Origin of the sequence: Enterococcus sp. DIV0970a, assembly GCF_051711265.1 — a bacterium.
GTDB lineage: Bacteria > Bacillota > Bacilli > Lactobacillales > Enterococcaceae > Enterococcus_D > Enterococcus_D casseliflavus.
In genome coordinates this window covers 634385-692055 of the sequence record NZ_JBIOMF010000001.1, presented here as the reverse complement: position 1 = coordinate 692055, position 57671 = coordinate 634385, and the positions used below count along the sequence as shown (strand labels likewise).

Genomic DNA, 57671 nt, shown 5'->3' with positions numbered 1-57671 from the left:
ACAGAGTACCTGCATTTACGGAAAACGACCATGGCTTCCTTCGTGACTTTACGGCTAATAAAGTCCTCAAAATAAGGATTCAAAAGGTTTTTCGGTAATTCATGTAGGTGCTCTTTTTCGTTTGTCCACCAACGCTCATCTGGCGTCTGGTCCGTGCCTGGGAGACTTCACTATTTAACTCAGAACATAGGTCATTCACTAGATGACATAGCTCTACGGTATCATAAAATTCATGGTTATAGACCTTCAGTCGATCAACAGTTCTGGCTAACGCTTCTACACATCCTTTTGTTTGTGGTCGAAAGGGACGACAGGCAATTGGCGTGAAGCTGGCGTCTTTACTGAAGGCATAAAAGCGTTCGTTGAAATGCGCTTTTGAAAACTGACTGCGAGAATGATCAACCACCGTCTTCATATTGTCGAACCAGATTTCTTTTGGCACACCACCGGTGTGATAGAAGGCATCATCCAGACATTCAAACAGGGTATCTTGCTTACGGTCAAAGGTTAAAGTAATGAATTTTTTCTTCGAGTAAGGAAGGACGTATAAGAAGATATTAAATTCAAAAACTTCTCCTTGATTACTGATTAAGCGCATATCTTCCTTCCAATCAACCTGGGCGGAAAGTCCCGGGTTATGCTCGACACGAATGGTGGCCTTTTGCACTTTTTTTTGTTTGAACTCGCGACAGTAAGCTTTTACTAGGCTGTAGCTCCCGTCAAATCCTTTGCGTTCGATAAATTTGAAGATACTGTAGGCACTACAATGCCCCTTGACTTTGTCTTGGATAATTTCTTTATATGGATCCAACTTGCTTGGACGTTTCTTGCGCGGGGTAGGTGTGGACGTTTCACCCTTAGCTTCTTCGTATGCATTTTTGACTGTTCGATAATCACAGTCATATTGTTTGGCTAATGCGGCATAGTTCGGTTTGATTTCGTTGATCACGTAGATCATCACTCCTTCGCGTATATCTTTTCTCATCCCTGAACCTCCGTTTCATTTGGGATAAGAAGAGCATACAAAAATGTAGGAAAACCAACAATTTTAAATTGCCATTTTCCTACATTTTATCGTTGCCGTTAACATAAAAAGCACTAAAAGTAATAGTATAACAAGAAAAATAGAAACTAATACCCAGTATTTATTTTAGCTAGGAATAGTTATATCTTGTCGGTTAAATGTCTTAGATATATGATCATCTACCTCAAATGATCTCGTCCACTCCCATTTCAATTCTCCAGAATTTGCTTGTAGATGAAGAACATAATTACCTGGGACAAATGACTCACCATTCAAAGGAATTGGAAAGGCAAAATTGGAGTGAGGCACCATTTGCATTCCTGATGCCTCTGTGGAATAGAGGCTTTCTGTTTGATCTTCATTATAAATTGATGCAATAACCTCTAACTGATTAACAAACGTCCCCGATTGATTTTGGATCCGAGCACTGAACACATTTCTAAAGTTTAATTGGTCCGCATAGACATCTAAGAAATCTAGCTCGGGAGAAAGTTGCTCTCGCTTATTCGATACAACAAGACCCATAACATGAGACAGTGTGTTCTCAATAGCCATTGATTCTAAAGATAAAATTTTTTCATTATAATTTATTCTTCAATATTTTAATATAGTAAAAGGATCAAAAACCATTAAGTTTCTGACACCTTTTTATCTGAACATACTCCCAAATACCCCAAGCTAAAAGCTCTTTGAAGATTTAAATCACTGCCGTACTCCAAAACTCCGGTGGAGGAATTGATCCAAACATTAAGAAACAATTCTATCTACTTTGGACAATCGAGTCAGAAGGTAATTGAAATAATCGAATATATTCAAAACGACTAAGACGCTCAAAAGTCTAGTCTCATCTGTTTAGACTGGAAAATACGTCCTACAAGAATCTCTTTTTTCTCGTCATCAATCCGATAAAAAAGAGCATAACTTTTGCCGATAACAATTCGATAAGTTGTAGTCTTCATACCGTATATTTTTGAAACTTCCTCATACATTTTCGGGAACGTCTTAGTAAGTTCTAGCGCCTTCTGTATCGCTCCTACAAATCTTTTGATGCTAGTTTGTGAAAGCAGCAACTCATTTTCCCATTCAGTTATTAAATTTGATAAACTTTGCTGAAAACTCTGGGAATAAACTAGTGTGTATTCTTTCACTTAACTCCAACCATACTTTCCGAAATTCTCTCTCATTTCGGTTTCAGTTACGATCAAACCTTCTTCAAAGTCTTTAAAACTTTCCTCGATCAGCTTTTTATCATGATTCTTAGCTGTTTGAGTTGTATCCAAAATAAATAAGTTCCCTTCCTTTTCTGCTTGAAGAGTATCTCCATTCTTCAAACCAAGTTCCTTAGGCAAAATAATTCCTACGCTGTTTCCAATCTTACGGACTTTAATTGATCGCATACATTTCACGCTCCTTTTCTACTGTTGCACCCATTTCATTATAACAGGTTATAACGAAAATTACTAACCTGTTTGTTCCGCTTTAGGAAAAGGGGAACTTCTCGCACCGTTGATCCCGTACCTCAAACATTGGCAATATGTACATCAAAGCATTCTGAAGCAGTACCTAAGGGGATTTATCCAGTGGTATTTTTTCAAATGATCTTAGAATGGCTCTGGGACAACCAATATATAGCAAAACAAGCGAACCGAGTGAAGGATCACTTCAAACGTTTCAAAAGTATCCATATCTAATTAGCACAGCCAAAGCAAGCATTTCTTTTCCTTATAGGTCCAGTCACCAGTATGGGAGGAGGACAACAGATTGTCAGATCTTACTCTTTGTTCACTTGAAGCTAACTGCCAGAGTTTCTCAAATATTTTTGCGTCTGGTGGATACGCTACTACGTAACCATCAACTATACACGCCACCAAGGAGCGTGATAGATAAATAACATTCTGTTATTGACGCAAACCTTTGAAATACTCCGAAAAAAATTGATTTTGGCCGGGGCTAGTTAAGTGCGCTTCAAAACAGGTTACACAATAAAAATATTCTCAATCTTCAGCTTGACTTATTACCATTAGACTTATTGACAAAGAGTCGAAATAGTTTATCATATCATAGTCCACGTTCATAATGTGACCAAACAGAGAGAATCGTGATCGTTTTACACTCTTCCTCCACGCTGTATACCAACCTGTGGTTGATATTGAGACACCTTGAACAGTAAGGTAATCCTGTTAATTTTTCGTAAGGTGGCGGTGTTTGAAAAGGATTTTCCTTAACTTTGATCAGTTCATCAAACTTACTAGTTAGATTGATACTCTTCAATTTAGACAAATCTTTGCGAGCATTCTTTTTGATCTTTACATTGTATCCCAATCTATTTCACCTAAATCTTCACTCTCTTCATTCTCAAAGTGTTTGATCCGATCAAGTACACCCACATTTTGTAAGTTGAGTGTTTCTTGTAAGGAGTTCCAATCGCTCTTACTAATCATAATGACGCTTTCTTGCTCTTTTGTATTCGCAATTTCTACAGGTTGACTGTCAGCCACAACATGCTTAATGATTTCATAAAGGTTTTTTCTTGCATTTGTTGGTGTAATTACTTCCATGTTTTCTCCTCCTTTTCTTTAAATATCTTAAACATATTATAACGTACGTTAACAAAGAGAGTGAATATACTTAATTTTTCTTACAATTCTTCATATCTTGTAGTAATCGTTTTTTGAGACTTAACTTGTGGTTTCGATTGCTCAAGGTGCTTACTGTTTGCCGTCCTATTTATCCAATGGGCGGTTTCATGTATTGATTCTTGGTCTTTAACAGCTGTCATAGTCATTTTGTCTTCAGCGGCTTGCTTTTTGATTCGTTTATTAATCGAAGAATGCAACAAGAAAAGAAATTGCCAATCACTATTTTGCTTCTAGCATGACTGTCCTTCGTGTCCTGCACAGGAATAAGACTAACTGTATTGAAAAAGAGTAAAAAACGTTTTGATGCTACTTCATTTATTCTTTTGCTCAATCACTACTTCATCTTCATTTATCGGTTCTTCGAATCCTGAAAAAAAACGTTGAAGGATTTCTTCTGTAATAGGAAAAGCGGAATTTGCAGTCTGGACTTTATTTCTGATCGCTAATCGTTTTCGTAAAGTATCATAATCAGCTTTTAGATAGATTACTTTAATCGTCACATCATATGCTGCCAGTAGTTCTCTATAAGCGTCTCGGTGACTTTTAGCCCAAAAACTAGAATCGACAACTACGTTTTTTCCTTCTTGAACAGCCTTCACTGTAAGCTCTTTCAATTTAACTGAAGATAATGAAGAAACTTTTGCATATTTCTCCGAAGGGTAATCAACACCATAAACGCCATAATCTTCCCAAATCAATTCATCTATTGCTAGTCTTACATAGCCTTCTTGCTCTTTTTGTTTTGAGTAAGTGGTTTTGCCTGCACCACTAACGCCACACATCAAAAGTACCTCAACCATTATTCTCCTCCTACCTTTTTCGAACAATAAACAAAGAGAACGAAAAAACCTTATTTGTAATCAACGCTCGTGTTTTAGACCACTGTTCGCCACCCACATCTGATGATACAATGATAACATTGTTTTTATGAACAACAAGCAGATTGGGAAACAATCGCAAGAAAAATAGTAAGTAAAATCATATATTAGAGAATAGAAGCGTTAGCCACTTAAGCTAACGGATAAATCAAATTTTTGTCCATTTCCACTCTACTATAAAAAAATTATTTTCTACAAAAAATAGGAACGAAAGCCAAAATACGAAAGAAACATCATGGCTAAAACTTATGTATGTAATGGTATCTTTATTTCTATTATTCCAATTTTAAAATAAAATAAGCCACCACTCCAAACTCTGATAGAAAAACAAGAATAGACTCTTGAGTAGAACTTGAGTGCAAAACTGCCTCCAAAATCAACGCAAGAGTCTATCTGTATAGATAAAGATCTTTATGGGCAAGTTCTTTTGTACCAGTAAAGATCCTTAGAATCAAACAAATCAGAATGCTTTCAAATCAAATGTGATAGTGTCATTGTTTTTTAAAAACAACTCTTGTGCCCCTTTATCGGTCATTTGGTCATTGACGGTATAGACCCAAAATAGATTGGCTTTTTGATCTTGGCTGATGCCGTCAATCGAAGTGATAAAGCCATCTTTTTCTTTGATCGCAAAGTTTTCTTTCATTACTTCCAGCAGCGACTCATTTTCTCGGAACGTTACTTCTTTTGAGGTCACAGCTTCTTGATTTTGGATGACGATCGTAGCTGTTCCTTGTTCTTGCTTCAAGGAACTTTGCTGCGTGCTTTCTGACGTTACACTTACCTGTTGGCATCCTGTAGCGACGAGTAGTGTGTTCACTAGCATGAATACGACAAATACTTTTTTCATCTATTTCTTCCTCTCCAATAGTCAAAATACTAATCGTTTTTCTATCCAATATGCGGATAAGAGTTATTTTATCAATCCCGTTTTTCTTAGAGCCCGCATTTTAATTGGATTTTACAGTTTGTGCAGGTACTGCAGCCGCCGATTTCCTCAATGGTTCCTTCATGGCAGATGGGACAGATTTTACCAGAGGCGACGGGTTCATCTACTTGAACGACAGGCAGCGGTTCAACTTGTGCGGTCAGCTCATTTTCAACCGCTTCTAAGGTAAGTACTTGTGAATCTCGGCTGCCGTCTACATAGACGGTCCCTCCTTTGGCTCCTCCTTCATAAAGATCTCGATAAACCTTGGCTACTTGGCTTACTGTATATCCTTTTGGTGCATTGACCGTTTTTGAAATGGAGCTATCCACCCAGCGTTGAATGGTGCATTGCACACCGACATGCTCTTCGGGTGTCAACTCCATAGCGGAAATGAACCATGCCGGCAACTCCGCTTTGGTTCGTTCAGGATGATCCATCAGGTATTCGTCAACGATTTCCGCATTGATTTCAATAAACTTACCTAGTCGACCGCTTCTAAAATAAGAAAAGGAGTAGTAAGGTTCTAAACCAGTTGAAACTCCCGTCATCGTGCCTGTCGATCCTGTTGGCGCAACAGTCAAAAGATGAGAGTTGCGAATACCGATTCGCAGCACGCCTTCGCGGATGTGCGCTGGCATTTTTTTCATGTATCCTGTATCGATAAATTTCTTCCGCAACGCTTGCGTCTCTTGGTCATTTTTTCCAATCAGGAAGGGAAAGCTGCCTTTTTCTTTCGCCAATTCAATGGATGCCTCATAGGCAGTGACTGCCATTGCCTCGAAAATTTGATCAACGAATTGATTCCCTTCTGCCGATCCGTATTTTTTCCCACAGTAGATCAATAAATCTGCCAAGCCCATGATCCCTAATCCAACACGTCTTTCCCCTTTCGCCTGCTGCTCATTTTTGTCAAAAAAGTAAGGCGTTGCGTCAATAACATTGTCTTGGAAACGAACTGCTGTTTTCACGGTTTCTTTTAGTTTGGCAAAATCAACGGTGCCTTTCTGGCGATCCGCCATGTTTGCGAGATTGATGGCTGCCAAGTTACAGACGGCATAAGGGGTTAGGGGCTGTTCACCGCACGGATTGGTTGCCACGACTTTTTGTCCGTATGCTGTAGCATTCGTCATCTTGTTGGCATTATCGATAAAGAAAATACCAGGCTCAGCAGAATACGTTGCACAAAAAGTAATCAACTCCCATAACTCACGAGCTTTGATTCTTTGATAGGTTTTGACTTTATGACCAGCAGCTGCCCATTCTCGCACATCCCCGACTTCCGCCCATTTTGCATCATATTGCGCCATCTCTGCTTCTGAATAATTGTCAATATCTGGAAAGCGCAGCTCATACCACCCATCTGTCTTCACTGCTTCCATGAATTCTCCTGTCAAGCAGACTGAAATATTCGCACCAGTTAAGAAATCACTTTCTTTTACCGTATAGCTGCCACCTATGCGCAATTTTTCTTTTGCCTTTTGGATCATGTCATTATGTTCCTTATCTGACGATTCAGGCAGTTGCGCTAGATAAGTGAACATTCTTTCTTCCATTTTTGTCAAAGGATCAAATTGCAGTTTTTCATTGATCAGTTGTTTGATTGCTGCATTCGTGACTGTTTTTTTCAGGTGAAGCAATACAGCAGGATTTTGAACTTTAGAAAGAATAAACGTAAAAATATCTGGATGCCAATCTGCCATCATAATCATCTGCGCTCCACGGCGGCTACCTCCTTGTTCGACAAGGTTCGTCAAGTTTGCCAAATCATTCAACCAAGAAACTGCCCCAGAAGACCGACCACTGACACCGTGGACCACACTTGATTTTGGTCGCAAAGTCGACCCATTGGTTCCAACCCCGCCACCTCGACTCATGATTTCCATAACTTCTTGTCGATGAACAGCAATCCCTTTTCGGGAATCATGGATGAAAGGCATCACAAAGCAATTGAAGTAGGTAACTTGAGAATTTGTTCCTGCTCCATAAAGTACTCTGCCTGCGGGAATTAGGTTTTGCGCCACGATTTGTTGGTAAAACGCCTCAAAGAAGTGCTCCTGGTCATGGGACTCGTTGGCAGAAATCCCTTTGGCTACACGATGCGCCACTTGCTCAAAAAAGAGTTCTAACGGTTTTTCAATGTCACTTTTTCTTCTTTTAACAAGTCCATTGGCTTGTTCATCAATATCTTCTAACGCTGAGCGATAGGCCTCTTCCACTTCGATAGAGACTAGTTCCCCATCGATTGCTTTCACAACACCGATTCCTCGCGCAGGATATTTAGGATCAGCTTTCGTTGTCAAAATCACCAAATCATCCTTACGCAATGTTTGATGGGTTTGATCCTTGTATGAATAACGATCCAGCATAATCAAACGAGCGATTCCCTCAAATGTTTGGGTCATTTCTGGTGTGATCGCCGAAACTTCTTGGAACAACTTGATATCCTCGTTCAATTTCTCAATCGTTTGTTTTTTGTATTCCATTTCTTTCCCTCGCCTTCTAAAACACAACATATTGTGCTCGTTTTTTATTATCGTACTATATAATGTGTATTTCAATCTTGAATTTTATTATTTTCCATGTATAATGAGAATGATTATCAATTAGAAAGACGGCGATTCTCATGCTTCCTCCCCAAACCAAGATATTTTCTATCCAAAGAATTTCTCATTTAGCACTGATCACTGCGGCTTGTATCGTTGGACGGTTAGTTTTTGTCTTTATCCCTAACATTCAGCCTATGAGTGCCCTTTTATTTTTAGTGGCTTTTTCTTACCGTTTATCCGATGCGTTGGTGATTGCCTTATTAAGTTTGCTCGGAACAAATATCTATCTAGGCATGGGTCCCTGGACGATCAGTCAATTGGCTGCACTTACTATCACCATCATTCTTTTTCATCAGTTTGGAAAAATACCGATCATCAAGAAAAACCGCTTATTGCAAGCTTTCTTTGCCTTTCTTTGCGGACTTCTTTATGGCTTGATCGTTTCGTTGATGGAAGTTTTGCTTTATCAGTTTCCTTCGTTTCTTGCCTATTACCTTCAAGGACTACTGTTCGATTTCTTCCATGCCAGCGGAAACTTCGTCTTTTATCTGCTTTTATGGCCAGTATTTGAGCGAATAACACCCACCTCCTATAAATTGGCGAAAAAAAACGAGTGATTTCGATGGAACGAAGCATTCGGCTAACTTTGTTTACGTGTTTCTTTGAAAGAATGTTCGCGTAAAATTTTTCTTAAAAAAACAAAAAAACTACGACTACTCTCCTGTTTCCTTTGCTTAAAAATCTATCCTAAAAGCACCAGTGAAAAGCCTTTCGAAAGGGTTTCTTCCATCTTTATACGTCCATTCATTTGAATGAAACACTCCCTCTTTCATCCGTGCACTTGACCGAATGTAGTTGGATTTCTTTCAGATTATTAATGAATGATGATGTTTGCTTTTGCTATCATCAGAAATTTATTATTTTTTTTAAATAACAATTTAATTTTTCTTGACCAAAAGAATTCAGAGGTTTATCCTAACTATGGAAAATCAACGACTGGATAAAAAGAAGCAAATGAAATTTTTTTATTCAATTTGACCTTTGACATTTGTGAAAAAATGCATAAGAAACTTGATCGTGATCAAGCGCTTATGGAAAGAAATTTTTTTCTCACTAAATTTCAAAAAACGCTCTATTTTAACCAGTCAGAAAAATCATTTTAAGAAGGAGAAAGCGATGAATGAGAAACAATTACGCTGGTATAATATTGCGCTGATGGCGTTCGTCTCTGTTTGGGGACTGGGAAATGTTGTAAACAACTACGCTCAACAAGGATTGACTGTTGTTGTTTCGTGGCTATTAATTATGGCTCTTTATTTTGTACCCTATGCATTAAGTGTTGGTCAGTTAGGATCGACCTTCAAAGAGTCAAGTGGTGGGGTTTCTTCATGGATCAAAGAAACCTCAACAAAGAGGTTGGCTTTTTTTGCTGCTTGGACTTATTGGGTCGTTCACGTGCCTTATTTGGCACAAAAACCCCAAGGAATCTTAGTATCATTAAGTTGGTTATTTAAAGGAAATGGTACATTTGTATCAACGATGGGCTCCATGGAAGTCTCGTTGATTTGTTTAGCTATTTTTCTATTCTTTTTATGGATTGCCTCTAAAGGATTGACGACCTTAAAAATGATTGGGAACATCGCCGGAACAGCCATGTTCGTGATGTCGATTCTTTTTATTCTTTTAGCAGTCACTGCTCCAGCAATGACTGGTGCTGAAATTGCTACACCAAACATGTCATCTGTTTCAACCTATATCCCTAAATTTGACTTTACCTATTTAACCACGATCTCGATGCTGGTATTTGCGGTAGGTGGCTGTGAAAAAATCTCGCCTTACGTAAATAACACAAAAAATCCTGCCAAAGAATTTCCAAAAGGTATGATCTTTTTAGCCGGTATGGTGGCGTTATGTGCCTTGCTCGGCTCGATTGCTATGGGGATGCTTTTTGATGCCAACCATATTCCAGAAGATTTGATGGTCAACGGCGCTTATGAAGCCTTTCAACGACTAGGAAACTTCTACGGAATCGGCAATTTCTTTGTCATTCTTTATTCCATCGCCAATGCGTTAGCGCAAATTTCTGCGTTGGCATTTTCAATTGATGCCCCATTGAAAATATTATTGTCTGATGCTGATTCAGAATTTGTACCAAATGGCTTAGCAAAACTAAACAAAAAAGGAACACCAGTGAATGGGTATATTATGACTGGTATCCTAGTCAGCATTTTGATCATTATTCCAGCACTAGGAATCGGCAATATGACCGAACTGTATCGTTGGTTGCTGAACTTGAATTCAGTTGTCATGCCATTGCGTTACTTATGGGTCTTCTTAGCCTTTATGCTAGTCAACAAACACGCCAATCGCTTTACTTCCGATTATAAATTCGTGAAAAACACCAAGGTTGGCTTTGGGATCGGCTTATGGTGCTTCTTGTTCACGGCCTTTGCTTGCATTTTAGGGATGGTTCCTAAGCTTGATTATGCGGCAGATCCGCAAGCTTGGTTCTTCCAATTGGCCTTAAATATCATTACGCCAATCGCCTTTCTTTTGATTGGCTTGATCTTGCCGATCATTGCGAAACGTGTAAATAAAAAATAATCATTCCCTCAAAAAAGAGGTGTCCGACAACTATTTCGGTTGTCGAGCACCTCTTTCCTTATATATGAACTTTTCCGCCGTGCGAGGCATTTGGTCCATCCTCTTGCCGAAGCGTTTATTCTTCGTCATTTTCCTCTTTGATTCCATACTTGATCCATTGCACCTTATAGCGAAAATCTTTGATCAGCTCTTTTGCGTTCCATTCATTCGAAATAAAATCTGTCAGACTATCCATCACGACTGCCATAATAAAGTAAAGGAAACTGACGGCTTCTTGCGTATCATGGATCGTAAAGCGATTTTCTTCTAACAGCTCCAACCATTGGCGAATCATGGGCGAATCGTCAGGGATCGCATCGCGCTTCGTCCAGGCATTGCTTTGGGTACATAAGTGGATCATTTTCCAATGATCATCTTCAGGTGACCATTGACTGCACCAAGCCAAGTATTCTTCGATCCCTTTGAAAAAATCATTTTTGTTGCGATTGATAAACCTAAAAATCGCGGAATGGATTTGGTTTGAATAGTCGGCGATCGCATAGTCATAGGCATCTTCTAAGTTTTGAAAGTACTTGTAAAACGCCCCTCTAGAAATGTGCGACTTTTCGACGATGGCAGAGACCTTGACTTGACTGATGTGCTTGCTGAAGAATTCTTCTAAAAGCACGGCATCGATTTTTTCTTTTTTCGCTTGTTTTAAATGAAAAAAAGTTGTACTTGGCAAGGGATTCTCCTCCATCATTCGCAATCTACTCCCTCTATTATAAACAAATCCCTCTACTTTTCCACTCAGACTTGTGCAGTTTCTCTTGACGGGGCGTTTTGTTCGATCAGATTGCCATCCTCCATTCGGAAAATGCGATCACTCCATTGGATCATTCGCTCGTCGTGAGTGACCATGACTGTCGCTTTCTTTTTCTCATGCGCTTCTTTCACCAATAACTTCACCACTTCATACGCATGATCGGTGTCTAAGCTGGCAGTTGGTTCATCCGCCAAAATCAAGCTTGGGTCATTAAACAACGCCCTGCCGATCGCCACTCGTTGACGTTCCCCACCAGATAAATCGCGGGGAAACTTGTCTTGAAGATCGAGAATATCTAATGAAGCAAGCAATTCATCAATCCGTTCCTTTTCCTTGGCTTTTCTTGAAACTTTGTCGACCAAATAAAATTGTTCCTTTACCGATAGAAAAGGAATCAAATTCGAGCTTTGCAAGATAAACCCAATCTCTTTAAAACGCAACTTCCCTCGTTGCTTTTCATTTAATTGGGAAAAGTTCACCTGGTTGATGATGATCTCTCCCGATGTTGGACTTTGTAAGCCGCCAGCGATGGTCAAAAAGGTACTTTTTCCTGAACCAGAAGGACCGATGATACTGACAAATTCCCCTTCTTGAACATGAAAATTCAGTCCTTTTAATGCCGTTACTTCGGTATGCTGCTTGCCAAATTTTTTTATAATATCCTTCATTACTAAAATATCTTTCATCTTTGTTACCCTCCTATTGCCGTGATTGGATCGACTTTTGTGACCGTCCGAATGGAGAATAAGCCGCCTAGAACTGCCACGAGAATCAAGATGCCGCTATAAAGCAGCCACTGCTTTAATTCAAAGAAAAATGGCATGGCATCTGGTAAAAACAAACTGGTGCCGTATGCCGCCGCAAATGCTAGGGCTACCCCGATCACACCGACCATAAATGCTTGCGCAATAATTGATTTGGAAATAAAGCTGGTCCGAATGCCTTGGGCTTTCATCACACCAAAAATCGCCGTTTTTTGCAGGGTGATCACATACATGAAAATCCCCACGATTGCCGTTGCAACGACAAATAAGAAGTAGATCATGGCATTTAAGGTCAAGTTTTGGGCAGAAAATCCAGGAAGCTTTTCAATAAAGTCTTCCGTTGCCAACACTTTAAGCTGGGTTCCTTCTTGGTTATCGACTTTCGGATCACTTGATTTGGTCACAATGATATTGATGGGCTGCTCCTTGTCAGATGCAAATTGTTGATTAGCAAACTTCATTTTCGTCCAAGTATCGAGGGAAGTATAAATCACTGGTGACACCGTATAAGACGTTTCTGGGGTGATCCCAACGACTTTGAAGGTTTCATCTGAGCGTCCGATTTTCACTTGGTCTCCGACCTTGATACCTTCTTCTGCTAAATTTTCTGAAATCGTGATCTCATTTTCTTTTGAAAACAGCTTGCCCTCTAAGACTTCTGGTAACAAGAACGCATCGTCTTGTGTACCAAAAACAGTCACATTGACTTGTTCATCGTTGACCGTGATGACACTGCTGTATAAACCAATCGGGGCTTTTTGGGTTCCTGCTACACGGTCTAGATCCCCTCTCGTCAATTGCGAAGCCGCAAATGTGTCATTCGCATCTTCTGATAAAACGATCGCGGATGAATCCCAGTCGACGATGGCCTTTTTAAAATCCCAGTTAAGTCCGGTAGCTAAGCCAGACAATATAAAAACAACATAGGCAATCAAAAACATGATTCCTACGATCAGCCCATATCTTAATTTTGAATAACGCATTTCTTTTATAGCCAGAAACATTGCTCTTTCCTCCTGTTTTCCAAATGTTGACAAAGTGTCACTTTTTGAAGAATACCACACGATGTGACACTTTGTCACTTTTTACAACTCGGAAAGATTGTAAGGTTGATCGATCATTCTTTTTCTGTCATTCACTGAGGATGTTTTTTCTAAAGGAGTGAGAAAAAAGAGAGTTGAATAGTGGGCGTTTCGCGTAAAATACGCCATTTCCTTTTAACATTCTTTGCTAGATGTAAAAAAAGCATGGCCGACCATAAATAGTCGAACCATGCTTTGGCAAAAACGAACACGAGGATTTCATTACTGGTATTCTTGAGATCAGCTGACCTTGCTTTGTCCAATTGTGGAAATTACTGCTCGTAACTGATGACACGAAGTATCAAACTGCCGTTTTTCCTCAGGGGTAAGCGTCAATTCAATAATTTCGCGGACGCCGTTTTGGTCCACGACTGCAGGAACACCTGTGAATAAATCGTTGATGCCATATTCCCCATCAAGGTAGGAAGACACCGGCAGAATCGCTTGCTCATCATTTAAGATCGCTCGAACGATTCTTGCGACACTCATCCCTATCCCGTAAAAAGTTGCTTGTTTTCGATCGATGATTTCATAGGCGGCATTTTTTACTCGTTCAGAAAGAACCGCTAGATCAGCAACAGTCAAACGATCCTTTTGCTTGATCAATTCTACGATCGGTTGCCCACCGATCGTTGTATGGGACCAGACAGCGACTTCCGAATCACCGTGTTTCCCAATGATATACCCATGAATATTCCGTGGATCGATGGCTAATTTTGCCGCCACTTCTTTTCGAAGTCTTGTGGTATCGAGGGTCGTTCCCGTACCAACAACACGATTGGCTGGCAACCCGGACACACGCCATGCTTGATAAGTTAAGACATCGACTGGGTTTGAAGCGATGACAAGCACGCCATCAAAGCCTGAAGCCATCACTTGTTTTGTGACGCTTGCCATAATTTCGGCGTTCACATCGATCAATTCAAGCCGTGTTTGTCCTGGCTTTTGGTTGACCCCTGCAGTAATAACGACGATATCAGCATCTTTACATTCCGAGTACTCTCCCGCCCAAACTTTGATGTTTTCTTGCCCCCATGACATACCGTCTAACAAATCGAGGGCTTCTCCTTCTGCTTTGTCCCGATTGACATCGATCAAGACCAATTCATTGATCAGTCCTTGATTGATCATGGAATACGCAATGCTCGTTCCAACGAAACCTGTTCCGACAACGACAACTTTTCTGCTTGTACTTTTCATGTGCGTTCCCTTCCCTTTCTTTTCAAATACTTGTACTATTGTTTTGCGTAGATTACGCATTTTCTTAAAAAATAGATAATCTCTTGTGCTTCCTTAGTAACTATGACCGGTAATCAGCGCTTTGGTTTGCTGATACAAATGAACAGCATATTTTCCTAACACATAGCAGACGACAATCACGGCAAAGCTTGTTTCAATAATCGTTAAGGCTTGTAGAAACCCAAATATCAGTGGGTGGTTCGCAAAAAACAGTGCTGATTTGAACATTGCAGTCGCCGAAATCACAAGAGGAAACGTAAATGCCGCATAGCTTGGGTAAAACCCAACTGCCAGCATGTTTTTCATATAAGCGACGACACAGAAATAAATCGTTTGTGACAATAACAGCATAAAGGCGACAAACCAAGCAGAGCCTTGTTCAAATACGGAAAGGTAACCTGCTAAGCAAAGAGAACCTGGTGCTGTTAAAATCGTGATCAAAGGAACTGCCGCACGTTCCGTCAGCTTTTGATGGACGATTCGCTTTAAAATAATCGGCAAAAGTGCAAAATACAATACCAGTGCGATCCAGACGATCACTTCTCCTAGCTCTTTAAAAAAGACAGCAGAAGTATTGGGAATTACGCCAATCCCGACGAAGGTAATAAACCAGCTTGGATAAATGTACTCCAGCGAAAGGTCGACAGGCAAAATATGCACGACAACAAAATAGATCATTAAAGCAAAATGTAAGCCGATAGCCCCCCACCAGAGCAGATCATTCACCACTGCATTGGGAATGACCCGTTCAAAAACAGTGGAGATCACCATCAGCGCCATCGTAAAGGTCGGCGCCACCGAAGCAACGATTGGGTTTTTCAACTCTGACATCGTGTGCTTAAATGTAAAGCATACTTTCAGAAGGAAGAGCCCCATTATGAAAATACCAAGGGTGCAAAACGCATTTCCAACCGTCTCCATTCCTTCTGAATACAATAAATTCCCCAAAGACACAGTGCCTAAAATCAAGCCGCAAATCGGGATTGGCAATGAATGTAAAAAATGCTGGATCGATGTTTTCATCAACTCATCCTTTCTAAACGTATGAAAATTTCAATTAAATTTGCTTTCTTTTTTCTCTACACTTATACTATAATCACCTGATAACTATTTGTAAAATTGTACTTTTAAATACTAATTATAAATATTATTAATAATAAAGGAGTCCGCAAAATGATTGAATTGCTCAAAACCTTCATTGTTGTTTATGAAACGAGAAACTTTAGTCTTGCCGCAAAACAGCTCTATAAAACTCAGCCAACGATCTCCTTGCAAATCCAACGCTTAGAGGCGGAACTTGGCTTCAAACTTTTTGAACGTAAAGGAAAACAATTGATTTTACCCACTAGCCAAGCGGAGTTTTTGTATCCTCGTGTGGTCGAGTCCCTCCGCTCATTGTCCACTATTTTTTCGCAAGCCAAAGACACCAAAAATTTTAAAACAGCGTGTGTGCTCGCTTGTTCGAATACCACCGCCGTTTACTTACTGCCTAGCATCATGGCACAGCTGATTGCAGAATTTCCAACATTTGCCTTTGAAATCAAAATCATGAATTCGCAAGAAGTGATCGATGCCGTCGAATCAAACAAAGCCCATATCGGCCTGATCGAAAAATCAATCGTTTCGCCATTGATCCAAAAAGAATTCGTTTATCGCGATGAATTGGTGTTAGCAGGCAACCTCGCTTCTGATTTTTGGGTCTTGCGAGAAAACGACTCGGGGATGTATTACATTAACGAAACCTATCTTTACGCACAGCACCTAAATCCGCAAATCATCAAAGCCAATAATAGCGAAGTGATTTTGTCCCTACTAAAACAAAACATCGGCAAATCGATCATTTCGAAACTTTCATTACCAGAAGAGTTGCCTTGGCAGGAACTTGATCCAGAGTACCGCTATCGTGATCTTTTTATCATTCAGAATCGTCAACGTGCGACGCCGGAAACCGGAGAGGTTTATGAGGAGATTAAACGGCTGTTGTTAGCATTGATTCCATAAATATTAGTCTTTTGAACCAATTAAAGTGAATACAAAAAAAGACGCTGGAGTGTCGTTTGTCACTCCTCCAGCGTCTTTGTATTTTTATAATTCCTTGATAAACCGTTTCTGTTCATGACTGCTGTGGTAGCCATGATTTTCATAAAACCTGTGAGCAGCATGGCGTTTAACATTCGAATTTAATCGAATGCCTTGCATTCCTCGCTGTCGGGCTTCTTCTTCAATTGCCGACAGTAGTTTCCCGCCAACGCCTTGCTTTTGCACTTGATCATCCACTACCAAACCTAGGACATTAAAAAATTGCCCAGCAGAATAAACTGTTGAATACGGCTGTGCTTCAATCATCCCAACTGCTTTACCCTTTATTTCGGAAACAAGCAAGAGATGATCCTCATCAGCTAAAATTCTCTTTAGGCCTTCGATCAATACTTCTTCTTCGATTGGATAGCCTAGTACTTTCGACAAATGAGTTAGTTCTTTATGATCAGACAATGCTGCGGCTCTAATTTTCATGATATTCTCCTGTCTTGCAGCTTTTGACTCAACTATATTTTTAGAATGCTTATTTGTCAAGAAAGCCCGTTCTGCGCCGCTGATGTGAAATACCAAAAACTACATAAACTGAGATTGAAATAAGAATTAAAAGAAAACCGACAAGCTGCCTTCTGACTTTCCTCCTTTCGTGCAACTCGTACAGAGGAGAGATTTTTGCATACCTTGGAAAGGATGGCTTAGGTATACATTCGCTATTGGCATTCAACCTACAAAGATTCTCGTCTGTTTCGCATTAGTATTAAAAAAGGCTCGAAAATACTTTGATAAGACTTACGAACCTTTTTCACTTTTCTATGGCACAAGCGGACTCGCCGCTTCGCGTGACTTTTTCTCAGTAGCAATTACTCTACATACAATGTCACAAATTTTGCGTGGCCTATCTTTTCAAGAGTGACTACATTCTTTTCCACAACCAGTGCTTCTTTTGTAGCTTCTTTTAAATCGACTGTTTCTACTAACTTCACTGGATGGTTGAATGTGATCGTTGCGTGTCCACCTTCATCTAAAAGCCCATTGTATAGACGCAAAATATAACCTGGACGATCTTCGGCTTTTTTCAATACACTCAGGGTCAAATTGCCATTGATCTCAAAAAGACTAAAGTTTGCCGGTAAGGTTGGTTCAACCGGTCCTAAAGTAAATATCAAGCGGGAATTCAGGAATTCTGCGGATTGATAAAGAGTGATCGGTGTTACTGCTTGTTTGGCACTCTGTGCAACATTTGCTTGATCAAATCCTTTAGCAAAGTAAGCAACAGAGAAATCAAAATGCATCGTTTTGTGGCACTGCGCAGCTGGTGTCGCAATCACTGATTCTCCTGAAGCACGCCCTGGTCGATACAGTAGATTCTCTTTCCCCATGAAGCCATAGGTTCGGAAAATCGTTAAGCGAATCGTATCAAACGCTTTCCCCACGATCTCATATTCACGTACACCCTTGGGCATGACTGCTACGCCATGGGATGCATCGAATAAACCGACAAACGATTGACAAGTTTCTATGGCGATCGGCTGCTCATTCCATTGCTCTTTATTAGCTTCCCAAAGAGCCATTTCTTTTTCAAACACAACAGGGCGCTGCAACGTACCAAACTGTTGGTCAGCCAGCGAAAATTTCGAGGCAATTCCGGTATCAAATAGCACACATACCCGATGACTATCCACTTGTTGGTTTTCAACCGTTAAGTTGAAATCAATTTGTTGCGATTGTTTTTTCAACACGATCGTCAATTGGATCGGTAGTGAAGCCGAGACCTTCTTTTCTGCACGTTCAGCTAAATCCTTCGGAACCCTCAGCGTGAATGCCACATCAATCTTTCCTATCTTTCACCTATCGACAAACTTCCCCTTCTGATGATGGTGACGACTTGTTAATTACAACTTTTAGACACAGGATACCCCTGTTCATTTTGATAGTATTACATGGTTCATCATTCTGAACACGTCAACATTTGTATCAGAAATGACCAAACTTGTCAGGTTTTAACAAACAGGTTATTCAAGCAAACAGATCGCTCACTTCACCTGCTCCTTCATGCTCCAAGCTTGGCCTCAGTTAGCGTTATAATCACTGATTTAAATTGTTTTTTTTAATTTACACAAAAAAAGAGACACATAACATGCATCTCTTTGGGCGGCCCATTGTAAGTTCAGCCTATTATTGACTTTTTACTAGTTATCCCGATACTCGATCGTCAATCCTTTTAAAAAGTTGCGGGCATATTTGTCTAAACATGGCTTGTAATTGCGATGGCCTTCTTTTCGTAAAATGGCACCTAATTCACCTTTTGAAACTTTAACTCCCGCTTGCTCGAAAATGTCCAGCATTTCATCTGTTGTTAGAGAAAGGGCGATTTTTATTTTCTTCAGCATCAAATTATTTACATTGCCATTGTTCAACTCTAGGACAGGTTCTGCAGCATCTGGCTTTGTTCCTCGCTGCGAGCGAATCAAACCATTTAAGAAACGCTCAAAGGCTTCATTGGTACACTCAATCTCGTAGGTCTCAGGATCTTTTTTCTTCAATAATTGTCTTACTTCTTCTTTTGTGAAAGAAGCGCCGCCAAGTTCAAAAATTTTCACCATGTCGGTATCCTTGATATCCAAAGCATAGCGTAAACGCGTCAAGCGATCATTGTGATTCATTCTATACACCATCCATTTCTTAGGTTGATTATAACAAATAAACCTAGACGAGTAATCCCGTTTTCGCTTTTTTACTCTAAGAACCCATTTGTTTTCGTTCAAATGTATATCGCTTCTCTCATTCTACTTCCTCCGCTATACTTGATTTAGGGAGTAAATTTATTCTAACAAAACAATAAACGAAAAAAAACATCTGTTCCGATGATGTTTTGGATTGCTTTATTGTTTTTATTTTGTATACAAAAAGGAGTGGAAAGAAATGAAGAAATACGGGAAATTTTTGGTGATGATTGGGGTATCGACGGTGATTATGTTTTGTATGATGTATTTCAATGTCTACGCCCTCGATCATATCTTTTTCAGCCAAACCCGCCTGTTTATGGCACTTATGATGGGCGCGATGATGGCGATCATCATGCTATTATTTATGTGGAAGATGTATGACAACAAGAAAATGAATATCGGAATTTTAGTTGTCAGTGTTGTACTCTTTTTTGGTTCACTGTTTATGGTCAGAAGCCAAACCGCCGTGGGAGATACGGCCTGGATGAAAGCCATGATTCCCCATCATTCGATTGCGATTCTAACCAGTAAAAATGCCGATTTGTCTGATCCAAGAGTAAAAGAACTTGCAGAAAAAATCATTGACGCACAGGAAAAAGAAATCAAAGAAATGAAAGAATTGATCGAAGAGTTGGAAAACAAATAGCCAGTTTATGTGCTCACTCAAAGTACCAGCAGATCAACTTTATCGCCACGGATGCGAAGCCCTTCAAGCAATGGCTGAAGGGCTTCTTTTTTTATCGTCAACTGCTTTCTTTCTACTGAAAACCCCTGACCGTTATTGCATCCGTTCTTGTTTGACTTTCTTATCCACAACATGACGCTTGGCAAGCTCTTGGCGAATAGCCGCTAAATCAATCCCCATTTCTGCCATTAAAACCAATGTATGATACGCCAAATCAGCAATCTCATAAACGGTTTCTTGGCGGTCTTCCTTCATCGCCCCAATCACGACCTCGGTTGCTTCCTCGCCGATTTTTTTTAAGATTTTCTCACTGCCTTTTTCAAACAAGTAGCTGGTATAGCTGCCTTCTTGCGGCGTATCTTTACGACCTTTTATCAGCTCATACAACGCATCGATGGTCGGAGAGGATTCTGTACCATAAAGCACCTCTGTAAAGCAGCTTTCTGTGCCTGTATGGCAAGCAGGTCCGTCTTTTTTTACTTTGGCGACTAAAGCATCTTGATCGCAATCTGCGGTCAATGATACTAAATGCTGGTAATTGCCGCTGGTTTCTCCTTTGCGCCACAATTCTTGGCGACTGCGGGAATAAAAGGTCATCAATCGGTCCTTCAAGGTCAAGGTCAAACTTTCTTGGTTCATATAAGCCAAGGTCAAGACTTCATTCGTTTCCACATCCTGCACGATCACTGGAACCAATCCTTGTTCATCAAATCGTACTTGCACCATATTATCCACTCCTTCTATTGCCTATCAAAACGCCAACGCTATACGATTCGTACGGGAATATCGACGGCCTGTAATTGTTTTTTCAGTTCTGGGATTTTTACCTCGCCATAGTGAAAAATCGAAGCTGCCAGCCCTGCTTCAATATTTGGCAATTGAAACAGCTCGATAAAATCGGCACTTTTGCCAGCACCACCCGATGCGACGATCGGCAATTTGGTGATTTCACTGACAGCTTTCAGCAAGTCTAAATCAAACCCCTGCTTCACGCCATCGGTATCCATGCTGTTGATGACTAGTTCACCAGCACCTAACTGCTCAGCTTGGCGAATCCACGCCAATGCTTCTAAGCCTGTATCTTCCCGTCCGCCTTTGGCAAACACATGCCAGTTCTCACCGACTCGGCGAACATCAACGGATAAAACAACGCACTGGCTGCCATAGCGTTTCGCGCCTTCTGCAATCAACTCTGGTCTGCGAAGTGCCCCCGAATTGACGCTGACTTTGTCGGCGCCACAGTTTAAGACTCGTTCAAAATCTGCTACTTGATTGATGCCACCGCCCACCGTCAAGGGAATAAACACTTCTGACGCCACGCGCTGCAAAATGTCCGTGAATAAGCCGCGTTCTTCTGCAGAAGCAGTAATGTCATAAAAAACCAGCTCATCGGCGCCTTGTTCATTGTAAAAGCGCGCCAAAGTCACTGGATCATTGACATCTTTTAAGCCAGCAAAATTGACCCCTTTCACGACTCGCCCATCTCGCACATCAAGGCAAGGAATGATTCGTTTGGCGATCATGCTTCTGCCTCCCCTGCTGCTAAGACATCCGCCAATTGGAGACTGCCGTTATATAAGGATTTCCCAACGATCACACCAGAGATGCCCAACTGTTTTAATCCTTTGATATCTGCCAATGAAGCCACGCCGCCAGAAGCCACGATGTCGCAATCCAATTGATTGAGTTTTTGGTATAAGGGCAGATTGATGCCTTCTCCTGTACCGTCACGCGAGATTTCGGTAAAGATGATCGTTTGCGCGCCCCATTCCACCAATTGTTGGCAAAAAGTAAACGCGTCTGTTGCCGTTTTCTCGAGCCAGCCTTCCACGGCCACTTTTTCTTCCTTGGCATCGACCCCAATCGCGATCTTATTACCGTATTTCTTGAGCATCGCTTTTGTGAATGCTGGGTCTTTCTGGGCAATCGTGCCGAGGATCACCCGATGAACGCCTGCTGCCAAACAATGCTGGATCGTTTCTTCCTCACGAATCCCGCCGCCAACTTCGACAAACAGATTGGTTTGCTGGACGATTTTTTTTGCGACATCAAAGTAATGGAGTTTGCCAGCTTTGGCACCATCTAAGTCGACGAGGTGCAGATAGTCGGCACCTTCTTCTTCAAATGAACGAGCAAATGCCACTGGATCATCCCCAAACACTTCTTTTTGCTCATAGTCTCCTTGGTACAAACGGACCACTTTTTGATCTAACAGATCAATTGCTGGAAAAATTTTCATAGCGGCACCTCCGTAAATGCTTTTAAAATCTTCAACCCGACAGCCCCACTTTTTTCTGGGTGGAACTGAGTACCGAAGACATTGTCTTTTTGCACGATACCGGGAATTGCTAGACCATAGTCACTGTCTGCTATAACATACTCTTGGCAATCAGTAGCAAAATAACTGTGGACATAGTAGACAAAGTCTTGTTCCCATAGCCCGCTGACTAGAGGACTTTCCTTTCTGACAGTCAGCCGATTCCAACCAATCTGCGGCACTTTCAGATTCAGTTTGGCTTCTTCAAAGGCGCTTTGCATAGAAACGATCCGTCCTGGAATCAAACCGAGCCCCGCATGTGTGCCAAACTCGTCACTACTATCAAACAACAGCTGCATCCCTAAACAAATGCCTAAAAAGGGTTTGCCAGCTGCTGCCAATTCTTGGATCGGTTCGATCAGCGACAACTCTGCCAACTTTTGGCGGGCATCGCCAAAAGCGCCTACGCCAGGTAAAAGAATGCGGTCGGCAGCTTTTAATTCTGCTAGTGAACGCGTGATTCGGCAGTCAACACCCAAATAATCTAGCGAACGAGACAAGCTGAACAAATTGCCGACCCCATAGTCGATGATTGCTAACATAATACGCCCCTTTCCTTATCTCATCCATCTGTGTGGAAGATACGTAATCATTTTTCCCTCATGAATCACTGGATCGTCCCTTTGGTTGAAGGGATCTCATCTGGGGCTGCTTGATTGATCGCCACTGCTTCACCTAAAGCACGCCCAAAGCCTTTAAAACAAGCTTCCACAATGTGGTGGCTGTTTTTGCCAGCGATTTGATGGAGATGGATCGTAGCACCTAATTCACGGGCAAAAGCAATGAAAAATTCTTCAACCAATTCCGTATCAAACTGCTGCCCTATTTTTTCGCTCGGTATCGCCAACTCTACGACTGCCATGCCGCGACCGCTGATATCGATCGCTGTCATTACTAAGGCTTCGTCCATCGGCAGCAGCATACTGCCATAGCGTTTGATGCCTCGTCGCTCCCCAAGACTTTCTGAAAACGCTCGGCCAATGGCGATGGCAACGTCTTCTGTTGTGTGATGGGCATCTACTTCTGTATCGCCATCACAGACCAACGTCAAATCAAAGCGACCGTGGCGGACAAATAATTCCAGCATGTGGTCTAAAAACCCCACACCAGTCTTGATTGATTGCTGACCAGTACCATCGATCGTCAACTGCAGGTGGATCTTGGTTTCAGTCGTATTGCGGGTAACTTCTGCTTTTCTCATTCCTTCACCTCTTCTATGATCGTTGTTAACACCGTCATCAATCGTTCCATCTGGGCCCTCGTTCCTACCGTGATCCGTAAATACTCTTTGATGCGGGGCTGATTAAACCAGCGGACGAAGATTTTCTGCTCTTTCAGTGCCTGATACAACTCTTCCCCAGCAATCGCAGGGTGCCTTGCAAACAAAAAATTTCCTTGGCTGTCGGTCTGCTCAAAGCCGAGCTTCGCTAGGGCTTGCTTGCTCCACTCACGTACGTGGATCGTTGCTTGGATCTTCTCATCGACATACGCTTGTTCTTGCAAAACGGCTGCACCAGCGGCTTGGGTCAAACTATTGACATTGTAAGGATTCAAGCTAAATTTCAACCGATTCAAGTCTTGGATCAGTCCTTCATTAGCAACCGCAAAGCCTAGGCGTGCCCCTGCCAGCTGCCGAGATTTCGAAAACGTCCCCACAACCAAGAGATTTGGGTATTGATCGATCAAAGAAACCATTGAAGAGCCGCCAAAATCGATATAGGCCTCATCGACAATCACTAAGCGATCGGGATGCCGTTTTAGAAAGGCACAAATTTCGCTTTGTTCTTGATAAACCCCAGTCGGCGCATTGGGATTGGCAAAAATGACGGTCCCTTTGAGCGAATCGTAGTCCGTTAACGCAATCGAGAAATCTTCTTGCAGCGGAACAACGGTGGCAGCGACTTGGTACAAGGCACTATACACTTGATAAAACCCATAGGTCACATCGGGAAAGGCGATGCCGTTTTCCGTGAAGCCTTGAAAGAGATAGGACAAGACTTCGTCACTGCCATTACCGAGAAACAGCTGGGCTGGTGTAACGCCAAGATAAGCAGCCAGAGGGGTTGTCACCACTTCAGCAGCAATATCCGAGTAACGATTCAGCTTGTGGGCGGCATCGGCAACCGCTGCTTGAACACTTGGCGCTGGCGGATAAGGACTTTCATTGGTGTTCAGTTTAATAACGGCTTGCTCGTCTACTTGTTCCCCTGGTGTATAAGGAGTCAGCTTGTGATACTTTTGATGTAAAAAGGTCATTTTTCTCCCTCTCTTCGTACATTGATCGAACGGGCATGGCCGATCAAGTCTTCGGTTTCTGCGAACAACGCTACGGCTGGACCAACCGCCTTCATGGCTGCTTCTGGGTAATACAAGTAGCTGCTTTTCTTAATAAAATCATCCACTGATAACGGCGAGTAAAAACGGGCGGTCCCTTCCGTCGGTAGGGTATGATTTGGTCCAGCAAAATAATCTCCCAGCACTTCTGGTGTATGATGTCCTAAAAAGACACTGCCCGCATTTTCTACTTGTCCCAACAAAGCAAAAGGATCTGCCACTGCTAATTCAAGGTGTTCTGGGGCGATTTGATTGGCAATGGTAAGTGCTTCAGTCAAATCATTGACCAGAATCAGCTTTCCGCTAGATTCAAGCGCTGCAGCAGCAATGTCTTTGCGGGGCAGTTCCTTCAGCTGCAAATCAAGCTCTACTTGGACTTCTTCAATCAAGGCTGCTTCTGTCGTGACTAAGATAGCTTGCGCTAAGATATCATGCTCGGCTTGTGCCAAAAGATCCGCTGCCAGCCAGCGAGGATTTGCGCTGGCATCGGCGATGATCAGCACATCGCTGGGCCCTGCGATCATATCGATATCAACTTCGCCGTACACCATTTTTTTCGCTGTGGCGACATAAATATTTCCTGGTCCCACGATTTTGTCGACTTTGGGAATCGTTTCTGTCCCATAAGCCAATGCCGCTACGCCATGGGCACCACCGACTTTGTAGATTTCATCCACTCCAGCAACGGAAGCTGCCGCTAAGATAGCAGCTGGAACTTTTCCTTGGCTGTCCGTCGGTGTGATCATAACGATTTTTTTGACCCCGGCGATTTTTGCTGGCAGGACATCCATCAAAACCGTACTAGGATAAGCTGCTGTGCCGCCAGGAACGTAGACCCCGACTTTTGCTAGTGGCAAGACCCGCTGTCCCATCACAACGCCATTTTCCTTCGTCAAGACAAAGCCTTGCTGGACTTGCTTTTGATGAAATGTCAAAATGTTTTCTTTCGCCTGTTCCATCACCTCAAGCAGCTCAGGGGAGACGGCTTGGACAGCCGTTTCAACCTCCTCAAGACTGACGGTTAAGGAAGACAAGGTCACTTGATCGATTTCTTCAATTAATTGAAACAACGCCTGATCTCCTTGCTGCTGAACACGGGCAATGATTTGGGCGACAATGGTTGAAACATCCTTCGTTTCCGACTGTTTCCTTGCCACAATCGTTTCGATCGTATCTTTTTGGGTCGAAAAAATTCTCATAATTGCTCCCTCACCTTCTCAATCACTGTTTGAATGCGTTCTTGCTTGAAACGCCACGTGGCGTGGTTGATCACTAAACGCGCTGAAGACGGCGCGATGTCTTGGATCACTTCTAAATCATTTTCTTTTAGTGTCGTCCCCGTTTCGACGATGTCAACGATCACATCGGATAGACCTAACAAAGGAGCCAATTCAATCGATCCATGCAGTTGGATCAATTCCACCGAGCGACCTAACCCTTGATAAAACTGACGGGTGATCTGCGGATATTTTGTGGAGACCCGCAGCGGGCGGGAGAAATCTTCCTCGAAATCCGTACGCGCTGCTACTGCCAAACGGCAGACCCCCATATGCAAATCAAGAAATTCGATGACTTCTGCCTTGCTTTCCATTAAAATATCTTTGCCTACGACACCGATATCCGCCACTCCGTGCTCCACATAGATCGCCACATCGCTCGGCTTGACTAAGAAAAAGCGCAGCTTGTTTTCTTCATCACAAAAAATTAGTTGGCGATTGTCTTTGAAGACGCCTTGCGCAGCAACTCCAGCTTTCGTAAACAAATCGTATACGGCATCCCCCATGCGGCCTTTAGGTAGCGCAATGTTCAAATAGCCTGAACTTTCGTTGTCAGTCGGCACCTTTTGCCCTACATGGTTGAGCTTCATACCAAACCCGATCGCCCCTTGCTCTTTGCCTTGCCGACTCATCAAGCGATCATAACGGCCGCCATATAAAATCGTCTCTCTTGCTTCTTCGATGAATCCTTGAAACAGCAAGCCACTGTAATAATCGGCATCATTTAAAATTGAAAAATCCAACCTTATCCGAATGGAGGCTGACAGTTGTTCTTTTTGCAATGCTTGATACAGTTGTTTTAGTTCTGCTAAACCAGCTTGTGCTTGGGGATACTCTGCCAGCAGCTCTTTGGCCTTTTGATACTTGGTTTCAAAATCACCTGACAAACGTACCAGTTTCGCCAATTTTTCAGCTTCTGTTGCTGACAAGCCAGCCTTTTCAGTCAGTGCATCCATGCCATGGGAACTCTTGTCCCGCAGGCAGTGCAGTACCTTTTGTCGATCCGCTTCGGGGAAGCGTTGGCAGATGCCATCCAAAATCCCCATATGAGACAGATCCAAGGTCCCTTTTCCCACCTGAGCCAAACTTTCCCAAGCCAGTTTTACAACCTCCAGTTGATCTTCCCATGTGATTTGGTCAATGAGCTCCAAACCGATTTGATCGATCTTTTGGTATTCCCCTGCTTGACGATCCTGTCGATAGACATCTTCCACATAATACACTCTGCGCGCTTCTCCAGAAGGTGTATTTTTGGCAATCGACAAGGTGACATCGGGTTTTAGCGCCATCGTCCTGCCATCCGTGCCTGTAAACGTGATGATGGAAGAACCACGCAAGAACTGATCATTTTGCTGATAGTTGCGATACTCTTCAAAATTGTTCGAGTGATAAGGTGAAAAATGATGCTGCGTATACAATTTTCTTAATTTCAGTTCGACTTGTTCGGCTGGTTTTAATACATTCCATAACTCTTCCACACTTATCACTCCTATTTCATGCCACTGATTCGGCTTTCTCACTGTTAAAGGCTCGCTTTATCATCGATTCACCATCAGTTTTTCTAATAATACTAATGGTTTTGCCATAAATAAGCAATGGTATTTTTCGAAATATTCTGGAATTTTTAGTCGATTTCAAGAGAACATAGCGATGTCGTTTCTTTATTACGATTATTCCATCGTATCTGGAAGTCAGTTTTCCTTTCTTAATGAAGTAACTTAGTACTTGGCATCCGCCATCACTTAGTTGCTCAACCATAAAAAAGTCCGAAATATACGACCATCTTGTTTCAGAAACTCGTTATCGATTACTCTATCTTTTGTACCGTACAAAGAATTGGCGCAAATGAAGCGATGATATGAAAACCACCCAAACTGTTCATTGTCGTACTTATCGCTTATATTGCGGCACAAAAAGCACACAGCAGAAGAATCAGAGAAAACAGCTAAATAGTACATGCTCTATAGCTTAATAAGGAGAGAAAAGTAAATGAACAAACTTATAGGAAAACAAATCTCATGGAACAACGCTTTACTAGGAACAGTCCTCGCAGGTATCGGTTTGGTCGGTCTTTTGTATGCCCCTGCCATCGTCAGCATCTTCTCATTATCGATTGCCAGCTATTGGGCATTACGGCTAGTTTACGGTAAAGAAGCAGTCAAGCAGCTCTTCGGAAAACCCATCGCACCAGTGAAGACGATCAGCAAGTATTTTCTTTTAAACATCCTGATCAGCTTTCTCGTTTCTCTCGTTTTGCAATACGGACTAAAGTGGGATCTTCACGGAAATCCAGTGAACGAAGGCTTTCAATGGTTGACTCTGCTAGTTATTCCAATCATGTTACTTGGAGAAGAACTCTTTTCCATCTTCTTTTTAGCGATCTTTTCTAGTAAATGTACCTTGCCAGTTGCCAGCATCCTTTCCGCGATCCTCTTTGGCTTGGTTCATTACAGCACTTATGACAACGGCAATGTTTTCCATACCTTGGTCCATATTCTTTTCATTCAAGGGGTGGCGCGCTTGCTATTTAACCAAGCTGCCATCAAGAGTAACTCGATCCTGACTAGTTGGGGCACACATGTCTTGTTAGACCTGTTTGCTATTTTAGTGGCTTATCTAACTGCTTGAGAAAAACGAAAAAGACTGATTCAATTGAAATCAGTCTTTTTTGATACAACAACTAGTTACCTGAGTATCCCTCCCTGAAAGGAAGCATTGATCGCTTTTGTGCCTTTCACGAGGTTGGGTGTTTGTTCTATTCGCTGTTTTTCATAAGAAAATGTTCTTACTTTTTAAAGGGTTCCTCTTTTACTTTCTCACAAATTTCTGCTTCACTGTACACCTTCATCAGCCGCTTGACTTCGCCTTCGATGTTGAAGCGCAAGGCTTTTGTCGCCTTCAGATTTTTCAATGCTTGTTCAAGATAACAAAAAAAGGTCGTTTCCTTCATTTACCTCAGCCTCCATGTCAATCGTTGGTTTTACAGGTCACTTTAACAACGTCGCGCAACTCCTGATCAATCTCTCTAGAAAGCAAAAGGATTGTGCAGACATCTGCTTCTTAGTGGTTACACCAGACCGTGCTTTTGGAGTGCTTGCGCAATCCCGCCGTCTTCTGGTCGAGCCGTCACCTCGTCAGCTACTGCCAATAGCTGTTCACAGGCATTGCCCATCGCAATTCCTGTCGCAACGGCTTCAAACATTTCGACATCATTATGGCCGTCACCAAACGCCAAGGTATCTTTGTTATCGATCCCTAGATGATTCAAGAGAAAATCGATGGCTGTTTTCTTGTGGATATTCTTGATGCCGATCTCGCCACTGTCCTTGCCAAAAACAGGAACTGTACTGCGAATCATTTGGAATTGTTCGTGGTATTGGTCATGAACCTGTTCATAAGGAATGGAATGATTGATGAAGGAAACTTTGTTCACGTCATCGTAATCGATTTTCGCTTCGTCCTCGATCAATAAATCAAGGAACCACTGAATAGTTTGAACACGTTGTTTTCCTGCTTCACTTTCAGCAGGCTCACCTGCTAAGACGATCTCAATCAACCGATTTCGTAAATTGGTACTTGCAAATAATCCTTGATTCGATTCCAAGTAATACTCGATTTGGTTTGCTTTTAAGAAATCGATCAGTCTTAATAAGGCTTCCTTTTCAAAAACTTTGTGCAAAATCACCTCATCGTGCACCTCGCAATAACCGCCGCCGGCACCAATCATTCCACTTAAAGGCAGTGCCAGTACATCTTCTGAGATTTCGGCTTTTGAACGACCCGTACACAAGAAAAATTCATGCCCCTTCTTATGTGCCGCTGTGATCGCTTGGCGAGCACTTTCTGGTACGTTTCCCGCATCATCGCACAATGTTCCATCTACATCTAAAAAGACTATTTTCTTCGTCATTTCATTCCCTCTTTCCTAATCCCATCAATAAAGCGCTCACATGAACCTATTTGCTGAAGCCAAGATGTCACCATCAGCCGCTTGCTATTAGTATAACAAATCACAAGATAACCTCGCTAGACTATTTTACTGACTCATACATAAATACGTTCTCGTTTTTTCTCGATGCCCTTAATCCTTGATGATCGTCAAATGGCTTTCATTTGATACTTTTAAGGTGACTTATCCTTTGCGTAGCTTACTCTTCACTTAAATAAATCAACCCCCATTTAGGTAGTTGGTTAGTTGCATGACCCGTAAGTTCGCGATAATAGTACCGTTTGTCATGCTTGATCATACTGATAATTTCCTCTTCCTTCATCCCCAGCTCTTGACATAGGTCAGTTTTGGTATTGGTCACAAGTTCCAGTAGAATTTGGATCTGTGCGTCCACAGCCAGAAGCGCTCGAAAGGTATCAAATAAGTTCTTTGTTCGATCATAGTAAATGTCTTCGAAGTCAACACAAAGTTCCTGATAATAAGTAAAAAGTTTCGGATAGGCTGTCAGTACCCCAGCGCTTAACAATACTTCCTTTGAATAGGACAGATAATCCTTCGGGTCATTTATTTTTTCTGATAACACACAATCACTCCTTTCCATCCATGGCTTTTCTTCAATGATAGCATTGATCCCTCGTTTGATCGTAATGATTTCCTTCCTCATTAGTTGCCACTACATACCTTCACATAAAACAAAGGCTTTATCTTCTAGTATTTCAAATCACATGAAATCCTTGGGTGGCATCCCGTTCTGCGCTCACCTCCAATGCATGATCTAAGGAAATCAGTTACTCTCATTATAGTTTTTTGTTGCTCCAAGCTTATAATTCCTTTTTGCTCTAGCAGAGGAATAAGAGAGAAAAATCCAGCGTACCCGTATTGCTTTATCTAAGAAGAAAGATCAAAAGGAATTTATTTGCAGTGATATTCCGATGATTACGCGATCAACCAAAAGAACGAATGGAAATGAATGCCTTTATCCAATGCTGTGGCGCCTTCATTCTCACGACAGCACAAAAAACCAATGATCGCTGGTTTCGATCATTGGTCAAAGTTCTCAAATTGCATGTTGTAAAAGGACAATCTGGGTTTTCTTTTTGGATCATGCCAAGATATAAGCGAGGCTAAAACGTCCTCTTACACTGTGAGTACAAAAAAGGATCATGCATATAGAAAATCTAAAATCTCACGTGGCGCGTCTACCAAAGCATCTGGGTTTTCTTCAGAAAGCTTTTTCGGATCGTGGCTGCCCCACGTAACGGCGATCGTTTTGACACCCGCGGCTTTTCCCATCTGGATATCAAAAATAGCATCTCCTACCATGATCGTCTTTGTCGGGTCAAATTGATAGTGTGCCACGACTTTATTGATTCCTTCGGGATGAGGTTTGTAGTGGGTCACCGCATCAGAGCCGATGATCTCTTCAAAGAACGCCACAAGGTCCTGAGCAGCTAGGTTTTGTTTGACGACCGCTGTCTTCTTACTTGAAACGACGAAACAAGGTACCTTTCGTTTATTTAAGATTTCTAAGACATGGGGAATTTCTGGAAATACTTTCAAGGTACTTTCTTCATAGGTTTGGTAATAGGCTCGGAAAATCCGAATCAATTCCGCTGCGGTTTCTTGATCTAATGGTTGTTCAGACATTTTAAAAAATGATTCTTCGATCGGTATTCCCATATAATGTTCAATGACTACTTCACTGGGTACTTTGAGTCCCATCTCTTTAAAAGCTGCTTTTGTCGCCTTCACACTACATTCTTTTGAATCCAATAAAGTTCCATCCAAATCAAATATCACACATTCAACCTGCTTCACGATATTTCCTCCTCCAAAAGGTATTCCATCAATTTTCTACAAATGCTTTTTTCATTTACGCAGTATTTCTTTCCATTACTGATTATCTCTATTTTATCACTAAAAAAAAGCATTATCATATTTTTCCATAACCTTCTTCATTTATTGCTAATATACTTATATAAAAAACGACTCGCTTTGAAAACAGAGTCGTTTCTACAAGATAGGCAAATTTACCTGAAGGCCTATTTGTCAGGCATAAAAGTTAAACCCATTTTCAGCTTTTTTACTGCAAGATATATCCTTTGCCCCAAGCGGTACGGACGCGTTTTTCAGTATAGTCGTATTCATCTAATTTCTCATTGATTCGTTTCGCCAAAATCGATAGCTGCGATTTTCGGGAATTCGTGCCGCCGTTGCCCCAAATTTTCCAGCAAAGGTCCTCTCGGTTGATAAATTGCTCTTCTGCTAGATTATTGAAAAAGATCTGTTCTTGCAGACTAAGAAATTTAGGGAACGATTCCTTCGTTACTGATGCCTTTTCTAACTTGCGAGTATTTGGTGGCAAAGCCGCCAAAAATTCTCTCAACTCGACAAATGACCGATTAAGATAGGTCGCATTTTCCGCTTTTTCCAGTATCATTTCTTGTTCGTCATTCCCTGGCAAGATTCGAACGATCCGCTGTTGATAATAAGGAGCCAATGTCTGATTGAGTAATAAAAATTCTGGATCAGCAATTGTTTCACTGACAAATAAACAGTCAAATAACTTGGCACTTTCTATCAACCATTCCTCCTCTTCGGTACTTCTGCCCACGAACACTTCATGGCTCAAAATCTGCAGCTCCCGCTGCAAATCAATCTCATATGATATATTTTTCGTCAATATGATAATTCTCATGATACACCCTACTTTCCTTTCTTATTTATTCAGAAATGAGTTGGAAATGATTTCTGAATACTTTATGTTGACATTATTACTTATTTTTATCAGCTTGAGGTGTCATTTTTTGTTCATAAATGGTGATCTGGTGTCATGTTTTAAAAAATAGATTGACTTTCATTTCATGGTTCATACTCTTCGATAGCCAATAAAAAAGCAACCTGTTAGCCAGATTGCTTTCTTGTCCTCACTACTCCCACTTCAAATCCAACAGCTCCAGCATTTCATGGTAGGCGGTTTCGATCCGCTGGCGTTTTTCTTCAGGGACATTTTTGGCATATTGCCCATCTGGCAGATAATCTTCAGCAAGGTAGACTTGAAAATCAAAGGCCTGCAAGACGCCGTATTCTGGATCATAATAGGTACGATCAGGGATCGGTTCTTTGGAGACCCAAGTCGGATGCATGGCAATCTTGCTTAAATAGGTCCGCTGCCCTTCTTTGGAGATTTCAACTTCTGGGATGACGCCTCGTTCGGTCCAATAGTTGTTATTGACGGTTTCATAACGTTGATTCGACAATAAGTTTCCCATTGAATAAATGATAAATTTCTTTTCCCCGTCCTTTTCGATGATTTCGGTTGGTTCTGCTACATGCGGATGGCCACCGAAGATAATATCAGCACCAAAATCGATCATCTTCCGATAAACAGTTTGTTGTTCTTCCGTTGGTTCTAAAGAATACTCGACACCAGACTGAGGCATCACGATGGTGATATCCGCCAAGCTTTCCGCTTCTTTGATCTCTGCTTCCACTTTATCTAACGACAAGTCTTTCAAATAGGTGTCATACTCTGCTTGAGTTAAGCTTTCTTCAAGGCCATTGAAGCCATAGGCATAGGCCAAGAGAGCAACTTTGATCCCGTTGACTTCTTTGACCAGGATTCCGCTATTATCGACCGTGACACCAATCGTTGCCAAGCCTTGGTCGTGAAAAGCAGCCGCCGTTGTTTTGATTCCTTCGATCCCTGTATCTAAAATATGGTTATGGGCAAGATCGATCACATCAAAGCCCGCGTCTTTGATACTGGCAACAGCATCGATAGGGGCGTTGAATAAGGGAAAACCGCCAAGCGGTTTATTAGGATTGATGGTTCCTTCAAAATCACCTAAAGCAAGGTCCGCCGATGCAATCAGCGGTTTGACTTGCTCAAAATCATTGTCAAAATCATAACGCTTCCCATCGTAAGCGCTTAAATAAACAGGTGTATGATAAAGCATATCGCCACTAGCTGTCACTGTGATGGTTTTTACTGCTGGCTTTGTTTCGGTAGAACTACTCGTTTCTTGTATGGGCTTTGTTGCCTTTGTCGTTTCTGCTGTATGACGCTGTTCGGGGATGCTTGTCGCTTGAATCACTAGATAAATCACTCCAAGTATGATTGCCAGCAACGCTGTACTTAACCCCACAATGATCCGCTGGTGTTTCTGACGCTCCCGTCTTCGTTGTTGTCTCATGCCCTCACCCTTTCACTCTGCTTTATCAAAAACCTATCTTCGTTTACGTTCTAACGAGATTCCCTGCTCCCTTTCCTGCGAACCTCACTAAATAATATCTTTTTATTAAATAATTATACTATATTTGAGATTCCTTTAATAGGTCGTTTTGTAAAGAATAAAAAAACAGCCCGATCGTGATCGAACTGTTTTATTCGCTTCTGAGTTGTTTTATTCGTTTCTTTTATTCTTTTCTATAGTAGTTCTGACCTCAGAAATTTTTCCTTCCTGAAGCTATCTGCTACTTTGCTTCCTCATGCTTCACGGGACAACTGCTATGACAATCAGAACAATGATCCTTTTTCACCATGCGGTACACTACACGGGTGCCATAGCCAAAAATCAGGCCGCTTAGAATTATTGTAGCAATCATTTTTCGCCTCCTACGACTTGGATCAAGGGTGCACTCCCTCGGAATGGTTTCTTCAACAGAGCAAATACCAATAGCCCAGCAATAAGGATTGCCGCGAAAACACCGAGCGTGAGGTGTCCGCCTTCAAAGATGACGTGCCCGAATTGGTAGACCAACAAGCTGGCGCAGTATGCCAAGCCGCATTGATAGCCAATGGCTAACCACGTCCACTTGCTGTCCCCCATTTCACGGTGGATCGCACCGATAGCAGCAAAACAAGGGGCACATAGTAAATTAAAGACGAGAAAAGAGTATGCCGCCACAGCAGTGTAATCGCCGCGCAACACTTGCCAAATCTCCGTCCCGCTTTCTGACAACTCCCCGGTTTGTTCGTAGAGGATCCCAAAGGTGCCGATCACATTTTCTTTGGCGACCAGGCCAGTGATCGTCGCCACGGCGCCTCGCCAGGTTCCCCAGCCTAGGGGAGCAAAAAGCGGCGCCAAAAGTCGTCCGAAAAAGGCCAAAATGCTTTGGTCTTCTGTGACCCGCTGCAAGGCAAAGCTGTAGCTGGAGGTAAACCAGACAAAGATACAAGCCACAAAAATTATCGTCCCGGCTTTTTTCACAAAAGCAATGGCTCGATCACAGGCACTTTTCAAAATCGTTGTGAGCTGCGGCAAGTGATACGCTGGCAGTTCCATAATAAATGGTGCCAGATCACCTGCAAACAGCGGTGTTTTTTTCAAGACGATCCCTGAAAAAATCACAGCACCCATGCCGACAAAATAGGCCGATGGGGCGACCCAACTATACTGAGGGAAAAAGGCTCCTGAAATCAATGCGATGATCGGCAATTTGGCAGAACAAGGCATGAAGGTCGTGACCATCACCGTCAACCGACGATCCTTTTCATTTTCAATCGTTCGGCTTGCCATCACCCCCGGCACCCCGCAACCGGTAGCGATCAACATGGGGATAAACGACTTGCCAGATAGACCAAACTTGCGAAACAGGCGGTCCATGACAAATGCCACCCGTGCCATGTATCCGCAGTCCTCCAAGATAGCCAAACAAAAAAACAGCACGAAGATCTGTGGCAAAAAGCCTAAGACCGCACCGACACCTGCCACGATGCCGTCTAAAATCAGTTCTTGCAGCCACTGGGCGACTTGCAGCTGTTCTAGCCAGTGCGCTGCTGTTTCGGGAATCCAGCTGCCAAATAATACATCATTGACCCAATCAGTACCAATCGTACCAATCGTCTGAATCGATAAATAGTAGATTCCCCACATAATGAAGGCAAAAATCGGTAGTGCCAATACGCGATGGGTCAACACACGGTCGATTTTGTCGCTGAAGGCTAAGTGCTGATCTGTTTCCTTGATGACTGCCAGCGCCAACAATTCTTCAATGAAGCCATAGCGCTCATTGACGAGAATGGCGTCACTGCTGTCTTTAAAGATCAGCTCTAAAATCGAAATCGTCTCCTGAAGGACTGCCTGCTGGGAATCAGTCAGTTTACACATCGTCTGAATCGCTTCATCTTTTTCAAAGAGTTTTATGGCAAACCAGCGTTTTTGCTGCTGAGGGATCGTCTCTGGCAAAATCGCCATGATCTCGGTCAAGCCAGCTTCTAGACGAGCATCGTAGCGGGGAGGAAGCGGTTGTGTATTGGCTACATGCTTCGCTGCCTCGATCATTTTGGTTAAGCCGCGTTGCTTCAAAGCACTGATCCCTACTACGGGAACCCCTAGACCGTAAGCCAGCTTTTCGAAATTGATCTGCAAGCCTTTTTTCTTTAATAGGTCGATCATGTTGATGGCTGCCACAGTCGGGACATTCATTTCTAATAATTGCAATGTTAGATACAGGTTGCGCTCCAGGTTGGTTCCATCGATAATATTGATCACCGCGTCCAATGATGCTTCCATCAAATAATTGCGAGAAATCAGTTCTTCTGGTGTGTACGGCGACAAGGAATAGATCCCTGGTAGATCTTGGATCAATACTTGTCGGTCTTTTCGCAGTCGCCCCGCTTTTCGTTCCACGGTAACGCCTGGCCAATTCCCCACTGTTTGTTTGGCACCGGTCAATTGATTGAAGGTACTCGTTTTCCCGCTATTGGGATTTCCTGCTAATGCAAAGTGATAGGTCATTACGCTTCGACTCCTTTTTCGACAAAAACCAACGCTGCTTCTTGCTTTCTCAAAGACAATTCATAGCCGCGGAGCCGAATCTCCATCGGATCACCCAAAGGAGCCAGCTTCACCACTTCCAAATGGACGTTTTTCGTAAGTCCCATATCCATCAATCGACGGCGCACCGCACCTTTGGCGGCGATCTGATTGACCTTCCCGCTTTCACCGACTTGCAGCTGATCCAAAGAGGTAATGATGGTTTGCTGCTGGGTTTCTGTGACATCGATTTGTTCCATGATCCGTTCATCTAAAGCGATCCGCGTCCCTTGGTGTAAAATGATGCCGCCTTTGCGATCTTTTTGTACCACAACGATTTCAACGCCCGTGCGAATACCAAGATCATTTAAATGAGCCGTGATTTCTTTGGTGGTTGCCAACGAGTCGATTTTGTATGTTCCAGAAGCCCGAGTTTGCGCCATTTTCATTGCTTCTTACTCCTTTTGTGAAATGTTGTTTTAATTAACCCGCTTTAATTGAGAATGATTATCATTATAATAGAGCCATTTCCATAAGAAGTCAATCTGTTTTGGGCCTCACTTTGAATCTTCCTTCACAATACGGATTTTTTTTACTCATTTTGATTGCATATCCCCTGTATTAATTACGCAAAAACCTTGTAATTCTAAGTATTTTCCGCTTTTTCCCCTTGCATAAAAAACACAGAAACACTATAAATTGTGTATGTCGAATTCACAAGCACAAGATATAGTGTTTTTTCGTTGACTTTCTCCGAGACTTATTTATACTAGGTTTATAACTATTACAACTCGGAGGAAACAATTATGAATATCAAACTATTTTCTAAAAACAACTGCATGCAATGTAAAATGGCGAAACGCTTTTTAAGTGAAAATCAGATTGCATTTGAAGAAATCAATATTGATAATGAGCCTGAAGCATTAGAATTTTTGAAAGAACAAGGATTCCAAAGTGTGCCAGTCATTACCTCTGATGCGCAAACGATCATCGGTTTCCGTCCAGATCAACTACGTCAATTAGCGAGCTAAGATTTTTCTCAATGTGATGCTTTTGAGGGATTTGTCAGTCGTCCAGACCGCAAGTCCTTTTTTATACGAACAAAACAAGAAAAGAGGTTAGCCATTTATGAGCTTGAAAGAAATCAAAGATGTCAGTTATTTCAAATTGAATAATGAGATCAACCGTCCAGTAGATGGCCAAATTCCATTAAATAAAGACAAAGAAGCCTTAGCGGCATTCTTTAAAGAAAACGTTGAACCAAATACCTTAACCTTTGCGACTGCAATGGACAAAATCAATTATTTGATTGAAAATGATTATTTAGAAGAAGAATTTATCAAAAAGTATCGCCCTGCCTTTATTGAGCAATTGTATCAATTCTTAGATGAGCAACACTTTACTTTCAAATCATTTATGGCTGCTTACAAGTTTTATTCACAATACGCATTAAAAACGAATGATGGTACCGCGTATCTAGAACGTTACGAAGATCGGGTCGCTTTCAACGCCCTTTACTTTGCGGATGGCAATGAAGAGTTAGCAATGAGCTTGGCAGATGAAATGATCTACCAACGTTACCAACCAGCAACCCCTTCTTTCTTGAATGCAGGACGCAAACGTCGCGGTGAGTTGGTTTCTTGTTTCTTGATCCAAATCACTGATGACATGAACGCGATCGGTCGTGGGATCAACTCCGCGCTGCAACTTTCACGAATCGGTGGCGGTGTCGGGATCACGTTATCAAACTTGCGGGAAGCCGGCGCGCCTATCAAAGGCTACGAAGGGGCAGCAAGTGGTGTGATGCCTGTAATGAAATTGTTTGAAGATAGCTTCAGCTACTCAAACCAATTGGGTCAACGGCAAGGGGCTGGCGTGGTCTACTTGAACGTCTTCCACCCAGACATCATCAGCTTTTTATCAGCGAAAAAAGAAAATGCGGATGAAAAAATCCGTGTCAAAACCTTATCATTAGGCGTGATCGTACCTGACAAATTCTACGAATTGACGCGCAAAAATGAAGAGATGTATCTCTTTAGTCCCTACAGTGTCGAAAAAGAATATGGCGTACCCTTCTCTTATGTCGATATCACCAAGGAATACGACAACTTAGTCATGAACCCACGGATTCGCAAAACCAAAATCAGAGCCCGTGATCTAGAAAACGAAATTTCTAAATTGCAGCAAGAATCTGGTTATCCTTATATCATCAATATCGATACAGCAAACCGCAGCAACCCAATTGATGGCAAGATCATCATGAGTAATCTTTGTTCCGAGATCCTTCAAGTCCAAGCACCATCTGAGATCAACGGCAAACAAGAATACGAAGTTTTAGGAACAGATATCAGCTGTAACTTAGGTTCCACCAATATCGTGAACTTGATGGACAGCCCTGACTTTGGGAAATCTGTTCGAGCAATGACTCGTGCCTTGACCTTTGTTACTGATGCGTCTGACATTGACGTAGTACCATCGATCCAAAATGGGAATGCCTTGAACCACACGATCGGTTTAGGCGCAATGGGCTTGCATACCTATTTTGCAAAAAATCAAATGGAATACGGTTCACCAGAATCCCTTGAATTTACTGATCTTTATTTCATGTTGTTGAACTATTGGACATTGGTTGAAAGCAATGCCATCGCCAAAGAAAAAGGCGAAGTTTTCCATAACTTTGAAAAATCAGCGTATGCAGACGGCAGCTACTTCACCGATTATATCCAAGGTGACTACCAACCAAAATCGGAAAAAGTCAAAGCATTGTTCGAAGGCGTCTTTTTACCAACTGGTGAAGATTGGGCAGCCTTGGCACAAACCGTCAAAGAAACCGGCTTGTATCACCAAAACCGCCTAGCCGTTGCACCAAATGGTTCGATCTCTTATATCAATGATACGAGTGCCAGCATCCACCCAATCACACGGATGATCGAAGAACGCCAAGAAAAGAAAATCGGCAAGATCTACTATCCAGCACCTTACTTGAGCAATGAGACGATCGGCTACTACAAATCAGCCTACGATATGGATATGCGCAAAGTGATCGATGTTTACGCAACTGCTCAAAAACACGTCGATCAAGGTATGAGTATGACCTTGTTTATGCGTTCAGATATTCCAGAAGGTCTTTACGAATGGAAAGAAACGACAAAACAAACCACCCGTGATTTGAACATTTTGCGTCACTACGCTTTCCACAAAGGCATCAAATCGATCTACTATGTACGGACCTTTACAGATGATGCAGAAGAGATCGGCAGCAACCAATGTGAAAGCTGCGTCATCTAATCCAACTTTTGCCTGAAAACGAACCAACCGCCTGCCCCTGCTCTTTCTTGACAGCGGGTCGGCTGTTGTCTTGATACGATTATTGGAGGAACCGACTATGGGTAAGACTTACTATGAAGCAATCAACTGGAATGAGATCGAAGATATCATCGATAAATCCACTTGGGAAAAATTAACAGAACAATTCTGGTTAGATACGCGGATCCCTTTATCAAATGACCTTGATGACTGGCGGACGCTATCTCCATTAGAAAAAACAACGGTGGGCTACGTCTTTGGCGGCTTGACTTTATTAGATACCGTTCAATCAGAAAGCGGTATGGATCAACTGCGTAAAGATGTCCGCACCCCACATGAAGAAGCGGTCTTGAACAACATCCAATTTATGGAATCTGTCCATGCAAAAAGCTATTCATCGATTTTCAGCACCCTGAATACAAAAGCGGAGATCGCTGATATTTTTGAATGGACCAACACCAATCCATATTTGCAAAAGAAAGCCGAACGAATCAATGAGATCTACAAAAATGGCACACCGCTAGAGAAAAAAATCGCCAGTGTATTTCTAGAGACCTTCTTATTCTATTCAGGTTTCTATACACCCCTTTACTACTTAGGCAATAACAAACTAGCGAACGTAGCGGAGATCATCAAATTGATCATTCGTGACGAATCCGTTCACGGCACGTATATCGGCTACAAATTCCAATTAGGTTTCAACGAATTACCAGAAGACGAACAGCAAAAGCTGAAAGACTGGATGTACGACTTGTTGTATGAGTTGTATGAAAATGAAGAGCGTTATACCGAAGAATTATACGATGAGATCGGCTGGACCGAAGAAGTCAAAACCTTCTTGCGTTACAATGCCAATAAGGCTTTGATGAATCTAGGTCAAGACCCGCTTTTCCCAGATACCGCCAACGATGTCAATCCAATCGTCATGAACGGTATTTCAACTGGTACCAGCAACCACGACTTCTTCTCACAAGTTGGGAACGGGTATCTGCTTGGTTCCGTAGAAGCGATGAAAGACGATGACTACTACATCGGACTTGATTGATCTGCTGACAAATAAACACCTTGTTTCTCGCCAATTGAGGGTGAGAAACAAGGTGTTTTTTAGTGAGCCAACTGGTCTTTGATAAAGGTCAACGTTTCTGTCAAACAGGCCTGTGCTTGGGGCAAGCTATAATCAAATTGGTATTCGTGGGTCACCGTTTCCGAATCCCCTTTGTAAAAGCGACTCGTCACGGGAATATCAAGAGCTTGCAGCTGGTTGGCAAAGGCAATGCCTTGGTCTTCAAAGGAATAGGCATTGCCATCCGTGATATACGTTGGTGGAAAATCAGCCGTCAATTTATCCACCAGTGAGATCTCCTGCAGTTGGGGACTATCTTGCCATTCTTTTTTTCCTAATAACGACCAAGCCACCGTTTTGACAAAGAATTTCATAAAGCGATCATCTGAAGAAGTCCCAGCGATCTGCTTCAAATCAAGCGGTCCGCAATAGGAAATAAACCCTTTCAGGGCCGATGCAGGAATGTCTTGATCAAAGGACATTTCCTTCGCATACGCTGGATTGGTTTGCAGCGCCACATATTGCCCAGCGATTTGGGCTCCTGCAGAATCCCCGCCGAAGAAGAGTTGATCGAAATCCAGCATGGGGTATGCTTGGGCATCTGCTTTGATCGAGTCTACCGCTTGGGCTAATTGTTTGACCTGTCCAGGATAATGCAGACTTGGTGCCCATTCATAATTAATCGAAATCACAGCGGCTTTGGTTTCATCGACGATATAGGTCGCAAACTCTTTGACCCCTTCTTTGTCTCCGCCGACATAGCCGCCCCCATGGACCCAAAAAATGACTGGAACAGGGCCTTGTGCCTCTTTGGGATAATATAGATCAAAGGTACTGCGTTGATAATCCGATTGATACGTCAAGTCCTGTTTGACCGTCACATTCGGCAAACTTTTTTGATAAGCTGCCTCATCCTTGATGGTCACTTCTTGGTTAAACAGATGACCGATCAAAAAAGCCCCCGGTCGTGGGGAGAGTTGAAAAGCCAGAAAAACGGCAGCTAAGAGTCCGATCAGGACAATCGCCACCCACATGAAAAAGCGCAGAATTTTTTTCAAGTAAAAGCTCCTTCCTTCTTTCTGTTTCAGCTTTTTCATTTAACCATGTTTTTTTAGCAAATTCAATGACAATCGCTAAAGATTAAAAAAGGATGATACCAATAGGCATCACCCTTAAAATAACATCGTTTATAATGGCAACATCATAAACAAACCAGCTGCGATCGCTGCCCCGATCATTGGACCGATGATTGGTACTAACGCATAGCCCCAATCGGAAGTCCCTTTGTTTTTGATTGGCAAGATTTGGTGAGCGATCCGTGGTCCTAAGTCCCGTGCCGGGTTGATGGCATAGCCTGTTGGTCCACCAAGCGACAGCCCGATCGCTAAGATCAAGATCCCAACGACGATGGGATTTAATCCATCCGTAAAGGTATTGGCACCAAAAGCCAATAAGCCAAAGACTAAGACAAAGGTACCAATCACTTCAGTGATGGTATTCGATACTAAATTACGAACTGCAGGCCCTGTTGCAAAGGTGCCTAAAATCGCGCCTTGGTCTTTTGTTTCATCCCATAATGGCAAGTAGTTGAGCCAAACGAGTATCGCCCCTACGATCGCACCAGCAATTTGTGCCAGCATAAACGGTACAGCCAAGCTCCAAGAAAAATTCCCCGTCATCGCCATGCCTAATGTAACGGCTGGATTCAAGTGAGCAGGTCCCATGTACCCTGAAACGTAAACGGCAATCGTTACCGCTGTCGCCCAGCCCATTGCTATCACGATCCAGCCAGAGGCTTCTGCTTTACTCTTTTTCAGATTGACAGCCGCACACACACCATCCCCTAACAAAACCAAAATAGCCGTTCCTAGAAATTCACTAAAGATCTGGGTTGTTTCATTCATCTTTTTTTCCTCCTTTTAAGGCTGTTAAATCTGATTCTGCGATCACTTGGTTCAATTCTGCTACATGGGCTGCTTTTTCTTCCTCGCTCCAGCCAAAGAAGTCGGTCATAGCTGCAACGACACCGGCTTTGACTTCATCTAAGGTGTCTCGCATAAATAGGATATGGTTGGTCCGACGCAATAGATAATCGACAGGCGTCAGAACCATTTCTTCATGCAAGGAATAGTTCAAGGCCGTACTTTCTTTTTCATCTAAGCCCTCAAACTTCGTCTTGTAGTTCAACACTTGGGGAAGATTCGACCCATAAAGATGAGCCAAATACGTCGCAGCTGCTTCATCGAATCCAGCGGCTTGCGCTTGGTCAGCCAGCTTCGCTAAGTCTTCCTCTACATTGGCTGCATCAAGCTCACCACCAGAAACTGGGTACGTGGTTGAATCCACTAACTCGAAGAATGCACCGCTTTCTTGGAGCAATTCATTGATCCATTTAACTGCTCCTTCCGCCATCAAGCGATAATCGGTGATTTTCCCCCCTGCCAACGTCAATAGTCCGTCTTTTGAGCGTTCCAAACTGCTGCCGCGAGAAACTTGCGATGGATCCACTTTGCTGGCTTCTACTCGTTCTTGTGCTTGTTTTACAGCTTTTTCTACGACTGGTCGCTGCCGCTCATCTTCAAGATACTCTTTGACGCTTTCAACGATCTGCTCAAAGCTTTCATCCGATAGTTTGCCTTTACCGCCGCCATTGTAATCAGACCCGCCATTATTCACAATCAACGGACGCAATCCTGCCCAGCTCGCTTCGATATCATCAAGGGTGATCTGAGCGTGAGGGAAGCGTTCATTCACGATGGTCAGTAGATAATCAACATCTTCTTGCGTGACCGTTGGATGAGCAAAATCGCCTGTATAATCCGTATCGGTTGTGCCAAAATAGGTCTTATTTTCTCTTGGTACCACGAAAACCATCCGACCATCATTTTTCCCAGTATCAAAATAGGTTGGTTGCGGCACTTTTAGTTTTTCCCGATCGACCACTAAATGGACACCTTTCGTCGGACGCATTTGTGGCGGCAACTCATCATTCTTGTCTAATTGACGAACGATGTCTGACCAAGGGCCTGTCGTGTTGATCACGACTTTGGCGTGAACCTCAAAGCGCTCGTTTGTCAGTTGATCCTCCACCTCTACCCCATTGATGATGCCTTGCTCATCATGTAAGATGCCGACGACTTTGGCTTTACTGATCATTGCTGCCCCATCGGCTTGTGCTCGTTTGATGTTTTCGATCACCAAGCGGGCATCGTTGTTGCGAAAATCAAGATAGACACCGCCACCGACTAAGTTTTCCGCCTGCAGCTGAGGTTCGCGTTCTAAGACCTCTTCTTTCGTCAGCAGATAATTTTCGTATTTACTGCCTGTCACATTCGCTAAGCGATCATAAAGATCCATCGCCACTTTGACAGAAAACAAGGAGAAGGTTGCCCCTGGTTCATCATAGATTGGCAAAAGCATTGGATCTGGTTTCGGGATATGCGGAGCAATTTGCTGCACGATCGCCCGCTCCCGCACGGTGTCAGCGACCACTTCCACGTCAAAGGTTTTCAAATAGCGAATACCACCATGAACGAGTTTGGTGGACCGCGAAGACGTTCCTTCGGCAAAATCCTGCATTTCCAAAAGAACCGTCTTCATCCCAGCGGCTGCGGTTTGAACAGCAACCCCCGCGCCAGTGATCCCACCACCGATGATCAATACATCATAGGTGGTCTTTGCCGCTTCTTGAATGGTTTGCTTCCGATCTTTATGTGAAAAGGTCATGGCTTACTCGCCTTCTTTCTTCGCTTTGAATTTGAAGGTCTGAGTAGCTGCTACCGCTTGTTTCCAGCCTTCGTACAAATTGTCTCTTTCTTCTGCTGGCATTTCTGGTGTAAACATTTGCCCTTCTTCTGCCATTGATTTCAATTCATCCAAGTCTTTCCAGAAGCCAACCGCTAGCCCTGCCAAGTAAGCTGCACCTAATGCGGTTGTTTCCAGATTCGCAGCTCGTTGCACGTCAATGTCTAAAATGTCCGCTTGGAACTGCATCAATAGATCGTTTTTGGCTGCACCGCCATCGACTTTCAGCAATGGGATATCGATGCCAGAATCTTTTTTCATCGTGTCGATGACATCTTTTGATTGATACGCAACAGCTTGCAATGTTGCCCGAACAAAATCTTCCTTCGTCGTCCCACGAGTCAAGCCAAAGACGGCTCCTCTTGCATCTGAATCCCAATAAGGTGCACCCAATCCAGTAAAGGCAGGCACCACATACACTTCATTATCGCCTTTTGCTTTGGCAGCTATCTCTTCTGATTGCGGAGAAGACTCGATCATTCGTAGACCGTCCCGCAGCCATTGGATCGCTGATCCAGCAACGAAGATACTTCCTTCTAAGGCATAATAGACTTTGCCGTTGATGCCATACCCGATGGTCGTCAGTAGGTCATTGTCAGACAATTGTGGTTCTTCACCCGTATTCATGACGATAAATGCCCCAGTGCCGTAAGTATTTTTGATCATGCCTTTTTCAAAGGCCATTTGTCCAAAGAGGGCGGCTTGTTGGTCCCCAGCCATTCCAGCGATTGGTACTTCACTGCCGTAAAAATGGTAGCTGCGGGTGTGACCATAGACTTCTGAGTTGCTTTTGACTTCTGGCAACATCGAGCTTGGAATGTTCAAAAGATCCAAGATTTCTTGATCCCACTCTAATTTATGAATGTTGTAAAGCATCGTCCGACTAGCATTGGAGTAATCGGTGACATGGACTTGCCCATCTGTCAGTTTCCACACAAGCCATGAATCGATCGTTCCGAAAAGTAGCTCGCCATTATCCGCCTTTTCTTGTGCCCCTTCGATATTGTCTAAAAGCCAGCGCACCTTGGTCGCTGAGAAATACGCATCAATGACTAACCCAGTTTTTTCATGAATCATCTCTGTATGGCCATCTGCTTTTAATTGGTCAGCGATCGGTGAAGATTGGCGGGATTGCCAAACGATTGCATTTGCGATCGGCTGGCCTGTCGTTTTGTCCCAAACCACTGTCGTTTCACGCTGGTTAGTGATCCCGATGCCGGCGATTGCTTCTGGTCGGATACCTGATTCAATAAATGCCCCTGCGATGACTGATTGGACAGAGTTCCAAATTTCATTGGCGTTGTGTTCTACCCAACCCGATTTTGGAAAGTATTGCGGAAACTCTTTTTGTGAACTGCCGATTTTTTTCCCGTTACGATCAAAAATAATTGCTCTTGAACTAGTGGTTCCTTGGTCGATCGCCATTACATAATTTTTTTCTGCCATTTGATTCGCTCCCTTTAGTTTTTTATACGCTCTTCTTGTTAGCGCTTTCTGACTTGCTTTTATTTTAGCCGAACTTTCGCTATGTGGTTCGTCAATTTTTTTTCAAATTTCTAAGAAATTGACGAAATCCACTATTGAAAGCGTTCGCGGATCATTTTTTTGATCGTTTCCCGATCATAAGCGGTACCTAGTTCACTGATTCGATAAGTCGGTGTTTTCGTCTCGATAGCATAATTTGCCAAGATCAAATCATATTCTTGTTCCGGGCGATAGCGTTCCACGACTACGCCATTCAAATTTTTGAGATACAGCAGCCACATATAGTAGAGGGCTTCTTTAAACAGTTCATCCATTTTCAAAGCGATCCCGACGCGAAACTCCCGATTGATTTGATAATCGATGATCGTGATCACGCTCAAGTATTTGACCATCGTCATCATCAACAAACTATTTTTATCAGATGGCTTGATATCAAGCTCTGCTAAAGCCTTATCCAATAGTTCGTGACTGATTTGCTGGATGTTACGACTGGATAGCTGCGCTTCTAACTGCCAAATATTTTCTCGATCAAAAACCTCCACATCCCCTTTGAAAAAATACACGCGGCTGTGGATCTGCAGCAGGTGACCATAACAAGTGGCTTCGATTTCACGGGGAACAAACGATGGGCGGTAGAGATGCAAAATATGTTCCAAAATCAAGGTATCCGTCAAGGCAGTTGGCGTAAACCGAGAACGCTGCAGCATATACACTTGCAGATCGTGTTCGGATAACACCGAGAACGACAGTAAAAAGACAAAGTGCAGCATCGCCTCCTCTTCTCTGACTTCTAATGCATAATGGCCAAACCCACGAAATACCAACTCCCGTAATTGCTGAAACAAAGGATCTTTCGTGTAGGGTACCATTTTCTCCCGTAAGACTTGAAAGGATTGAGTAGCAATTTTCAGTCGCGCCTTCATGATCCTCAGCCATAGGGACAAGCGCTGTTGGGCTTCTTTCGTGAAGGTCATGTTCAGACCTCGTGTGATCAGACCGACGTATTTTTCATCGATCGGCAGCGGCTGACTGTCGAAAGAATGGACATACCAAAAGAGTTCAAAATAGAAATAACGAATTTGCGTTTCTTCCCCAATCAGCTTTCCTTGCCAGATCTCTAACTCGAATTCTGCTAGCAAGCCATTTAGCTCTTTGATTTTGCGAAACAAGGATGACTCGCTGACCGCTAATTTTTGTGCCAGCTGGACAGTGGTCACCTCTTGATGCTGCAAAAGATGCTCGAGGATTTGAAATTTCAATGCTGAACGATAAAACGCCCATTCGATTTGATTGAGGGAAAAAGTGGGACTCATTTCAAAGACCAGGACACCTTTTCGATAATACAACCGACACTGCTCTTGGTAGTGAGCCAGCTCATCTTGCAACTCCTCCACATATTTTTCCAAGGAAGGCTTACTGATGCCAAGATAGCTCGCCAGCTCGTGCAGCTCCATTTTTCCGCCCACCAGTAAAAGCTTTTTGAGCAGCTGCAATTGCTTTGCTTCTTTTTTTTCTAATAACTGATCAAGTCTCATCGGCATCACTTCCCGACCACATAAAAGTTTCGTCGATTACATTAGTGAATCGTGGATGGAAGAAAAAGTCTTTTTGGGTCAACTCCTCCATCGTTGCCTGCTGCTCGATCGCAAACGCTAGTAAATTGATTTTTTCCAAAATATTGGCTTTTGATAAAAGCTGCGCACCAACGATTCGGCCGCTGGCTTGTTCGATCATCACTTTTCCATGAACCTGTGTTGGATCAAACAAGGAACTGGCGGCAGTAAACGCATGACAGACGATCGGAGATTCGAAGAAAAACCGATCCGACTCGGTCAAGCCGGTGCTTGCTAAGTACCACCCAAACAGTTGCGTTCCGACTGTCCGCAATCCGCCACGAAACGGGGTGGTTTTACTTGCCAGATTACGAGCTGCTGCGATTCCTGAGCGAACAGCATTGTTGACTAAGGGCATATAGACCGTGTCTTTCGTAATAGCATTCGGAATTTGGATCAAATCGCCGACCGCAAAAATATCCGTGGCAGAAGTTTCCAAGTAGGCATCTGTCCAGATGGTTTGATCACTGTGTAATTCAAAGACCGCAAATGCCTCTGGCAAGCGAGGATGAACGTTGACTGTCGTCAATACCAGATCGCTTTCATAGCCTTGATCGGCGGTTTCGATCCGAAAGCCTGTTTCCGTTTTAACGACTGCCAAAGTTGGCTTGGACCAATGCAGCTGCAAGTTGGGGATTTTTTCGATCTCCGTTAAAAAGGGCTGCAAAAAATCGTGATCAAAGTACTTGAATAAAGGATATGACATTGATTCGATCACACTTACTTTTTTTCCGATCGCAGTCAAGGTATTCGCCGCTTCCATCCCCGCTTGACCAGCACCTACGATGGTAATCGACTCTGCTTGGGGCAATTGCTGCAAGAAATGCTTGGCTGCCTCATATTCCTTGTAGGTCAGTAGTGCTTCTTCTGGTTGTGGCAAAACAGTGGAATCTTGACTGGAGCCTGCTGCCAAGACGAGTCGATCATAACTTAGTTCTCGCTTATCCGTTCGAATCCGATGATCCGAAGGAAAAATCTCCAGAAGCGTTTCTTCTAAAGCAACGTCGATCGTTTCTGCCTCCAGCTGCTCCTTCGTACAAAAGAATGCTTCTTCCAGCGATGCGATCCTGCCTTCGATCAGCAATAACAAACCGCTTGGAACAAACCCAAGATGGGCTTTTTTTTCTATCAATAAAATCTCTGCGTCAGGGTATAATCGGCGTGCTTCACGGGCGCAGCTGACACCCCCAAAGGACCCGCCTATGATAATGATTTTCATTGGATCACCTCTCTCCCTTAGCTTAAATGAAACGCTCTCATTTGACGAGTAAAAAGCTATCAGGCTGACTATTTTTTTGTTAACTGCGGTAAAATAAATGAGACCTATGCTACACTATACGCAAAGGAGTGTTCAAATGGTTTTCTTTTATCAATTCATGCTGGGATTGTTTGCCAGCATATTCGTTGCAGCGGCAGCATTCGTCTTTCAGTGGCTGACTGTTTCTGGCGCACTGGCTGCGATTCTTTGCGGCACACTGGTCATTGGCTTTGGTCCGTGGTACAGCATCTTTTTGATTGGCTTTTTCTTTGCCAGCTCTGGCATCATTGGTCTTTTAAAGAAAATGCGCAGTCAGCCAGAGTTAGCTGTGCTTGCCAAAGGTGCTCGCCGTGATGCAAAACAAGTCTTTGCGAACATCACACCAAGCATCTTTGCTCTACTGCTTGCCTTTTGGACGAAAGAACCGCTATTCCTTTGGGGATTTGTGGCGGGAATCGCTAGCTGTACGGCTGACACTTGGGGCTCAGAAATCGGCGTGCTAAGTCCAAGTCAACCGCGTCACTTACTTACGGGAAAAAAATTACCACCAGGACTTTCCGGCGGTGTCAGTTGGTTGGGAACTGCCGCTTCCCTAGCAGGGAGTCTCGCCATCACTGGTTTATTCGCAACAGCCTTATGGTTGAACGGCAAGCCGTTCTCATTTGATCTCTGGTTGACCTTGACTGCCTTAGGCTTTGGCGGTAGTCTCTTGGACAGCTTACTGGGCGCAACGATTCAGGTGCGCTATCAATGCCCTGTCTGTCACCAATACACCGAAAAAAAAGTCCATCACGACGTTGCCACCAAGCAAGTCGGCGGTCTTTCCTTTGTAACGAATGAAGGGGTCAATTTGCTGACTTCAATAGTGATCGTTATTTTGACTGTATGTTTCTTTTACTTAAAAATGTCTACCGCATCATAAAAAAAGCAGCAAAGCACGTCACTAATGTGAGGTGTCTTGCTGCTTTTTGACTCAATACCGATTAAGCAATATCCACTAAGCGGATCTTCGTGACATTTTTGTAGACAGACAATTCTTCGATCACTTCAGAAAAGCCTAGTCCTCGCGGGAGATCAATCGTATAAATGTTGGTATAAATGCGATAGTCTTCCATGAATTTGACATCAAAATTGACATCTTCGATCACGATATTTTTCTCTTGGAAGTACTCCGTCAAAAACTCTTTGGTCTCGGTGCGGTGGATGTACTGGATCTCTAATTTCTTTGCTGTTGGTACGCGGACGATCCGCTTAACGATCGTCAATGCAAAGAAGATCCCGATAAAACTGCTTAATGCGATGGTGTAAAAGCCCATCCCGATGGCAATTCCTAAACCGGCGATCGCCCATAAGGAAGCAGCCGTCGTCAACCCCGTCACCGAGCGCTTCGTCACAATGATCGTTCCGGCGCCTAGAAAACCGACCCCGCTGACGACTTGCGCAATCAATCGTGCTTCGTCCGAACGAATCACCCCTGCTAAATCTGGATGATCCAGCGCATCTCGCATGGCACCTGTGGCGATCTCCACTTGGATCAAAGCAATGACACAAGCCCCCATGCAAACCAAGATATGGGTTCTAAGACCAGCTGGTCGGCTTTTGTACTGCCGCTCGTACCCAATCGCGCCACCCATGACCATCGCCAACAGCAACCTCAGTGCTACTTCAGGAATGGATAAATGCATATCAACCATTTGCATCCCTCTTTTCTTCGTATTCTCTCTTTTAACTATAGCATCTCTGATGAAAAAAAGAAAAAAACAGCGCCGAATCAGTCAAATAAAAAAAGCCCCCTCAGAAAATAAGCAAGTAAGCTACAAACCATTGCTCGCAGCTGCGCTGGCGCTACTGCACAAGCGCAGGGGGAAGCTGCAAGGATGGCTCATTTTTCCTTCTGACTTATTTCTGAAAAGGGCTGATTTTGTTTTACAGGTTGCTGGCAGCAGCCTCATCGATGATCACGATCACGTCATCATGCTTTTGTAAAACAGAAGCTGGTAATTCGTTGGTTACGGGTCCTTCAATCATTTTTTGGATCGCATCCGCTTTGACTTCGCCAAATGCCATCAAAATGATTTTTTTGCTTTGCATAATCGAACCGATTCCCATTGAAATTGCCGTCGTTGGGACGTCTTCGACTTTATCAAAGTAGCGTTTGTTGGCATTGATGGTTGATTCAGTCAAATCAACGACTGAGGTCGTTCCTTCAAAAGATGCACCAGGTTCGTTGAAGCCGATATGTCCGTTTTGACCGATACCCAAGATTTGGATATCAACTGGGTGATCCGCAATCACGCTATCGTAGCGTTGGCATTCTGCTTCTAAGTCTTCCGCTTTGCCGTTTGGTACGAAGGTTTCTTTGAATGGTTTTTTATTGAATAAATGAGCATTCATGAAGTAACGATAGCTTTGTTCGTCTTCGCCGCCTAGTCCTACGTATTCATCTAAGTTGACTGAAGTCATTTCTGAAAAATCAACTTCACTGGCAGTCATTTCTGCATAAAGGGTCTCTGGCGTGCTTCCTGTTGCTAAGCCTAGGACCTTGGCGCCATTTGCCATACCTTCTTGAATCAATTCAAAAGCTTTCTTTCCGCCTTGAGCAGCATCTTTAACGCGAATAATTTCCATGATCAGCGCTCCGTTTCTATTTGGTATAGTCCAATAATACCACAGGTTGTGTTTGATTACAATAATTAGTCTAGACCAGATGACGATTTTTTCTCGCCGATCAAAAAAAGACGAGCTCTAAAATGCGCTCGTCTCTACTCGTATTCTACTTGCTTACCAATTCGTATAAACATCAATACCGCTATGACCGACACCTGTGTCATAGACTTTATAGGCACCTAAAGATGATTGACCAGTCGATCCTTTCGGTTGATTATCACTGGCAACAACGATGTACCCATCGGCATCACGGATGGTTCCGTCTGATGCTACATGGCGACCAGGGATATTCAATCCGCCTCCTGGCAAGACTTTTTGTGAGTAGTACGATTCTCTCACACCATTGAAATAGTTGATCCCATCCACTGGATTCAAGACACCAGAACCAGCACCAGGAACGCTTGAACGAGTTTGACTCACGTTAGCAGTCGCTGTGGATTCACTTTTTTCTGTGCTTTCTTTCGTACTTGTTTCTTTGTTTTCTACTGATTGGCCATCGTTAGAAACCAACAATGTTTCGCCATCAAAAATCATATTTGGATTTTCGATCGAATCATTTAAAGCTAAAAGGTCTTCGACCGTTGTTTGATAAGTAGCAGCGATCCCAGATAGAGTGTCTCCTGGTTCGACAACACGGGTTTGTTCTGCTGCTGAAACAACTGTTCCGCCAACGAATAAACCAAATCCTGCAACAACTGTAAATGCAAATTTTTTCAAATGAAAAAACCTCTCTTTTGATTATTTGTCCCGCTATCGGGCACAAGTAAGAGAATAACATTACAATATTGCAGGAAGGTTTCAGAAATATTTTTCATTATCACAATTGTTAAACAGAAAGTTACAGGATTTTTATTCAAAAATGCTAAACTTACAATATTGTTATCCCTTTCGATGAGTGCTTTTAGTGACCACATGCTATAGTGATGCTAGTAATGGAAAGGAATGACACCCATGAAAAAACTACTATTAACGCTTGGCGTTTTGATTATTGTCGTAGCCGGCTATTTCGGCTACACGTACTATGCAACAACGTATCGCGGCATCACGGCTTATGCTATCACGCCCAACAAAGTCCCTGAAAAGACACAGACCTACAGCGATTCTGGTGAAAAAATCGATGGCTCTTTTACCTACAAATACACCTTTGAATTCGTAAAGAAAAATGGTGAAAAAGAACTCATGACCTATGACCTGACGGGCGAAAATGTAAAACCATTGGCTCCAAATACTTTAGTCAAAGCAGAAATCAGTAAGACCCGCATCATTTCTGGTCCCAACGAAATCCCTCAATCAGAAGTCCCCGCAAAAATATTGTCTGAGCTGGAATCCTTTGACGAATGAGAACTTCTTACAAGAAACTTTCTACTTTTTAAGGTTCATTTTACTTTGACCGACTATGCTAGCTTTATACCAAAACTATTTTTCTTCCTCTTACCAGTCCTCGCCCGACTGGTATTTTTTGATTTTTCCCAATGGTCAAGAGTTACGCTTCTTATAGACAGAACCGCTCTAGCTTTGCAATGGTTTTTTTCTCAAATTTTGATCAAGCAGCTATTGACGATCGGAAATAAATAAAACCAGAATCAATAGGATAAACGCTGGTTTCATCATAAAAAAACCGCTAGATTGTTTATCTCTAGCGGCTTTTTTTGCGATTTTAATAGAGTTCCAAGTATTGTTCTCTTTCCCAATCGGAGACTGTTTGGCGGAAGGCTGCCCATTCTAATCGTTTTGCTTCGACAAAGTTGGCATAGATGTGTTTGCCTAAGGCATCGATCATCACTTGGTCTTTACGCAATGCTTTGATGGCATTGTGGATCGTTGATGGCAGATCTTCGATTTGTGCTTCTGCCCGTTCTGTTTCGTTCATGATGTAGATGTTGCGGTCGACAGCTGGTGGTGGTGTCAACTCACGTCTAACGCCATCAAGTCCTGCTTGTAATAAAACAGCCATTGCTAAGTATGGGTTAGCAGATGGGTCAACTGAACGCAATTCCAAACGCGTTGACAAGCCTCTTGATTCTGGCACCCGAATCAATGGTGAACGGTTGCGTCCTGACCATGCCACGTATACAGGCGCTTCGTAACCTGGCACTAAGCGTTTGTAAGAGTTGACGGTTGGGTTGCAGACAGCCGTGTAAGCACGGGCGTGTTCGATCAAACCGCCTAAGAAGTGATACGCTGTTTGGCTTAATTGCATTGGTCCTTCTTCATCAAAGAAGACATTTTCATCACCTTTGAACAAGGACATGTTGCAGTGCATGCCTGAACCGTTGATACCGAATAATGGTTTTGGCATAAAGGTCGCATGCAAGCCGTGTTTACGAGCAATGGTTTTCACGACAAGCTTGAAGGTTTGGATGTTGTCACATGCTTCCACTGCATCCGCATATTTAAAGTCGATCTCGTGTTGCCCTGGTGCCACCTCATGGTGAGACGCTTCAACTTCAAAGCCAAGGCTTTCTAATTCTAATACGATATCGCGACGGCAGTTTTCCCCTAGATCGGTTGGGGCAAAATCGAAGTAGCCGCCTTTGTCGTTTAATTCAGTTGTGATTTCGCCTGCTTCATCTAATTTGAATAGGAAAAATTCTGGTTCTGGTCCAAGATTGAAAGAAGTAAAACCAAGGGATTGCATGTCTGCTAATGCCCGTTTTAAATTGCCGCGAGGGTCGCCTGCAAATGGGGTGCCATCTGGATTGTAGATATCACAGATCAAACGAGCCACTTTGCCATGTTCACTTTCCCAAGGGAAGATCATCCAGGTCGACAAATCAGGATACAGATACATGTCACTTTCTTCAATACGGACAAATCCTTCAATAGAAGAACCGTCAAACATCATTTTGTTTTCCAGTACTTTATCTAATTGACTTACAGGTACTTCAACGTTCTTGTTCGTTCCTAAAATATCAGTAAACATCAAGCGTAAAAAGCGCACGTTCTCATCCTTTACGATTTGTTTGATGTCTTCGGCAGTTCTTTCAAATTTTGGCATAGTATCCCTTCCTTTTTCCCAATTCTTTTTTTATATCACAGCAATGATCTACAAGTGCTCTACATTCGTGGACCTTTTTGCTGGTATGGCTGTTGTTGATTCAATCCACCTTGAGCCAAGAGTTCATCATAAAAAATTCGACGTACATCTTCATCGGTCAGCGGCGGTTTGTTCTTCGCTTCTTTTTCTTTGGCAACTTTCATTTCATAAACTCGTTTGATTCCCGCCATGTTCAGTCCATCGGAAAGATAATCTTTGATCTCAAGCAAGGTATCAATATCATTCAGCGAGTACATTCGTCGATTGCCATCGCTGCGTTCCGGGTGGATCAATTCTTGTTCTTCGTAATAACGAATTTGACGGGCGGTGAGATCGGTCAATTTCATGACTGTTCCGATAGGAAAGACTGACATTGAGCGCCGCAATTCTTTTTCCCGCATAACTTGGCTCCCCTCCGTTTCAATGATGCTGCGTAACTTTATGGAAACTATACCAATTCTTTTTTTGCGTGTCAACCCCTCATGTTAGAAAAAGTGACATGAATGCAATTTTTTTTGATTTTTCCACTGAGTCCTTGATTTGATCGCATGTTCAAGCAGTCCTTTTTCTGGAAGAAATGGTGCCTTAGCCAAAAATGTTCGGGTTTTGCACTTGAAGGAAGTCAAACCACTTATACTTCCATAATTTTGTCACCACAAAAAAAACGGTGCATCAGCTGCACCGTTTTCTGTTTATTCCTGTTCTTGCGCCATTCTGCGTAGTGGATAGGTATCTTCCAGCGCAAATCCTTTGATATGATAGGTCTGTGTTGCTTCATCGAAGGCATTGCTCAACACTAGCGACTCCCGTTTTAAACGATTCAGCGCATTGCCTTCATCGGCTTGCAACACCAGATGATAAGGCTGCATGATCTGCATCAATTCCATTTTGATCGCCTGAGTCAAGCGCTCTTTGCCTTTGGTACTCTTTGCTGAGATCAAGACATTGGGAAATAGTGTTGGGACAAACTGATCGGCGTCGATGCGATCCGCCTTATTGTAGACCGTCAACATCGGTAATTGGGTCAAAGAAAGTTCCTCCATTAATTTTAAGACCGTCTCCTCTTGCTGGACCCGTTCTTCGGAACTGGCATCGACGACATGCAGCAAGAAGTCCATGTTTTGACTTTCCTCCAGTGTGGAATGAAACGCATCGATCAATTGGGTCGGCAATTCTTGGATAAAACCAACCGTATCGGTAATGGTGACTTCGAATCCTTCTGGCATCCGCCAGCGTTTCGTCAAAGGATCGAGTGTCGCAAACAACTGGTCTTGCTCATACGTATCCGCACTGGTCAAAATGTTTAAAATAGTTGATTTTCCAGCATTGGTATAACCAATCAAGCCCATTTGAAAGACTTGGCTGTCTTTGCGCTTTTGGCGTGTTCGGTCTCGATGGGCTGCCACTTCCTTCAATTCCCGTTTGATGATGGTGATGCGGTTGCGGATGTGTCGACGATCGGTCTCCAGCTTGGTTTCCCCTGGCCCTCTCGTTCCGATTCCGCCCCCTAGCCGAGACATGTTCTTTCCTTGCCCTATCAAGCGTGGAAGCAAATAATCCAGCTGCGCCAATTCTACTTGCAGCTTTCCTTCTTTGGAACGGGCACGCATCGCAAAAATATCAAGGATCAGCTGAACGCGATCAATCACTGGCACTTCTAGCGCATCACCGATCAACTGGCTTTGCCTTGGTGTCAGTTCATGATTGAAGATCACTAGATCTGCTTCATGTGCTTCTGCCAACTGCTGCAATTCCGCAACTTTCCCCTTGCCGATCACGGTTTGTCGATCGACTTGCTGCCGTTTTTGCACCAGTGAAAAAACAACTTCACCATTGGCGGTTTTTGTTAAGCTTTTCAATTCTTTCATTGACGAATCAAAATGAAGATAGTTTTTCTCCGTTTCAACTCCGACAAGAATCACACGTTCTTGGCTCATCTTTTCTCCTCCAACCATTGGTCGATTTCTGTTTCAAGGGTACGTTGTTCTTCAGGTTGCCTCACTAAATCAATCCATCGGGGCTGTGCTCGGTTATTGAACCACGTCAGCTGCCGCTTGGCGTAGCGGCGTGAGTTTTGCTTGATTTGCTCAACGGTCTCCTCCAATGTGGCCTGCCCTTGAAAATAGGGCAAAAATTCCTTGTAGCCGATCCCTTTGGCGGCTTGCGTTTCTGGATACTGCAAAACAGCTTTTGCTTCTTCGATCAAGCCTTGATCCATCATCAAGTCCACCCGCTGATTGATTCGCTGGTATAACACTTCTCGCTCAGTGGTTAACCCGATCATGAAGAAATCGTACAAAGCTTGTGGTGTCTCTTTTGGTGCAGCGATACTTTCGCCAGTCGTTTCAAAAACCTCCAACGCACGAATCACTTTCCGCTCATTGTTGTAGTGGATCTTCGCTGCTGCCAAGGGATCGACCGCCTGCAGTTTTTGCCATAAAGCTTCTTTGCCGATGGCTGCTGCTTCTTGTTCGTAACGCTGACGAATCGTTGGGTCGCCTTCTTCTGCCCCTAAACGAAAGTCATACAGCAGCGCTTGGATGTATAACCCTGTTCCCCCTACAACGATCGGCAGCTTTCCTTGCTGCTGGATCGTCTCGATGGCTTCACGCCCCATTTGCTGGAAATCAGCGGCAGAGTATGCTTCCGTCATCCCCCGAATATCGATCAAATGATGAGGAATCCCTGCCATTTCTTCCTTCGTCACTTTGGCGGTACCGATATCTAACTGACGGTAAATTTGCATGGAATCCCCGCTGATGATCTCCCCTTGGTATTTTTGGGCTAACTGGATACTCAAGGCGGTTTTGCCAACTGCGGTCGGTCCCACAATTACTAAG

Annotated in this window: 55 protein-coding genes and 2 pseudogenes (2 of these 57 running past the window's edge); 10 read left to right on the top strand and 47 right to left on the bottom strand. The window is 43.0% G+C overall.

Annotation, left to right across the window (positions count from 1 at the left end):
• The 9 genes and pseudogenes from istA to IGK14_RS03220 form a co-directional block, all read right to left on the bottom strand.
• Positions 1 to 985: pseudogene (gene istA, locus IGK14_RS03260) on the bottom strand (IS21 family transposase) (it extends 253 nt beyond the left edge of the window).
• A gap of 165 nt (positions 986 to 1150) precedes the next feature.
• Positions 1151 to 1579 (bottom strand): DUF3324 domain-containing protein, encoded by a 429-nt coding sequence (locus IGK14_RS03255; protein ID WP_154694170.1) that lies wholly within the window; start codon positions 1577 to 1579, stop codon positions 1151 to 1153.
• 275 nt (positions 1580 to 1854) lie between these two features.
• Positions 1855 to 2172 (bottom strand): type II toxin-antitoxin system RelE/ParE family toxin, encoded by a 318-nt coding sequence (locus IGK14_RS03250; RefSeq protein WP_154694169.1) that lies wholly within the window; start codon positions 2170 to 2172, stop codon positions 1855 to 1857.
• Positions 2173 to 2421: an AbrB/MazE/SpoVT family DNA-binding domain-containing protein gene (locus IGK14_RS03245; protein ID WP_154694168.1), complete on the bottom strand. Its 249-nt coding sequence runs from the start codon at positions 2419 to 2421 to the stop codon at positions 2173 to 2175. It abuts the gene before it with no gap.
• Between the two features lie 661 nt (positions 2422 to 3082).
• Entirely contained in the window at positions 3083 to 3295 is a 213-nt protein-coding gene (locus IGK14_RS03240; RefSeq protein WP_326848716.1) for a Txe/YoeB family addiction module toxin, read from the bottom strand.
• Positions 3296 to 3330: 35 nt separating this feature from the next.
• Entirely contained in the window at positions 3331 to 3582 is a 252-nt protein-coding gene (locus IGK14_RS03235) for a type II toxin-antitoxin system Phd/YefM family antitoxin (protein ID WP_081117239.1), read from the bottom strand.
• 392 nt (positions 3583 to 3974) lie between these two features.
• Entirely contained in the window at positions 3975 to 4463 is a 489-nt protein-coding gene (locus IGK14_RS03230; protein WP_010747569.1) for an AAA family ATPase, read from the bottom strand.
• A 538-nt stretch (positions 4464 to 5001) separates the two neighbouring features.
• Positions 5002 to 5391 (bottom strand): DUF4430 domain-containing protein, encoded by a 390-nt coding sequence (locus IGK14_RS03225; protein ID WP_010747568.1) that lies wholly within the window; start codon positions 5389 to 5391, stop codon positions 5002 to 5004.
• 86 nt (positions 5392 to 5477) lie between these two features.
• Positions 5478 to 7955 (bottom strand): vitamin B12-dependent ribonucleotide reductase, encoded by a 2478-nt coding sequence (locus IGK14_RS03220; protein ID WP_010747567.1) that lies wholly within the window; start codon positions 7953 to 7955, stop codon positions 5478 to 5480.
• Positions 7956 to 8095: 140 nt separating this feature from the next.
• On the opposite strand from IGK14_RS03220, the gene IGK14_RS03215 reads away from it, so the two are divergent.
• Complete coding sequence (locus IGK14_RS03215) at positions 8096 to 8635, top strand: hypothetical protein (RefSeq protein WP_154694165.1); 540 nt, start codon at positions 8096 to 8098, stop codon at positions 8633 to 8635.
• A 559-nt stretch (positions 8636 to 9194) separates the two neighbouring features.
• Positions 9195 to 10622: an APC family permease gene (locus IGK14_RS03210; RefSeq protein ID WP_005225272.1), complete on the top strand. Its 1428-nt coding sequence runs from the start codon at positions 9195 to 9197 to the stop codon at positions 10620 to 10622.
• A gap of 115 nt (positions 10623 to 10737) precedes the next feature.
• Here the strand turns inward: IGK14_RS03210 and IGK14_RS03205 are convergent, their stop codons facing one another.
• The 5 genes from IGK14_RS03205 to IGK14_RS03185 form a co-directional block, all read right to left on the bottom strand.
• Positions 10738 to 11364 (bottom strand): TetR family transcriptional regulator, encoded by a 627-nt coding sequence (locus IGK14_RS03205; RefSeq protein ID WP_154694164.1) that lies wholly within the window; start codon positions 11362 to 11364, stop codon positions 10738 to 10740.
• 47 nt (positions 11365 to 11411) lie between these two features.
• Entirely contained in the window at positions 11412 to 12113 is a 702-nt protein-coding gene (locus IGK14_RS03200; protein ID WP_154694163.1) for an ABC transporter ATP-binding protein, read from the bottom strand.
• A 5-nt stretch (positions 12114 to 12118) separates the two neighbouring features.
• A complete protein-coding gene (locus IGK14_RS03195) occupies positions 12119 to 13195 on the bottom strand; it encodes an ABC transporter permease (protein WP_154694162.1) in 1077 nt (358 codons plus the stop codon).
• Positions 13196 to 13513: 318 nt separating this feature from the next.
• A complete protein-coding gene (locus tag IGK14_RS03190; RefSeq protein ID WP_438711582.1) occupies positions 13514 to 14473 on the bottom strand; it encodes an L-lactate dehydrogenase in 960 nt (319 codons plus the stop codon).
• Between the two features lie 93 nt (positions 14474 to 14566).
• Positions 14567 to 15535 (bottom strand): TDT family transporter, encoded by a 969-nt coding sequence (locus IGK14_RS03185; RefSeq protein ID WP_194186186.1) that lies wholly within the window; start codon positions 15533 to 15535, stop codon positions 14567 to 14569.
• Positions 15536 to 15685: 150 nt separating this feature from the next.
• On the opposite strand from IGK14_RS03185, the gene IGK14_RS03180 reads away from it, so the two are divergent.
• On the top strand, positions 15686 to 16513 hold the full coding sequence (locus tag IGK14_RS03180; RefSeq protein ID WP_010747560.1) for a LysR family transcriptional regulator: 828 nt from the start codon (positions 15686 to 15688) through the stop codon (positions 16511 to 16513).
• 84 nt (positions 16514 to 16597) lie between these two features.
• Here IGK14_RS03180 and IGK14_RS03175 read toward each other — a convergent pair whose 3' ends face one another.
• From IGK14_RS03175 to IGK14_RS03165, 3 genes and pseudogenes are all read right to left on the bottom strand, one after another.
• Positions 16598 to 17026: a GNAT family N-acetyltransferase gene (locus tag IGK14_RS03175; protein ID WP_010747559.1), complete on the bottom strand. Its 429-nt coding sequence runs from the start codon at positions 17024 to 17026 to the stop codon at positions 16598 to 16600.
• Positions 17027 to 17409: 383 nt separating this feature from the next.
• A pseudogene (locus IGK14_RS03170) lies at positions 17410 to 18369 on the bottom strand (glycoside hydrolase family 38 C-terminal domain-containing protein); the annotation flags it as partial.
• Positions 18370 to 18738: 369 nt separating this feature from the next.
• Positions 18739 to 19212 (bottom strand): DUF1456 family protein, encoded by a 474-nt coding sequence (locus IGK14_RS03165; protein ID WP_010747557.1) that lies wholly within the window; start codon positions 19210 to 19212, stop codon positions 18739 to 18741.
• 259 nt (positions 19213 to 19471) lie between these two features.
• Here IGK14_RS03165 and IGK14_RS03160 point away from each other — a divergent pair, with 259 nt between their 5' ends.
• On the top strand, positions 19472 to 19921 hold the full coding sequence (locus IGK14_RS03160; protein ID WP_005225207.1) for a DUF305 domain-containing protein: 450 nt from the start codon (positions 19472 to 19474) through the stop codon (positions 19919 to 19921).
• A gap of 132 nt (positions 19922 to 20053) precedes the next feature.
• On the opposite strand, the gene hisIE is transcribed toward IGK14_RS03160, so the two are convergent.
• The 8 genes from hisIE to hisG all read right to left on the bottom strand — a co-directional run bounded on the left by hisIE (position 20054) and on the right by hisG (position 27366).
• Positions 20054 to 20686 (bottom strand): bifunctional phosphoribosyl-AMP cyclohydrolase/phosphoribosyl-ATP diphosphatase HisIE, encoded by a 633-nt coding sequence (hisIE, locus tag IGK14_RS03155; protein WP_010747556.1) that lies wholly within the window; start codon positions 20684 to 20686, stop codon positions 20054 to 20056.
• A gap of 38 nt (positions 20687 to 20724) precedes the next feature.
• Positions 20725 to 21483 (bottom strand): imidazole glycerol phosphate synthase subunit HisF, encoded by a 759-nt coding sequence (hisF, locus tag IGK14_RS03150; protein ID WP_005225205.1) that lies wholly within the window; start codon positions 21481 to 21483, stop codon positions 20725 to 20727.
• On the bottom strand, positions 21480 to 22199 hold the full coding sequence (gene hisA, locus IGK14_RS03145) for a 1-(5-phosphoribosyl)-5-[(5-phosphoribosylamino)methylideneamino]imidazole-4-carboxamide isomerase (protein ID WP_010747555.1): 720 nt from the start codon (positions 22197 to 22199) through the stop codon (positions 21480 to 21482). The genes hisF and hisA overlap by 4 nt, the downstream gene beginning before the upstream one ends.
• Positions 22196 to 22819 carry an imidazole glycerol phosphate synthase subunit HisH gene (gene hisH / locus IGK14_RS03140; protein ID WP_010747554.1) on the bottom strand — a complete coding sequence of 208 codons (624 nt, stop codon included), beginning with the start codon at positions 22817 to 22819 and terminating at the stop codon, positions 22196 to 22198. Before hisH ends, hisA begins: the two co-directional genes overlap by 4 nt.
• Before the next feature lie 65 nt (positions 22820 to 22884).
• The gene (gene hisB, locus IGK14_RS03135) at positions 22885 to 23478 is read right to left on the bottom strand and encodes an imidazoleglycerol-phosphate dehydratase HisB (RefSeq protein ID WP_005225202.1); all 594 of its coding nucleotides are present in this window, start codon (positions 23476 to 23478) and stop codon (positions 22885 to 22887) included.
• Complete coding sequence (gene hisC, locus IGK14_RS03130; protein ID WP_010747553.1) at positions 23475 to 24533, bottom strand: histidinol-phosphate transaminase; 1059 nt, start codon at positions 24531 to 24533, stop codon at positions 23475 to 23477. Before hisC ends, hisB begins: the two co-directional genes overlap by 4 nt.
• Positions 24530 to 25810, bottom strand: a complete 1281-nt coding sequence (gene hisD / locus IGK14_RS03125) for a histidinol dehydrogenase (RefSeq protein ID WP_010747552.1) — start codon at positions 25808 to 25810, stop codon at positions 24530 to 24532. The genes hisC and hisD overlap by 4 nt, the downstream gene beginning before the upstream one ends.
• The gene (hisG, locus tag IGK14_RS03120) at positions 25807 to 27366 is read right to left on the bottom strand and encodes an ATP phosphoribosyltransferase (protein ID WP_010747551.1); all 1560 of its coding nucleotides are present in this window, start codon (positions 27364 to 27366) and stop codon (positions 25807 to 25809) included. Before hisG ends, hisD begins: the two co-directional genes overlap by 4 nt.
• Before the next feature lie 511 nt (positions 27367 to 27877).
• Between hisG and IGK14_RS03115 the strand changes: the two genes are divergently transcribed.
• Entirely contained in the window at positions 27878 to 28516 is a 639-nt protein-coding gene (locus tag IGK14_RS03115; RefSeq protein ID WP_010747550.1) for a CPBP family glutamic-type intramembrane protease, read from the top strand.
• 157 nt (positions 28517 to 28673) lie between these two features.
• Here the strand turns inward: IGK14_RS03115 and IGK14_RS03110 are convergent, their stop codons facing one another.
• The 9 genes from IGK14_RS03110 to IGK14_RS03070 form a co-directional block, all read right to left on the bottom strand.
• The gene (locus IGK14_RS03110; protein ID WP_010747549.1) at positions 28674 to 28838 is read right to left on the bottom strand and encodes a hypothetical protein; all 165 of its coding nucleotides are present in this window, start codon (positions 28836 to 28838) and stop codon (positions 28674 to 28676) included.
• 117 nt (positions 28839 to 28955) lie between these two features.
• Entirely contained in the window at positions 28956 to 29798 is an 843-nt protein-coding gene (locus tag IGK14_RS03105) for a Cof-type HAD-IIB family hydrolase (protein ID WP_010747548.1), read from the bottom strand.
• A 238-nt stretch (positions 29799 to 30036) separates the two neighbouring features.
• Positions 30037 to 30501 (bottom strand): DUF7006 family protein, encoded by a 465-nt coding sequence (locus IGK14_RS03100; RefSeq protein WP_228074176.1) that lies wholly within the window; start codon positions 30499 to 30501, stop codon positions 30037 to 30039.
• Positions 30502 to 30998: 497 nt separating this feature from the next.
• Positions 30999 to 31655, bottom strand: a complete 657-nt coding sequence (locus IGK14_RS03095) for an HAD family hydrolase (protein WP_010747546.1) — start codon at positions 31653 to 31655, stop codon at positions 30999 to 31001.
• A 265-nt stretch (positions 31656 to 31920) separates the two neighbouring features.
• On the bottom strand, positions 31921 to 32535 hold the full coding sequence (locus IGK14_RS03090; protein WP_005225192.1) for a hypothetical protein: 615 nt from the start codon (positions 32533 to 32535) through the stop codon (positions 31921 to 31923).
• Between the two features lie 232 nt (positions 32536 to 32767).
• A complete protein-coding gene (locus tag IGK14_RS03085) occupies positions 32768 to 34033 on the bottom strand; it encodes a CapA family protein (RefSeq protein ID WP_010747545.1) in 1266 nt (421 codons plus the stop codon).
• A 280-nt stretch (positions 34034 to 34313) separates the two neighbouring features.
• Entirely contained in the window at positions 34314 to 34445 is a 132-nt protein-coding gene (locus IGK14_RS03080; protein WP_010747544.1) for a hypothetical protein, read from the bottom strand.
• Entirely contained in the window at positions 34442 to 36580 is a 2139-nt protein-coding gene (gene feoB, locus IGK14_RS03075; RefSeq protein ID WP_010747543.1) for a ferrous iron transport protein B, read from the bottom strand. The genes IGK14_RS03080 and feoB overlap by 4 nt, the downstream gene beginning before the upstream one ends.
• Positions 36580 to 37047: a FeoA family protein gene (locus IGK14_RS03070; protein ID WP_010747542.1), complete on the bottom strand. Its 468-nt coding sequence runs from the start codon at positions 37045 to 37047 to the stop codon at positions 36580 to 36582. The genes feoB and IGK14_RS03070 overlap by 1 nt, the downstream gene beginning before the upstream one ends.
• 357 nt (positions 37048 to 37404) lie before the next feature.
• On the opposite strand from IGK14_RS03070, the gene nrdH reads away from it, so the two are divergent.
• The 3 genes from nrdH to nrdF all read left to right on the top strand — a co-directional run bounded on the left by nrdH (position 37405) and on the right by nrdF (position 40949).
• On the top strand, positions 37405 to 37629 hold the full coding sequence (nrdH, locus tag IGK14_RS03065; RefSeq protein WP_005225182.1) for a glutaredoxin-like protein NrdH: 225 nt from the start codon (positions 37405 to 37407) through the stop codon (positions 37627 to 37629).
• A 97-nt stretch (positions 37630 to 37726) separates the two neighbouring features.
• Positions 37727 to 39886, top strand: coding sequence for a class 1b ribonucleoside-diphosphate reductase subunit alpha (gene nrdE / locus IGK14_RS03060; RefSeq protein ID WP_005225181.1), 2160 nt, complete (start codon positions 37727 to 37729; stop codon positions 39884 to 39886).
• A gap of 97 nt (positions 39887 to 39983) precedes the next feature.
• On the top strand, positions 39984 to 40949 hold the full coding sequence (gene nrdF / locus IGK14_RS03055) for a class 1b ribonucleoside-diphosphate reductase subunit beta (RefSeq protein WP_010747541.1): 966 nt from the start codon (positions 39984 to 39986) through the stop codon (positions 40947 to 40949).
• Positions 40950 to 41008: 59 nt separating this feature from the next.
• Here nrdF and IGK14_RS03050 read toward each other — a convergent pair whose 3' ends face one another.
• From IGK14_RS03050 to IGK14_RS03025, 6 genes are all read right to left on the bottom strand, one after another.
• Positions 41009 to 42064, bottom strand: coding sequence for an alpha/beta hydrolase (locus tag IGK14_RS03050; RefSeq protein WP_051095320.1), 1056 nt, complete (start codon positions 42062 to 42064; stop codon positions 41009 to 41011).
• Between the two features lie 90 nt (positions 42065 to 42154).
• Positions 42155 to 42871, bottom strand: coding sequence for an MIP/aquaporin family protein (locus IGK14_RS03045; RefSeq protein WP_005225178.1), 717 nt, complete (start codon positions 42869 to 42871; stop codon positions 42155 to 42157).
• Positions 42864 to 44693 carry a type 1 glycerol-3-phosphate oxidase gene (gene glpO / locus IGK14_RS03040; RefSeq protein WP_010747539.1) on the bottom strand — a complete coding sequence of 610 codons (1830 nt, stop codon included), beginning with the start codon at positions 44691 to 44693 and terminating at the stop codon, positions 42864 to 42866. The genes IGK14_RS03045 and glpO overlap by 8 nt, the downstream gene beginning before the upstream one ends.
• A gap of 3 nt (positions 44694 to 44696) precedes the next feature.
• Positions 44697 to 46217 (bottom strand): glycerol kinase GlpK, encoded by a 1521-nt coding sequence (gene glpK / locus IGK14_RS03035; protein ID WP_005225176.1) that lies wholly within the window; start codon positions 46215 to 46217, stop codon positions 44697 to 44699.
• 131 nt (positions 46218 to 46348) lie between these two features.
• Positions 46349 to 47791, bottom strand: coding sequence for a helix-turn-helix domain-containing protein (locus tag IGK14_RS03030; protein ID WP_010747538.1), 1443 nt, complete (start codon positions 47789 to 47791; stop codon positions 46349 to 46351).
• Positions 47781 to 49088 carry an NAD(P)/FAD-dependent oxidoreductase gene (locus tag IGK14_RS03025; RefSeq protein ID WP_010747537.1) on the bottom strand — a complete coding sequence of 436 codons (1308 nt, stop codon included), beginning with the start codon at positions 49086 to 49088 and terminating at the stop codon, positions 47781 to 47783. The genes IGK14_RS03030 and IGK14_RS03025 overlap by 11 nt, the downstream gene beginning before the upstream one ends.
• Before the next feature lie 136 nt (positions 49089 to 49224).
• On the opposite strand from IGK14_RS03025, the gene IGK14_RS03020 reads away from it, so the two are divergent.
• The gene (locus IGK14_RS03020; RefSeq protein ID WP_010747536.1) at positions 49225 to 50049 is read left to right on the top strand and encodes a DUF92 domain-containing protein; all 825 of its coding nucleotides are present in this window, start codon (positions 49225 to 49227) and stop codon (positions 50047 to 50049) included.
• A gap of 61 nt (positions 50050 to 50110) precedes the next feature.
• Here IGK14_RS03020 and IGK14_RS03015 read toward each other — a convergent pair whose 3' ends face one another.
• The 3 genes from IGK14_RS03015 to IGK14_RS03005 form a co-directional block, all read right to left on the bottom strand.
• Positions 50111 to 50821, bottom strand: coding sequence for an MgtC/SapB family protein (locus IGK14_RS03015; protein ID WP_008377072.1), 711 nt, complete (start codon positions 50819 to 50821; stop codon positions 50111 to 50113).
• A gap of 232 nt (positions 50822 to 51053) precedes the next feature.
• Positions 51054 to 51755, bottom strand: a complete 702-nt coding sequence (gene nagB / locus IGK14_RS03010; protein ID WP_005225171.1) for a glucosamine-6-phosphate deaminase — start codon at positions 51753 to 51755, stop codon at positions 51054 to 51056.
• A 153-nt stretch (positions 51756 to 51908) separates the two neighbouring features.
• Positions 51909 to 52511, bottom strand: coding sequence for a LysM peptidoglycan-binding domain-containing protein (locus IGK14_RS03005; RefSeq protein ID WP_010747535.1), 603 nt, complete (start codon positions 52509 to 52511; stop codon positions 51909 to 51911).
• 234 nt (positions 52512 to 52745) lie between these two features.
• Between IGK14_RS03005 and IGK14_RS03000 the strand changes: the two genes are divergently transcribed.
• Positions 52746 to 53135: a YxeA family protein gene (locus IGK14_RS03000; protein WP_010747534.1), complete on the top strand. Its 390-nt coding sequence runs from the start codon at positions 52746 to 52748 to the stop codon at positions 53133 to 53135.
• 316 nt (positions 53136 to 53451) lie between these two features.
• Here IGK14_RS03000 and glnA read toward each other — a convergent pair whose 3' ends face one another.
• The 4 genes from glnA to miaA all read right to left on the bottom strand — a co-directional run.
• Complete coding sequence (gene glnA / locus IGK14_RS02995; protein ID WP_010747467.1) at positions 53452 to 54792, bottom strand: type I glutamate--ammonia ligase; 1341 nt, start codon at positions 54790 to 54792, stop codon at positions 53452 to 53454.
• 59 nt (positions 54793 to 54851) lie between these two features.
• Positions 54852 to 55232 (bottom strand): MerR family transcriptional regulator, encoded by a 381-nt coding sequence (locus IGK14_RS02990; protein WP_005225166.1) that lies wholly within the window; start codon positions 55230 to 55232, stop codon positions 54852 to 54854.
• A gap of 291 nt (positions 55233 to 55523) precedes the next feature.
• Positions 55524 to 56768 (bottom strand): GTPase HflX, encoded by a 1245-nt coding sequence (hflX, locus tag IGK14_RS02985; RefSeq protein WP_005225165.1) that lies wholly within the window; start codon positions 56766 to 56768, stop codon positions 55524 to 55526.
• A protein-coding gene (gene miaA, locus IGK14_RS02980) for a tRNA (adenosine(37)-N6)-dimethylallyltransferase MiaA (RefSeq protein WP_010747466.1) crosses the window boundary here: on the bottom strand, positions 56765 to 57671 show its 3' portion. The gene runs 11 nt beyond the window's last position; the window shows 907 of its 918 coding nt (coding positions 12-918); its start codon lies beyond the right edge, outside the window; its stop codon occupies positions 56765 to 56767. Before miaA ends, hflX begins: the two co-directional genes overlap by 4 nt.

Excerpts from the sequence above, each read along its gene's own strand:
- IGK14_RS03210 (WP_005225272.1), top strand. The coding sequence starts at position 9,195 with ATGAATGAGAAACAATTACGCTGGTATAATATTGCGCTGATGGCGTTC.
- IGK14_RS03195 (WP_154694162.1), bottom strand. The coding sequence starts at position 13,195 with ATGTTTCTGGCTATAAAAGAAATGCGTTATTCAAAATTAAGATATGGG.
- hisA (WP_010747555.1), bottom strand. The coding sequence starts at position 22,199 with ATGAAAATTTTTCCAGCAATTGATCTGTTAGATCAAAAAGTGGTCCGT.
- IGK14_RS03000 (WP_010747534.1), top strand. The coding sequence starts at position 52,746 with ATGAAAAAACTACTATTAACGCTTGGCGTTTTGATTATTGTCGTAGCC.
- IGK14_RS03220 (WP_010747567.1), bottom strand. The coding sequence starts at position 7,955 with ATGGAATACAAAAAACAAACGATTGAGAAATTGAACGAGGATATCAAG.
- IGK14_RS03070 (WP_010747542.1), bottom strand. The coding sequence starts at position 37,047 with ATGAAAATGGCGCAAACTCGGGCTTCTGGAACATACAAAATCGACTCG.
- IGK14_RS03165 (WP_010747557.1), bottom strand. The coding sequence starts at position 19,212 with ATGAATCACAATGATCGCTTGACGCGTTTACGCTATGCTTTGGATATC.
- nrdF (WP_010747541.1), top strand. The coding sequence starts at position 39,984 with ATGGGTAAGACTTACTATGAAGCAATCAACTGGAATGAGATCGAAGAT.
- hisIE (WP_010747556.1), bottom strand. The coding sequence starts at position 20,686 with ATGGTGCAAGTACGATTTGATGAACAAGGATTGGTTCCAGTGATCGTG.
- IGK14_RS03045 (WP_005225178.1), bottom strand. The coding sequence starts at position 42,871 with ATGAATGAAACAACCCAGATCTTTAGTGAATTTCTAGGAACGGCTATT.
- IGK14_RS03015 (WP_008377072.1), bottom strand. The coding sequence starts at position 50,821 with ATGGTTGATATGCATTTATCCATTCCTGAAGTAGCACTGAGGTTGCTG.
- IGK14_RS03090 (WP_005225192.1), bottom strand. The coding sequence starts at position 32,535 with ATGAGAATTATCATATTGACGAAAAATATATCATATGAGATTGATTTG.
- IGK14_RS03185 (WP_194186186.1), bottom strand. The coding sequence starts at position 15,535 with ATGAAAACATCGATCCAGCATTTTTTACATTCATTGCCAATCCCGATT.
- IGK14_RS03020 (WP_010747536.1), top strand. The coding sequence starts at position 49,225 with ATGGTTTTCTTTTATCAATTCATGCTGGGATTGTTTGCCAGCATATTC.
- IGK14_RS03205 (WP_154694164.1), bottom strand. The coding sequence starts at position 11,364 with ATGATGGAGGAGAATCCCTTGCCAAGTACAACTTTTTTTCATTTAAAA.
- IGK14_RS03180 (WP_010747560.1), top strand. The coding sequence starts at position 15,686 with ATGATTGAATTGCTCAAAACCTTCATTGTTGTTTATGAAACGAGAAAC.
- hisB (WP_005225202.1), bottom strand. The coding sequence starts at position 23,478 with ATGAGAAAAGCAGAAGTTACCCGCAATACGACTGAAACCAAGATCCAC.
- IGK14_RS03115 (WP_010747550.1), top strand. The coding sequence starts at position 27,878 with ATGAACAAACTTATAGGAAAACAAATCTCATGGAACAACGCTTTACTA.
- nrdH (WP_005225182.1), top strand. The coding sequence starts at position 37,405 with ATGAATATCAAACTATTTTCTAAAAACAACTGCATGCAATGTAAAATG.
- hisF (WP_005225205.1), bottom strand. The coding sequence starts at position 21,483 with ATGATCGCCAAACGAATCATTCCTTGCCTTGATGTGCGAGATGGGCGA.
- glpK (WP_005225176.1), bottom strand. The coding sequence starts at position 46,217 with ATGGCAGAAAAAAATTATGTAATGGCGATCGACCAAGGAACCACTAGT.
- nrdE (WP_005225181.1), top strand. The coding sequence starts at position 37,727 with ATGAGCTTGAAAGAAATCAAAGATGTCAGTTATTTCAAATTGAATAAT.
- feoB (WP_010747543.1), bottom strand. The coding sequence starts at position 36,580 with ATGACCTATCACTTTGCATTAGCAGGAAATCCCAATAGCGGGAAAACG.
- IGK14_RS03230 (WP_010747569.1), bottom strand. The coding sequence starts at position 4,463 with ATGGTTGAGGTACTTTTGATGTGTGGCGTTAGTGGTGCAGGCAAAACC.
- IGK14_RS03215 (WP_154694165.1), top strand. The coding sequence starts at position 8,096 with ATGCTTCCTCCCCAAACCAAGATATTTTCTATCCAAAGAATTTCTCAT.
- IGK14_RS03255 (WP_154694170.1), bottom strand. The coding sequence starts at position 1,579 with ATGGCTATTGAGAACACACTGTCTCATGTTATGGGTCTTGTTGTATCG.
- hflX (WP_005225165.1), bottom strand. The coding sequence starts at position 56,768 with ATGAGCCAAGAACGTGTGATTCTTGTCGGAGTTGAAACGGAGAAAAAC.
- IGK14_RS03245 (WP_154694168.1), bottom strand. The coding sequence starts at position 2,421 with ATGCGATCAATTAAAGTCCGTAAGATTGGAAACAGCGTAGGAATTATT.
- hisH (WP_010747554.1), bottom strand. The coding sequence starts at position 22,819 with ATGTTAGCAATCATCGACTATGGGGTCGGCAATTTGTTCAGCTTGTCT.
- IGK14_RS03235 (WP_081117239.1), bottom strand. The coding sequence starts at position 3,582 with ATGGAAGTAATTACACCAACAAATGCAAGAAAAAACCTTTATGAAATC.
- IGK14_RS03175 (WP_010747559.1), bottom strand. The coding sequence starts at position 17,026 with ATGAAAATTAGAGCCGCAGCATTGTCTGATCATAAAGAACTAACTCAT.
- IGK14_RS03100 (WP_228074176.1), bottom strand. The coding sequence starts at position 30,501 with ATGAGGAAGGAAATCATTACGATCAAACGAGGGATCAATGCTATCATT.
- IGK14_RS02990 (WP_005225166.1), bottom strand. The coding sequence starts at position 55,232 with ATGCGGGAAAAAGAATTGCGGCGCTCAATGTCAGTCTTTCCTATCGGA.
- hisC (WP_010747553.1), bottom strand. The coding sequence starts at position 24,533 with ATGACCTTTTTACATCAAAAGTATCACAAGCTGACTCCTTATACACCA.
- IGK14_RS03160 (WP_005225207.1), top strand. The coding sequence starts at position 19,472 with ATGAAGAAATACGGGAAATTTTTGGTGATGATTGGGGTATCGACGGTG.
- glnA (WP_010747467.1), bottom strand. The coding sequence starts at position 54,792 with ATGCCAAAATTTGAAAGAACTGCCGAAGACATCAAACAAATCGTAAAG.
- IGK14_RS03225 (WP_010747568.1), bottom strand. The coding sequence starts at position 5,391 with ATGAAAAAAGTATTTGTCGTATTCATGCTAGTGAACACACTACTCGTC.
- IGK14_RS03025 (WP_010747537.1), bottom strand. The coding sequence starts at position 49,088 with ATGAAAATCATTATCATAGGCGGGTCCTTTGGGGGTGTCAGCTGCGCC.
- IGK14_RS03085 (WP_010747545.1), bottom strand. The coding sequence starts at position 34,033 with ATGAGACAACAACGAAGACGGGAGCGTCAGAAACACCAGCGGATCATT.
- IGK14_RS03200 (WP_154694163.1), bottom strand. The coding sequence starts at position 12,113 with ATGAAAGATATTTTAGTAATGAAGGATATTATAAAAAAATTTGGCAAG.
- IGK14_RS03080 (WP_010747544.1), bottom strand. The coding sequence starts at position 34,445 with ATGATTGCTACAATAATTCTAAGCGGCCTGATTTTTGGCTATGGCACC.
- hisD (WP_010747552.1), bottom strand. The coding sequence starts at position 25,810 with ATGAGAATTTTTTCGACCCAAAAAGATACGATCGAAACGATTGTGGCA.
- IGK14_RS03190 (WP_438711582.1), bottom strand. The coding sequence starts at position 14,473 with ATGAAAAGTACAAGCAGAAAAGTTGTCGTTGTCGGAACAGGTTTCGTT.
- IGK14_RS03030 (WP_010747538.1), bottom strand. The coding sequence starts at position 47,791 with ATGAGACTTGATCAGTTATTAGAAAAAAAAGAAGCAAAGCAATTGCAG.
- IGK14_RS03105 (WP_010747548.1), bottom strand. The coding sequence starts at position 29,798 with ATGACGAAGAAAATAGTCTTTTTAGATGTAGATGGAACATTGTGCGAT.
- glpO (WP_010747539.1), bottom strand. The coding sequence starts at position 44,693 with ATGACCTTTTCACATAAAGATCGGAAGCAAACCATTCAAGAAGCGGCA.
- IGK14_RS03110 (WP_010747549.1), bottom strand. The coding sequence starts at position 28,838 with ATGAAGGAAACGACCTTTTTTTGTTATCTTGAACAAGCATTGAAAAAT.
- IGK14_RS03050 (WP_051095320.1), bottom strand. The coding sequence starts at position 42,064 with ATGAAAAAGCTGAAACAGAAAGAAGGAAGGAGCTTTTACTTGAAAAAA.
- nagB (WP_005225171.1), bottom strand. The coding sequence starts at position 51,755 with ATGGAAATTATTCGCGTTAAAGATGCTGCTCAAGGCGGAAAGAAAGCT.